This is a genomic window from Actinocatenispora comari (assembly GCF_017312725.1).
GTDB classification, from domain to species: domain Bacteria; phylum Actinomycetota; class Actinomycetes; order Mycobacteriales; family Micromonosporaceae; genus Actinocatenispora; species Actinocatenispora comari.
The window spans coordinates 1-55793 of record NZ_BOPO01000015.1; the positions used below are offsets into that span (position 1 = coordinate 1).

57 protein-coding genes and 1 riboswitch (1 of these 58 running past the window's edge) are annotated in these 55793 nt (G+C 74.0%); of the genes, 19 read left to right on the plus strand and 38 right to left on the minus strand.

The window, feature by feature from the left end; genetic code table 11:
* Positions 1 to 266: GntR family transcriptional regulator (locus NUM_RS05895; protein ID WP_207123543.1), on the minus strand; the 266-nt coding region annotated here is incomplete at its 3' end.
* Positions 267 to 317: 51 nt separating this feature from the next.
* Here NUM_RS05895 and NUM_RS05900 point away from each other — a divergent pair.
* The 3 genes from NUM_RS05900 (at position 318) to NUM_RS05910 (ending at position 7036) form a co-directional block, all read left to right on the plus strand.
* Positions 318 to 1565 carry a bifunctional pyridoxamine 5'-phosphate oxidase family protein/GNAT family N-acetyltransferase gene (locus NUM_RS05900; protein WP_207123544.1) on the plus strand — a complete coding sequence of 416 codons (1248 nt, stop codon included), beginning with the start codon at positions 318 to 320 and terminating at the stop codon, positions 1563 to 1565.
* 214 nt (positions 1566 to 1779) lie between these two features.
* Positions 1780 to 6492 (plus strand): Lhr family helicase, encoded by a 4713-nt coding sequence (locus NUM_RS05905; protein ID WP_207123545.1) that lies wholly within the window; start codon positions 1780 to 1782, stop codon positions 6490 to 6492.
* A gap of 175 nt (positions 6493 to 6667) precedes the next feature.
* Positions 6668 to 7036, plus strand: coding sequence for a VOC family protein (locus tag NUM_RS05910; protein ID WP_207123546.1), 369 nt, complete (start codon positions 6668 to 6670; stop codon positions 7034 to 7036).
* A gap of 77 nt (positions 7037 to 7113) precedes the next feature.
* Here NUM_RS05910 and NUM_RS05915 read toward each other — a convergent pair whose 3' ends face one another.
* Entirely contained in the window at positions 7114 to 8046 is a 933-nt protein-coding gene (locus NUM_RS05915) for an LLM class F420-dependent oxidoreductase (RefSeq protein ID WP_207123547.1), read from the minus strand.
* Between the two features lie 117 nt (positions 8047 to 8163).
* Here NUM_RS05915 and NUM_RS37100 point away from each other — a divergent pair, with 117 nt between their 5' ends.
* Positions 8164 to 8331, plus strand: a complete 168-nt coding sequence (locus tag NUM_RS37100; protein ID WP_225918360.1) for a hypothetical protein — start codon at positions 8164 to 8166, stop codon at positions 8329 to 8331.
* A gap of 118 nt (positions 8332 to 8449) precedes the next feature.
* Complete coding sequence (locus NUM_RS05920; protein ID WP_225918361.1) at positions 8450 to 9262, plus strand: SAM hydrolase/SAM-dependent halogenase family protein; 813 nt, start codon at positions 8450 to 8452, stop codon at positions 9260 to 9262.
* Positions 9263 to 9374: 112 nt separating this feature from the next.
* Here the strand turns inward: NUM_RS05920 and NUM_RS05925 are convergent, their stop codons facing one another.
* The 7 genes from NUM_RS05925 to rimO form a co-directional block, all read right to left on the minus strand.
* Positions 9375 to 10190, minus strand: coding sequence for a rhomboid-like protein (locus NUM_RS05925; protein WP_207123549.1), 816 nt, complete (start codon positions 10188 to 10190; stop codon positions 9375 to 9377).
* Positions 10191 to 10503: 313 nt separating this feature from the next.
* Complete coding sequence (gene pspM / locus NUM_RS05930) at positions 10504 to 11265, minus strand: phage shock envelope stress response protein PspM (RefSeq protein WP_207123550.1); 762 nt, start codon at positions 11263 to 11265, stop codon at positions 10504 to 10506.
* A 96-nt stretch (positions 11266 to 11361) separates the two neighbouring features.
* A complete protein-coding gene (locus tag NUM_RS05935; RefSeq protein WP_207123551.1) occupies positions 11362 to 12231 on the minus strand; it encodes a PspA/IM30 family protein in 870 nt (289 codons plus the stop codon).
* A gap of 315 nt (positions 12232 to 12546) precedes the next feature.
* The gene (locus NUM_RS05940; protein ID WP_207123552.1) at positions 12547 to 12996 is read right to left on the minus strand and encodes a helix-turn-helix domain-containing protein; all 450 of its coding nucleotides are present in this window, start codon (positions 12994 to 12996) and stop codon (positions 12547 to 12549) included.
* Between the two features lie 179 nt (positions 12997 to 13175).
* Entirely contained in the window at positions 13176 to 13646 is a 471-nt protein-coding gene (locus NUM_RS05945; protein ID WP_207123553.1) for a CinA family protein, read from the minus strand.
* Positions 13643 to 14272 carry a CDP-diacylglycerol--glycerol-3-phosphate 3-phosphatidyltransferase gene (pgsA, locus tag NUM_RS05950; protein WP_207123554.1) on the minus strand — a complete coding sequence of 210 codons (630 nt, stop codon included), beginning with the start codon at positions 14270 to 14272 and terminating at the stop codon, positions 13643 to 13645. Before pgsA ends, NUM_RS05945 begins: the two co-directional genes overlap by 4 nt.
* Positions 14265 to 15701 carry a 30S ribosomal protein S12 methylthiotransferase RimO gene (gene rimO, locus NUM_RS05955; RefSeq protein WP_207123590.1) on the minus strand — a complete coding sequence of 479 codons (1437 nt, stop codon included), beginning with the start codon at positions 15699 to 15701 and terminating at the stop codon, positions 14265 to 14267. The genes pgsA and rimO overlap by 8 nt, the downstream gene beginning before the upstream one ends.
* A 158-nt stretch (positions 15702 to 15859) precedes the next feature.
* Positions 15860 to 15924: riboswitch (guanidine-III (ykkC-III) riboswitch) on the plus strand.
* 7 nt (positions 15925 to 15931) lie between these two features.
* On the opposite strand from rimO, the gene NUM_RS05960 reads away from it, so the two are divergent.
* Complete coding sequence (locus tag NUM_RS05960; protein ID WP_207123555.1) at positions 15932 to 16219, plus strand: CBU_0592 family membrane protein; 288 nt, start codon at positions 15932 to 15934, stop codon at positions 16217 to 16219.
* 244 nt (positions 16220 to 16463) lie between these two features.
* Here NUM_RS05960 and NUM_RS05965 read toward each other — a convergent pair whose 3' ends face one another.
* From NUM_RS05965 to NUM_RS05980, 4 genes are all read right to left on the minus strand, one after another.
* On the minus strand, positions 16464 to 17024 hold the full coding sequence (locus NUM_RS05965) for a hypothetical protein (protein ID WP_207123556.1): 561 nt from the start codon (positions 17022 to 17024) through the stop codon (positions 16464 to 16466).
* Positions 17025 to 17074: 50 nt separating this feature from the next.
* Positions 17075 to 18919 (minus strand): Hsp70 family protein, encoded by a 1845-nt coding sequence (locus NUM_RS05970; RefSeq protein WP_207123557.1) that lies wholly within the window; start codon positions 18917 to 18919, stop codon positions 17075 to 17077.
* Positions 18920 to 18973: 54 nt separating this feature from the next.
* Positions 18974 to 21424 carry a DNA translocase FtsK gene (locus NUM_RS05975; RefSeq protein WP_207123558.1) on the minus strand — a complete coding sequence of 817 codons (2451 nt, stop codon included), beginning with the start codon at positions 21422 to 21424 and terminating at the stop codon, positions 18974 to 18976.
* Positions 21425 to 21503: 79 nt separating this feature from the next.
* Entirely contained in the window at positions 21504 to 21890 is a 387-nt protein-coding gene (locus NUM_RS05980; protein WP_207123559.1) for a DUF2784 domain-containing protein, read from the minus strand.
* Positions 21891 to 21966: 76 nt separating this feature from the next.
* On the opposite strand from NUM_RS05980, the gene NUM_RS05985 reads away from it, so the two are divergent.
* The 3 genes from NUM_RS05985 to NUM_RS05995 all read left to right on the plus strand — a co-directional run bounded on the left by NUM_RS05985 (position 21967) and on the right by NUM_RS05995 (position 24613).
* The gene (locus NUM_RS05985; protein ID WP_207123560.1) at positions 21967 to 22989 is read left to right on the plus strand and encodes an aspartate-semialdehyde dehydrogenase; all 1023 of its coding nucleotides are present in this window, start codon (positions 21967 to 21969) and stop codon (positions 22987 to 22989) included.
* A 186-nt stretch (positions 22990 to 23175) separates the two neighbouring features.
* Entirely contained in the window at positions 23176 to 23859 is a 684-nt protein-coding gene (locus tag NUM_RS05990) for an ester cyclase (RefSeq protein WP_207123561.1), read from the plus strand.
* A gap of 82 nt (positions 23860 to 23941) precedes the next feature.
* Complete coding sequence (locus NUM_RS05995) at positions 23942 to 24613, plus strand: TetR/AcrR family transcriptional regulator C-terminal domain-containing protein (protein ID WP_207123562.1); 672 nt, start codon at positions 23942 to 23944, stop codon at positions 24611 to 24613.
* A gap of 13 nt (positions 24614 to 24626) precedes the next feature.
* On the opposite strand, the gene NUM_RS06000 is transcribed toward NUM_RS05995, so the two are convergent.
* From NUM_RS06000 to thyX, 4 genes are all read right to left on the minus strand, one after another.
* Entirely contained in the window at positions 24627 to 25355 is a 729-nt protein-coding gene (locus tag NUM_RS06000) for a YoaK family protein (RefSeq protein WP_207123563.1), read from the minus strand.
* A 72-nt stretch (positions 25356 to 25427) separates the two neighbouring features.
* A complete protein-coding gene (locus NUM_RS06005) occupies positions 25428 to 27116 on the minus strand; it encodes a ribonuclease J (protein ID WP_207123564.1) in 1689 nt (562 codons plus the stop codon).
* Between the two features lie 145 nt (positions 27117 to 27261).
* On the minus strand, positions 27262 to 28158 hold the full coding sequence (dapA, locus tag NUM_RS06010; RefSeq protein ID WP_207123565.1) for a 4-hydroxy-tetrahydrodipicolinate synthase: 897 nt from the start codon (positions 28156 to 28158) through the stop codon (positions 27262 to 27264).
* Between the two features lie 85 nt (positions 28159 to 28243).
* Complete coding sequence (gene thyX / locus NUM_RS06015; RefSeq protein WP_207123591.1) at positions 28244 to 28987, minus strand: FAD-dependent thymidylate synthase; 744 nt, start codon at positions 28985 to 28987, stop codon at positions 28244 to 28246.
* 267 nt (positions 28988 to 29254) lie between these two features.
* On the opposite strand from thyX, the gene NUM_RS06020 reads away from it, so the two are divergent.
* From NUM_RS06020 to NUM_RS06030, 3 genes are all read left to right on the plus strand, one after another.
* On the plus strand, positions 29255 to 29539 hold the full coding sequence (locus tag NUM_RS06020; protein WP_207123566.1) for a hypothetical protein: 285 nt from the start codon (positions 29255 to 29257) through the stop codon (positions 29537 to 29539).
* Entirely contained in the window at positions 29530 to 30012 is a 483-nt protein-coding gene (locus NUM_RS06025; protein ID WP_207123567.1) for a toxin-antitoxin system HicB family antitoxin, read from the plus strand. Before NUM_RS06020 ends, NUM_RS06025 begins: the two co-directional genes overlap by 10 nt.
* 258 nt (positions 30013 to 30270) lie before the next feature.
* The gene (locus NUM_RS06030) at positions 30271 to 31089 is read left to right on the plus strand and encodes a DUF4097 family beta strand repeat-containing protein (RefSeq protein ID WP_207123568.1); all 819 of its coding nucleotides are present in this window, start codon (positions 30271 to 30273) and stop codon (positions 31087 to 31089) included.
* Between the two features lie 81 nt (positions 31090 to 31170).
* On the opposite strand, the gene NUM_RS37105 is transcribed toward NUM_RS06030, so the two are convergent.
* From NUM_RS37105 to NUM_RS06045, 3 genes are all read right to left on the minus strand, one after another.
* Positions 31171 to 31818 (minus strand): DUF2752 domain-containing protein, encoded by a 648-nt coding sequence (locus NUM_RS37105; protein WP_225918362.1) that lies wholly within the window; start codon positions 31816 to 31818, stop codon positions 31171 to 31173.
* Between the two features lie 64 nt (positions 31819 to 31882).
* Positions 31883 to 33106, minus strand: a complete 1224-nt coding sequence (locus NUM_RS06040; protein ID WP_370466934.1) for a winged helix-turn-helix domain-containing protein — start codon at positions 33104 to 33106, stop codon at positions 31883 to 31885.
* Between the two features lie 220 nt (positions 33107 to 33326).
* The gene (locus tag NUM_RS06045) at positions 33327 to 33695 is read right to left on the minus strand and encodes a hypothetical protein (RefSeq protein WP_207123570.1); all 369 of its coding nucleotides are present in this window, start codon (positions 33693 to 33695) and stop codon (positions 33327 to 33329) included.
* Positions 33696 to 33863: 168 nt separating this feature from the next.
* On the opposite strand from NUM_RS06045, the gene NUM_RS06050 reads away from it, so the two are divergent.
* Complete coding sequence (locus tag NUM_RS06050) at positions 33864 to 34484, plus strand: GNAT family N-acetyltransferase (protein ID WP_207123571.1); 621 nt, start codon at positions 33864 to 33866, stop codon at positions 34482 to 34484.
* Between the two features lie 29 nt (positions 34485 to 34513).
* On the opposite strand, the gene dapB is transcribed toward NUM_RS06050, so the two are convergent.
* From dapB to truB, 6 genes are all read right to left on the minus strand, one after another.
* A complete protein-coding gene (dapB, locus tag NUM_RS06055; protein WP_225918363.1) occupies positions 34514 to 35281 on the minus strand; it encodes a 4-hydroxy-tetrahydrodipicolinate reductase in 768 nt (255 codons plus the stop codon).
* Positions 35282 to 35366: 85 nt separating this feature from the next.
* On the minus strand, positions 35367 to 36686 hold the full coding sequence (locus NUM_RS06060) for a M16 family metallopeptidase (RefSeq protein ID WP_207123572.1): 1320 nt from the start codon (positions 36684 to 36686) through the stop codon (positions 35367 to 35369).
* A gap of 180 nt (positions 36687 to 36866) precedes the next feature.
* Positions 36867 to 39215, minus strand: coding sequence for a polyribonucleotide nucleotidyltransferase (locus NUM_RS06065; RefSeq protein ID WP_207123573.1), 2349 nt, complete (start codon positions 39213 to 39215; stop codon positions 36867 to 36869).
* Positions 39216 to 39534: 319 nt separating this feature from the next.
* Positions 39535 to 39804, minus strand: coding sequence for a 30S ribosomal protein S15 (gene rpsO / locus NUM_RS06070; protein WP_030446393.1), 270 nt, complete (start codon positions 39802 to 39804; stop codon positions 39535 to 39537).
* 183 nt (positions 39805 to 39987) lie between these two features.
* Positions 39988 to 40932, minus strand: a complete 945-nt coding sequence (locus NUM_RS06075) for a bifunctional riboflavin kinase/FAD synthetase (RefSeq protein WP_207123574.1) — start codon at positions 40930 to 40932, stop codon at positions 39988 to 39990.
* Positions 40933 to 41029: 97 nt separating this feature from the next.
* Positions 41030 to 41875, minus strand: coding sequence for a tRNA pseudouridine(55) synthase TruB (gene truB, locus NUM_RS06080; RefSeq protein ID WP_370466935.1), 846 nt, complete (start codon positions 41873 to 41875; stop codon positions 41030 to 41032).
* A 250-nt stretch (positions 41876 to 42125) separates the two neighbouring features.
* Here truB and NUM_RS37630 point away from each other — a divergent pair, with 250 nt between their 5' ends.
* Entirely contained in the window at positions 42126 to 42254 is a 129-nt protein-coding gene (locus tag NUM_RS37630) for a hypothetical protein (protein ID WP_263975108.1), read from the plus strand.
* A gap of 96 nt (positions 42255 to 42350) precedes the next feature.
* Here the strand turns inward: NUM_RS37630 and NUM_RS06085 are convergent, their stop codons facing one another.
* Together NUM_RS06085 and NUM_RS06090 are read right to left on the minus strand one after the other, a co-directional pair.
* A complete protein-coding gene (locus NUM_RS06085) occupies positions 42351 to 43724 on the minus strand; it encodes an MFS transporter (protein WP_207123575.1) in 1374 nt (457 codons plus the stop codon).
* Positions 43725 to 43917: 193 nt separating this feature from the next.
* Entirely contained in the window at positions 43918 to 44676 is a 759-nt protein-coding gene (locus tag NUM_RS06090) for a GH25 family lysozyme (RefSeq protein ID WP_207123576.1), read from the minus strand.
* Positions 44677 to 44898: 222 nt separating this feature from the next.
* On the opposite strand from NUM_RS06090, the gene NUM_RS06095 reads away from it, so the two are divergent.
* Positions 44899 to 45807, plus strand: coding sequence for a hypothetical protein (locus NUM_RS06095; protein WP_207123577.1), 909 nt, complete (start codon positions 44899 to 44901; stop codon positions 45805 to 45807).
* 103 nt (positions 45808 to 45910) lie between these two features.
* Here the strand turns inward: NUM_RS06095 and NUM_RS06100 are convergent, their stop codons facing one another.
* From NUM_RS06100 to rbfA, 7 genes are all read right to left on the minus strand, one after another.
* Positions 45911 to 47236 (minus strand): MATE family efflux transporter, encoded by a 1326-nt coding sequence (locus NUM_RS06100; protein ID WP_207123578.1) that lies wholly within the window; start codon positions 47234 to 47236, stop codon positions 45911 to 45913.
* A gap of 49 nt (positions 47237 to 47285) precedes the next feature.
* A complete protein-coding gene (locus NUM_RS06105; protein ID WP_225918365.1) occupies positions 47286 to 48065 on the minus strand; it encodes an MBL fold metallo-hydrolase in 780 nt (259 codons plus the stop codon).
* 10 nt (positions 48066 to 48075) lie between these two features.
* A complete protein-coding gene (locus NUM_RS37635) occupies positions 48076 to 48210 on the minus strand; it encodes a hypothetical protein (RefSeq protein ID WP_263975109.1) in 135 nt (44 codons plus the stop codon).
* Positions 48211 to 48609: 399 nt separating this feature from the next.
* Positions 48610 to 48828, minus strand: coding sequence for a DUF6186 family protein (locus tag NUM_RS06110; RefSeq protein ID WP_207123579.1), 219 nt, complete (start codon positions 48826 to 48828; stop codon positions 48610 to 48612).
* A 70-nt stretch (positions 48829 to 48898) separates the two neighbouring features.
* Positions 48899 to 49306, minus strand: a complete 408-nt coding sequence (locus tag NUM_RS06115; RefSeq protein WP_207123580.1) for a hypothetical protein — start codon at positions 49304 to 49306, stop codon at positions 48899 to 48901.
* A gap of 86 nt (positions 49307 to 49392) precedes the next feature.
* Positions 49393 to 50403: a DHH family phosphoesterase gene (locus NUM_RS06120; protein ID WP_207123581.1), complete on the minus strand. Its 1011-nt coding sequence runs from the start codon at positions 50401 to 50403 to the stop codon at positions 49393 to 49395.
* Entirely contained in the window at positions 50400 to 50900 is a 501-nt protein-coding gene (rbfA, locus tag NUM_RS06125; protein ID WP_207123582.1) for a 30S ribosome-binding factor RbfA, read from the minus strand. Before rbfA ends, NUM_RS06120 begins: the two co-directional genes overlap by 4 nt.
* A 131-nt stretch (positions 50901 to 51031) precedes the next feature.
* Between rbfA and NUM_RS06130 the strand changes: the two genes are divergently transcribed.
* Positions 51032 to 51601, plus strand: coding sequence for a winged helix-turn-helix domain-containing protein (locus NUM_RS06130; RefSeq protein ID WP_207123583.1), 570 nt, complete (start codon positions 51032 to 51034; stop codon positions 51599 to 51601).
* Positions 51602 to 51621: 20 nt separating this feature from the next.
* Positions 51622 to 52881 (plus strand): MFS transporter, encoded by a 1260-nt coding sequence (locus NUM_RS06135; RefSeq protein ID WP_207123584.1) that lies wholly within the window; start codon positions 51622 to 51624, stop codon positions 52879 to 52881.
* Between the two features lie 65 nt (positions 52882 to 52946).
* Here the strand turns inward: NUM_RS06135 and NUM_RS06140 are convergent, their stop codons facing one another.
* Positions 52947 to 53240: a DUF503 domain-containing protein gene (locus NUM_RS06140; RefSeq protein ID WP_207123585.1), complete on the minus strand. Its 294-nt coding sequence runs from the start codon at positions 53238 to 53240 to the stop codon at positions 52947 to 52949.
* Between the two features lie 46 nt (positions 53241 to 53286).
* Positions 53287 to 54315, minus strand: coding sequence for a TRM11 family SAM-dependent methyltransferase (locus NUM_RS06145; RefSeq protein WP_207123586.1), 1029 nt, complete (start codon positions 54313 to 54315; stop codon positions 53287 to 53289).
* 89 nt (positions 54316 to 54404) lie between these two features.
* Here NUM_RS06145 and NUM_RS06150 point away from each other — a divergent pair, with 89 nt between their 5' ends.
* Positions 54405 to 54764 carry a YidH family protein gene (locus NUM_RS06150; RefSeq protein WP_207123587.1) on the plus strand — a complete coding sequence of 120 codons (360 nt, stop codon included), beginning with the start codon at positions 54405 to 54407 and terminating at the stop codon, positions 54762 to 54764.
* A 19-nt stretch (positions 54765 to 54783) separates the two neighbouring features.
* Here the strand turns inward: NUM_RS06150 and NUM_RS06155 are convergent, their stop codons facing one another.
* Positions 54784 to 55230 carry an Lrp/AsnC family transcriptional regulator gene (locus tag NUM_RS06155; protein ID WP_207123596.1) on the minus strand — a complete coding sequence of 149 codons (447 nt, stop codon included), beginning with the start codon at positions 55228 to 55230 and terminating at the stop codon, positions 54784 to 54786.
* A gap of 146 nt (positions 55231 to 55376) precedes the next feature.
* Here NUM_RS06155 and NUM_RS06160 point away from each other — a divergent pair, with 146 nt between their 5' ends.
* Positions 55377 to 55793: the start of an EamA family transporter gene (locus NUM_RS06160; RefSeq protein WP_207123588.1), read on the plus strand. Its footprint extends 501 nt past the window's final position; the window shows 417 of its 918 coding nt (coding positions 1-417); it begins with the start codon at positions 55377 to 55379; its stop codon lies off the right edge, out of view.

A 55793-nucleotide genomic window follows, 5' to 3' on the forward strand; every position in this document is an offset into this window, starting at 1 on the left:
CGGTACGCCATCCGGCCCGGCCGGGGTGCGCCGACGGCGGGGCGGGCCCGGATGCGGGTGCCGGCCCGGCCGGCCGTCTCGATCACCGCCTGCTGCCGCAGTTCCCGGTACGCGGCGGCGACGGTGGCCGGGCTGACCTTCAGCTCCGCGGCGAGCGCCCGCACGGTGGGCAGCGCGTCGCCGGGGGCGAGCTCGCCGCCGGTGACGGAGCTCTCGATGCTCGCGGCGATGTCCGCCGAGGTACGCCCGTGATAATGTGCTGTCACAATCAATAGATTGTACTAGAACAAACCCGGGAACACATCGAGGGGCACGCCATGACCTACCCCGCCAGTACGAGCACCACCCCCCGCCGGTATCCGGACCGGATGCACCGCGACCGCGAGACGGTGCACCAGATCCTCGACGAGGCGCTGTACTGCCACCTCGGTTACGTGGTCGACGGGCTGCCGCGGGTCGTGCCGACCGTGCACGTGCGCATCGGGGAGACCGTCTACCTGCACGCCTCCACCGGTGCCAGCAGCTCGCTCGCCGCCCGGGACGGCGGGCTGCCGGTCACGGTCGCCGCGACGCTGCTGGACGGGCTGGTGTTCGCCCGCGCGCAGGCACACCACTCGGCGCCGTACCGGTCGGTCATCGCGCACGGGCTGGCCCGCCCGGTGACCGACGAGCAGACCAAGCTCGCGGTGTCCGCCGCGCTGGTCGACAAGCTCGCCGCCGGCCGCTCCGCCGACTCCCGGCCGCCCAATCGCCGGGAGCTGGCCAGCGTCGGCATGCTGGCGCTGCCGCTGACCGAGGCCGCGGCGAAGATCCGGCCGGCCACCGTGGGCGACGACGAGGAGGACCGCGACCTGCCGTACTGGGCGGGGGTGCTGCCGCTGCGCACCGTAGCCGCCGCACCGGTGCCGGACAACGACCGCGTGCTGCCGTCGTACCTGGTGGGGTGGCAGCGGGGCGCCGAGCCCGCGCGGTCGCCGTGGCTGACCGCGGAGCCGGTCACCGGCACGCGGGTACGGCTGGAGCCGCTGTCGCTCGACCACGTCGACGACCTGTTCGAGGCCGGCCGCGACCCACGGGTCTGGCGCTGGCTGTCCGGGCCGCAGCCGACCGACCGGGCCGAGATGGCGCGCGAGGTCACCGGCGCGCTGACCGCCGCGGCCGCCGGCGACCGGGTGCCGTGGGCGCAGATCGACCTCGCCACCGGCCGGGCGGTCGGCGTGACCAGCTACTACGAGGTGGTACCGGCGCACCGGCGGCTGGAGATCGGCTACACCTGGCTCGGCTCGGCGTACTGGCGGACCGGGCTGAACACCGAGTCCAAGCTGCTGCTGCTGACCCGGGCGTTCGAGACGCTCGGCGCGCGCCGGGTCTCCTGGCGTACCGACATCCGCAACGAGCGCTCGCAGCAGGCCATCGAGCGGCTCGGCGCCACCCGCGAGGGGGTCTTCCGGGCGCACATGCAGCGGGTGGACGGCAGCGTGCGGGACACCGTCTACTACGCGATGACCGCGGACGAGTGGCCGGCCGCCCGCGAGCGGCTCCGGGCGCGCCTCACCCGCGGCTGACCCCGACCGGCACCGCGCAACCACCCGACTGGCGCCATGCCGCCGCCCGGCCTGTCACCGCGCAACCCGGCCGACCTCGCGCCGCGCAACCGCCTGACCGGCCCGTGACCCGGCGAACCGGCGTGTTCGCCGCGAACCACCCACGGCGGCCCGCCCGGACCGCCGTACCGGCGGGGTGGCCGAGAGCGTCAGACCCGCGCGGCAGGATGAAGGGATGGCAGACGAGGAGGCGCTGGCCGGGTTCGGTCCAGCCACCCGGCAGTGGTTCGACGCCGCGTTCGCGGCGCCGACCGCCGCGCAGGCCGGCGCGTGGTCGTCGATCCGGTCCGGGTCCAACACGCTGGTGGTGGCGCCGACCGGGTCGGGCAAGACGCTCGCCGCCTTCCTCTGGTCGCTGGACCGGCTCGCCGCCGAGCCCCCGGCCGAGCCTGCCCGGCGGTGCCGGGTGCTCTACGTCAGCCCGCTGAAGGCGCTCGCGGTCGACATCGAGCGCAACCTGCGCGCCCCGCTCGCCGGCATCGGCCAGGCCGCCCAGCGGCTCGGCACCGACCGGCCGGACATCACCGTGGGCATGCGCACCGGCGACACCCCGGCGGCGGAGCGGCGCAGCTTCGCGAAGACTCCCCCGGACATCCTGATCACCACCCCGGAGTCGCTGTTCCTGCTGCTCACCTCGGCGGCGCGGGAGGCGCTGCGCGGCGTCGAGACGGTGATCGTGGACGAGGTGCACGCGGTGTGCGCCACCAAGCGCGGCGCGCATCTCGCCCTGTCGCTGGAGCGGCTGGACGCGCTGCTGCCCACCCCGGCGCAGCGGATCGGGCTGTCCGCCACGGTGCGGCCGGTCGACGAGACCGCCCGGTTCCTGGCCGGCAGCCGCCCGGTCCGGGTGGTCGCGCCGGCGTCCGGGAAGACCGTCGAGCTGTCGGTGCAGGTACCGGTGGCCGACATGACCGCGCTCGACGAGGTGCCGGCCGAGGAGGACGACCCGTACGATCCGGCGTCGCCGCCGCCGCGCCGGCCGTCGATCTGGCCGGCGGTGGAGAGCCGGGTGCTGGACCTGATCCTCGCGCACCGCTCCACCATCGTGTTCGCGAACTCCCGCCGGCTCGCCGAACGGCTCTGCGCCCGGCTCAACGAGCTGCACGCCGAACGACTCACCGGCACCCCGCCACCCGACGAGCTCGGCCCCACCGATCCCCAGCCCACCCACGAGCTCGACCCCACCGGCCACCCGCCGACCCACGAGCTCGATCCCGTACCGCAGCGGCAGCTCTCGGCGGTGGGCGGCGCCGCGGCCCGGTTCCCGGCCGAGGCGGTGGGCGAGTCGGGGGTGACGGCCGGCGCCGCCGCGGTCATCGCGCGGGCCCACCACGGTTCGGTCTCCCGGGAGGAGCGCAAGCTGATCGAGGAGCAGCTCAAGTCCGGGCTGCTGCCCGCCGTGGTCGCCACCTCCAGCCTGGAACTCGGGATCGACATGGGCGCGGTCGATCTGGTCGTCCAGGTCGAGGCGCCGCCGAGTGTCGCGTCCGGGCTGCAGCGGGTCGGCCGGGCCGGCCATCAGGTCGGCGCGCCGAGCCGCGGTGTGGTGTTCCCCAAGCACCGTGGCGACCTGGCGCCGTGCGCGGTGGTCGCCACCCGGATGCGCGGCGGCGAGATCGAGGAGCTGCACTACCCGCGCAACCCGCTGGACGTGCTGGCGCAGCAGATCGTCGCGATGGTGGCACTGGACGACTGGTCGGTGCCGGACCTCGCCGCCCTGGTGCGCCGGGCGGCGCCGTTCGGCGAGCTGCCCGACTCGGCGCTGCACGCGGTGCTGGACATGCTCTCCGGCCGGTACCCGTCGACCGCGTTCGCGGAGCTGCGGCCCCGGCTGGTGTGGGACCGCGCCACCGAGCAGCTGTCCGGCCGGCCCGGCGCGCAACGGTTGGCGGTGATCTCCGGTGGCACCATCCCGGACCGCGGCCTGTTCGGCGTCTACCTGGCCGGCGCGGAGAAGGCGGCCCGGGTCGGCGAGCTGGACGAGGAGATGGTGTACGAGTCGCGGGTCGGCGACGTGTTCCTGCTCGGCTCGACGAGCTGGCGGATCGAGGACATCACGCCGGACCGGGTGCTGGTCTCCCCCGCGCCGGGCGTGCCGGCCCGGATGCCGTTCTGGAAGGGCGACACGGTCGGCCGGCCGGCCGAGCTGGGCCGCGCGATCGGCGCGCTGCAACGGCAGGTGGCGGGCGCCGACCCGGCGGCCGCCACCGAGGCGCTGCGGGCCGCCGGGATGGACGACTGGGCCGCCGACAACCTGGTGCGCTACGTCGGCGAGCAGCGGGAGACCGCCGGGCACGTGCCGGACGACCGGACCATCCTGGTGGAACGGTTCCGCGACGAGCTGGGTGACTGGCGGCTGGTCGTGCACTCGGTGTTCGGCGAGCGGGTGAACGCGCCGTGGGCGCTCGCGATCGCGGCCCGGCTGCGCGAGCGGTACGGGCTGGACGCGCAGGCGCAGCCGGCGGATGACGGCATCGTGGTGCGGTTGCCGGACACCGCGGACGAGCCGCCCGGCGCCGATCTGGTCGCGTTCGACGCCGACGAGCTGACCCAGATCGTCCGGGACGTCGTCGGCACCTCGGCGCTGTTCGCCTCCCGGTTCCGGGAGTGCGCGGCACGGGCGCTGCTGTTGCCGCGACGCGATCCGCGGCGCCGCCGGCCGTTGTGGCAGCAGCGGCAGCGAGCCGCCCAGCTGCTCGACGTGGCCCGGGAGTACGACGACTTCCCGATCACGCTGGAGGCGGCCCGGGAGTGCCTGCGCGACGTGTTCGACCTGCCGGCGCTGGGTGAGCTGGCGACCGCGATCGCGTCCCGGTCGGTCCGACTGGTGGAGGTGGAGACGCAGCGGCCGTCGCCGTTCGCCCGGTCGCTGCTGTTCGGCTACGTCGGCGCGTTCCTCTACGAGGGTGACGCGCCGCTGGCGGAGCGGCGGGCGGCGGCGCTGGAGCTGGACCCGGTGCTGCTGGCGGAGCTGCTCGGCGCGGCCGAGCTGCGCGAGCTGCTCGATCCGGAGGTGGTCGCGGAGACCGAGCGGCGGCTGCAGTGGCGCACCCCGGACCGGCGGGCCCGCGACGTCGAGGACGCCGCCGAGATCCTCCGCCTGATCGGCGATCTGTCCACTGTGGAGGCTTCGGAGCGCGGCATCGACCCGGCGTGGCTCGACGAGCTCGTCGCCACCCGCCGGGCCATCGTGGTCCGCATCGCCGGGCTCGACCGGGTGCTCGCGATCGAGGACGCCGGCCGGGTCCGGGACGCGCTCGGCGTGGCGCTGCCGGTCGGCGTGCCGGAGGCGTTCACCGAGCCGGTCGCCGATCCGCTCGGCGACCTCGTCTCGCGGTACGCGCGAAGTCACGGGCCGTTCCACGCGGCGAGCTGCGCGGCCCGGTTCGGGCTGGGGGTGGCGGTGGTGGAGCAGGCGCTGCACCGGCTGGCGGCGACCGGGCGGCTGGTGACCGGCGAGTTCACCCCGGGCGGCACCGGCGTGGAATGGTGCGACGCCGAGGTGCTGCGGATCCTGCGCCGCCGGTCGCTCGCCGCGCTGCGTCGCGAGATCGAGCCGTCCCCGCCGAAGGCGCTCGCCGCGTTCCTGCCGCAGTGGCAGCAGGTCGGTACGGGTGGGCGCGGGGTCGAGGCGGTCGCCGCCGCGATCGAGCAGCTCGGCGGGGTGGCCGTCCCGGCGAGCGCGCTGGAACGGTTGGTGCTGCCGGCCCGGGTGGCCGACTACACGCCGGCCTACCTCGACCAGTTGTGCTCGTCCGGCGAGGTGGTCTGGGCCGGCGCCGGGGCGCTGCCGTCCTCGGACGGCTACCTGGTCCTCGCGTTCGCCGACACCGCCGAGCTGCTGCTGCCGCCGCCGGTGCCCGACCTCGCCGTCGGTGAACTGCACGCCGCGCTGCTGGACGCGCTCGACGCCGGGCAGGCGCTGTTCTTCCGCGACCTGGCCGACCGGGTCGGCACCGCGCTCGGCGCACCACCGGCCGACGAGGAGCTCACCGCGGCGCTGTGGGATCTGGTCTGGGCCGGGTACCTGTCCAACGACACGCCGGCGCCGCTGCGCGCACTGCTGTCCGGCGGCGGCGCGCACAAGTCCCGCCCCGCCCCGGCCCGCGCCCGGTACCGGCGGGGCGGCCGGTCGGGCATCACGCTGCGGCGCGGTGGGCTGCCGTCCCGGGGCGGGCCGCCGAGCGCCGCCGGCCGGTGGTACCGGCTGCCCGAGCGCGACGCCGACCCGACCCGCCGCGGCGCCGCCCGGGCGGAGGCACTGCTGGAGCGGCACGGCGTGCTGACCCGCGGCGCGGTCGCCGCCGAGCAGGTCCCGGGCGGCTTCGCCGCGGTGTACCCGGTGCTCGCCGCGCTGGAGGAGCGCGGCGCGGCCCGCCGCGGGTACTTCGTCGAGTCGCTGGGTGCGGCGCAGTTCGCGGTGCCGGGTGCGGTCGACCGGCTGCGCGCGCTCGCCGACCGTTCGTCGGATGTGGACGGCGCCGGCTGGGCCCGTCGGCCGGGACCGCCGTCGCCGCCGCTGGTGCTGGCCGCCACCGACCCGGCCAACCCGTACGGGGCGGCGTTGGGCTGGCCGACCCGGCCGGTCGCCGAGTCCACCACCGGGCACCGGCCGGGGCGCAAGGCCGGCGCGGTGGTGGTGCTCGTCGACGGCGACCTCGCGCTGTACGTGGAGCGCGGCGGCCGGACCATCCTGTCCTATGTGGACACACCGGAGACGCTGCTGGCGGCGGCGCGGGCGCTGGCCGACGCGGTGCGCTCCGGCGCGCTCGGCGCGCTCGCGGTGCAGCGCGCCGACGGCGAGCCGGTCACCGCGACACCGCTGTCGGCGGCGCTGACCGAGGCGGGCTTCCGGCTCACCCCGCGCGGGCTGCGGCTGCGCGCCTGAGCCGGACCCGATCGAGTAACCGGCGAAACGATTACACCGGTTGCGCTCGCGCACGGCCAACCGGCATACTTCGTTCACTGGTTACCTACGGCCCCGATCACCTGAGGATTCGGCGACCTGCGGTTCCGGTGACCGGCCCGACGGACCATACGACGCACCGAGGAGGCACCACGCCATGACCGGCATCGCCCGACTCACCACGATCGTCCTGGACTGTCCCGACCCGCGGACGCTCGCCGCGTTCTACGCGGAGCTCACCGGCTGGCCGGTCACCGAGACCGACGACGAGTGGGTCGACCTGGCCGACGACGGCGCCGGAGTGCGGCTGGCCTTCCAGCGGGTCGACGACTACCAGCCGCCGCGCTGGCCGGGCCAGGACCGGCCGCAGCAGTTCCACCTCGACCTGGACATCGAGCCGACCGAGCTGCCGGCCGCGCAGGACAAGGTGCTCGGCCTCGGCGCGACGCTGGCCGAGACGCAGCCCGGCACCTCGTTCCGGGTCTTCCTCGACCCGGCCGGGCACCCGTTCTGCCTCTGCTGGTGACACCCGGCGCTGCCGGTGACACCCGGCCGGCGGCACCGGTCCTCGCACCCCGGCGAGGCGGCGACCACCCGGGCCGGTTACAGCTTGGCGACCTGCGGCATGACCTCGGCGGCCACCAGGTCCAGGTGGTCCAGGTCGGACAGGTCGAGCGTCTGCAGGTACATCCGGCCGGCACCGCGCTCGGCGTAGGCGCCGATCTTGTCGACCAGCTCGTCCGGGGTGCCGGCCAGCCCGTTGGCGCGCAGCTCGGGCAGCTCGCGACCGATCGCGGCGGCCCGCTCGCGCAGCTGCGCCTCGGTCCGGCCGCAGCACAGCACCTGCGCCGCCGAGTACCGCATCGACTCCGGGTCGCGGCCGGCCTGCTCGCACGCCGCCCGTACCCCCGCGAACAGCCGGGCGGTGTCGTCCAGGCCGGCGAACGGCACGTTGAACTCGTCGGCGTAGCGGGCCGCGAGCCGCGGCGTGCGCTTCGCGCCGGAGCCGCCGATCAGCACCGGCGGGCGCGGTGACTGCGCCGGCCGGACCAGCGGCGGCGCCTCGCTGAGCTGGTAGTACTCCCCGTCGTAGGAGAACGTCTCGGTGGCCTCCCACAGCCCGGTGATGATCGCGAGCTGCTCGGAGTACCGGTCGAAGCGCTCGCGCAGCGTCCCGAACCGGATCCCGTAGGCGGTGTGCTCCTGCTCGTACCAGCCGCTGCCCAGGCCCAGCTCGACCCGCCCGCCGGACATCCGGTCCACCTGCGCCACCGCGATCGCGAGCGGCCCCGGCAGCCGGAACGTGGCCGCCGACATCAGCGTGCCGAGCCGGATCGTGGTGGTCTCCCGGGCCAGCCCGGCGAGCGTGATCCAGGCGTCGGTCGGCCCCGGCTCCCCGGACCCGTCACCCATCTTCAGGTAGTGGTCGGAGCGGAAGAACGCGTCGTAGCCGCACTCCTCGGCCCGCTGCGCCACCCGCAGCAGCTCGTCGTAGCTGGCACCCTGCTGGGGCTCGGTGAACACCCGAAGCTGCATGACCCACCCGTCCGTACGGCATCGCAGACCAGCCCGACGCTACCGCGCGTCGCCGCCCCGGCGGTGCGGCACGGTTCACAAGGACCGCGCCGTACCCCTGCGCCGACGGGAATCGCCATGCCCTCCTGGACCGACCGTATCCGTACCGCCACCGACAGGGCCCGGCAGATCGCCGCCGACGGCGACCTGCCGCGCGGTGTGGGACGGCTGCTCGGCCTGTTCGGCGCGATCGCGATCGGCCGGGCCGAGTTCGGCTTCGACGGCGACACCGTGCCGGTGCGGTGAGCGCCGCCGAGGCGAAGCAGCGCGGCCTCCCGCTGGTACGGCATCGGACCGCACCACGAGATCCGGCTGGAAGGGCAGGTCAGCGCGGCACTCGACCGGCATCGGTAGGCTGGCCGTCGTGACCGACACGGGCGGGTACAGGTGGATCAGCCTCACCACCGACTACGGCACTGTCGACGGGTTCGTCGCGGCCTGCAAGGGCGTCGTGGCGACCATCGCACCGGCCGTCTCGATACTGGACGTCACCCACCACGTGCCGCCCGGTGACGTGCGCCGCGGCGCCCTGGTGCTGGCGCAGACGCTGCCGTTCCTGCCACCCGGCGTGCACGTCGGCGTCGTCGACCCCGGCGTCGGTACCGCCCGGCGCGCGGTGGCGATCCGGGCCGGCGGCAGCGTGCTGGTCGGCCCGGACAACGGCCTGCTGCCCTGGGCGGCGACCGAGCTGGGCGGCGCCGACCGGGTCGTCGTGCTGGACCGGCCCGACTGGCACCTCACCGCGGTGCGCTCCACCTTCCACGGGCGGGACATCTTCGCGCCGGTCGCCGCACATCTCGCCACCGGCCGCCCGTTCGAGCAGGCCGGCACCCCGATCGATCCGGCGGAGCTGGTCACGCTCACCGAGCCGGTGCTGCGCGCCGGCCACGGGTACGTCGAGGTCGAGGTGCTCACCGTCGACCGGTTCGGCAACGTACAGCTGGCCGCCGGCCCGGAGGTGCTGGCCGAGCTGGGGCCGAAGGTCGCGGTCGCCGTCGCGGCCGGCGCCGCGGCGTTCCAGGTGCGTACCGGCGACACGTTCGGCTCGGTGCCGCCCGGGGTGCTGCTGCTCTACCTCGACTCGGCCGACCACGTGACGCTGGCGGTCAACGGCGGCTCGGCGGTGGAGCGGCTGGCGCTCGCCCCCGGCGACGTGATCCGGCTGTCCCCGGCCTGACCCACCGCTCGGCTCGCGCCGACCTGACCCACCGCTCGTCTCCCGCCGGCCTGACCCACCGCGCGGCTCCCGCCGGCCTGGATCGTCGGCCGGCGGTACCCGGCGGTGGCCGTCACGGCACGGCCCGGCCGGGTGGGCTCCCGGCTCGCTCCGCCGCACGGCGGTCCCGGACCGCGTCCCGCCGCACCGGGGCGAACCGCCGGGCGGCCAGCGAAACCGCGGCGAGCCGCCGGGTGTCGAGCCGCCCGGTCGGTCGCGCCCAGGGCAGCCGGCCCGGCCAGAGCGTGCCGACCAGGCCGCGACGGGCCAGCAGCGGCCAGAACGCGACGCCGACGAACAGGCACAGCAGGTGACCGAGCGAGGTGAGGTCCGCGGCCACCGCGAGCGCGCCGCCGGCACCGGCGGCGGAGAGGCCGAGCATCGGCCACCGCAGCGTCCGCGGCAGCAACCCGAGCACCGCACCGAGGCCGGTCAGCAGCAGGTAGCTCGCGCCGACGTCCAGCCGGCTCAGCGCCGCCGCCGGCAACGTCCCGGCGTGCACCGCGACGGCCACCCCGGCCTCGGTCGCCAGGCTGACCCCCACATGCCCGGTACCCACCAGCGCCAGCGCCCGCAGCCCGCCGAGTCGGCGTTCCAGCGGGGCGAGCGTCACCGCGAACCCCACCGCGTACGGCAGCCAGACGCCGCCCGGCAGCCACACCGCCGACGCGACCAGCGCCCGCACCGGATGGCTGGTCAGCTCCACCACGTTGGTACTGGAGGCGGCCAGCAGCCGGGTCGTGTCATCGGTGTCGAGCACCCGGAGCAGGATCACACCGGCGAGCAGCGCCAGCAGGTAGCAGAACGTGACGGGGGTCTCGCGTGGCCCGGGCAGGGCGCGCCGCACGGTGCGGACCAGCCGGGTCCGGCGCGGGGGGTTCTGCGGCACTGCCACCTCCCGGTGCAGTACGCCTCGGCTGCGGCACACCGACCTGGCAGACGCGGGGCCAGGGGGTGCGGTGATCGGTGCGTCCGGCCACCGCACCGACTGTCGCCGAGAACCGGACGCTCGCCAAGTCACGACCCGGACAGCGCGGAACACAGCACGCGTGAGTCCGGCCACTCCCGCCGCCCAGCGCGCGGGCCGGGCACCGGCGAGCCGGCACAGAAGGGTCGGGGGCACGGCGCGAGCGGGAACAGCGCGCGGCGGCCGGCACAGCAGGGTCAGCGCGGGCGGGCACGGGCCAGCCGGCGCGAGCGGGTCAGCTGGCGGGCTCGCGCAACTCGGCGAGGCCGGCGGCAAACGCGGCCATCCGGTCCGCCGCCTCGGTCAACCGGTACTGCGCGCCGGCGTCCATACCGACGCCGCTGGCGGCCGCGGCGGCCGTCGCGGCGGCGAGCCGTTCGTAGGTCGACACGCCGTCCGCGAGCTGGCCGGACAGCGTCTGCCGGGCCGCGGCCAGCGTGGGCGCCGCGTCCGGGCCGGCGAACCGGGACGCCTTCTCCACCGTGAGCAGCCGATGTGCCAGATCGCGCAGCGCCCGCTCGCCGTCGGCGGCCTCGGCGAGCGCCTCGTCCACGTACTCGCTACGGGTGCCGGCACGGACGTCGTCGAGGGTGCGCACCGCGGTGCCCAGCCGGGCCATGGGAGCCGCCGCGGCCGTCCCGCCGTACCGGCGCCGCTCGGCCCGCCGACCGACCTCGTCCACCGCGGCCCGGGCCAGCGGGTTGGCGGCCAGCGCCGCCCGCATCGCCTGTCGGACCGCCTCACCGGCGCCGACCTGCGGCCGCTCCGGCGGCAGCGGCTCCGCGGCGAGCGCGTGGTAGTCGCGCCACCGGAACACGGCGAGCGCCACCGAGACGCCCGCACCGGCAGCCCAGGCGGCGTCCGGCAGCCCGATCCCCGCGTACGGAGTGAGGACGGCCGCGGCGCCGGTCAGCCCGGCGCCGAGCACCACCCAGCGCCGAAAGGCGCGCCGCAACCTGCCCAACCGGCGCAGCCGCTGCTCCCGCGTCTCGGCCATCCGGAGCCCTCCCCGACCGGCGGACGCCGCGGACGACAAGCCCGCCCCGGACGCCCGGTGGGCGATCCACCCGCCCGGGCGTCGCTGCGCGAGCGGTCAGCCCGCCGAGGCGTCCTGGTTGCCGTTCTTGTTCATGTTGGCCCGCAGCTGCTCCAGCCGGGCCACCCCGGCGGTCTGCTCGGCGTCGGCGGCCTGCGCCGAACCGGACTCGACCGCCTTCTGCGCGGGCGCGCTGGTCAGCTGCTCGCCGGCCATGCTGGCCCGGATCTGCTCCAACCGCGCGTTGCCGGCCATGTCCAGGCTGGACTTCTGCACCTCGAGCATCCGGCCCTCGACCGAGTTCTGCGCGAGCTCGGCGCGACCCATCGCGTTGGCGTAGCGGCGCTCGATCTTGTCCCGCACCTCGTCCAGCGACGGGGTGTTACCCGGCGCGGCGAGGTCGGACATGCTCTGCAGCGAGTTGGCCACCTGCTCCTGCATCTTGGCCTGCTCGAGCTGGCTGAGCAGCTTGGTGCGCTCGGCGAGCTTCTGCTTGAGCATCATCGCGTTGTCGTCGACGGCCTTGCGGGCCTGCTGGGCCGCCGCGATCGACTGGTCGTGCAGCGTCTTCAGGTCTTCCATCGACTGCTCGGCGGAGACGAGCTGGGTGGCGAGCACCTGCGCCGTCTGCTCGAACTGCTGCGCCTTGGTCTCGTCGCCGTCGGCGCGCGCCTTGTCGGCCATCACCAGCGCCTGCTTGGCCTGCCCCTGGAACTGCTCGACCTGCGACATCTGCCGGGACAGCTTCATCTCCAGCTGCCGCTGGTTGCCGATGACCGCCGCAGCCTGCTGCGTGAGCGCCTGGTGCTGGTGCTGCGCGTCTTCGATCGCCTGCTGGATCTGCACCTTCGGATCGGCGTACTCGTCGATCTTGGCACCGAACAGCGCCATCAGGTATCGCCAGCCCTTGACGAACGGGTTCGCCATTGTTCGCGGTCCTCTCTGCGGCTCTAGCAGCGCCGGCCTCGACGCGTTCGTCCCATCGTGTCAGGCGAGTGCGACCGTCGTCACGCCGCCCCCGGCGGGCGATCGCGGAATCATCGGTACGAAACCGCCGAAACACCACGATGTCCCCGGTGCCGAAGCGCCCGGACCTCGCTTGCCCTGCGGCACGCCGACCTGACTCCACGCCAACCCGCGCACCAGATCAAGTGTGCCTGAACTCGCCGGCAAGTGAGAGTCCCGCCGCCGCTTTATCCGCAATGCCCGGGACACTTCAGGGGCGCCCCTGAGAGCGGGGCCTCAGGCCGCGCACACCACTTCACGCGTCGACCGCCGCGGCGCCGGGCCGACCGAACGAGCCAGCGTGGGCCGCCCACGCATCGCCACCGAGTTGGTCACCGCACCCGACTGCACCGCACCGGCTGGCACCGCGCCCGCCGGCACCGGCTCGGCGGGCGCCGGCTCGGCCGTCTCGGCCTTGTCGGCACCGACCGGGGCGAGCACCCCGGCCATCTCCTCGGCCAGCGCGACCGTGTCGCTCACCTCACGCAGCACGTCGGACAGCTGCACCCCGAGCGCCTCGCAGATCGAGCCCAGCAGCTCGCTCGAGGCCTCCTTCTGACCGCGCTCCAGCTCGGACAGGTAACCCAGGCTCACCTTGGCCTCGGTCGACACGTCCCGAAGCGTGCGGCGCTGGTCCAGCCGCCGTTCACGCAGCGTGTCACCCAGGACCCTGCGCAGCAGGACCATCGCACACCTCCTCCGGCGACCGACACCACTCGGCCCGACCGTGGCCCGAGAGCGTCGCACCCGGACCGGGATGTTGGCCACGGTACCGCGCCGAGCCGACACCGACACCGTGCCCCACGACGTGATGCAACACAGTACCGCGGGATGATCTTCCCGAACGAGGTACGCGACCTGCCGGCTCAGGTCGCCGGCAGCGACCGGAGCAGCAGGCCCAGCGCGGCGGCGACCGTGCCGGCACGCACCGCGGCCCGGTCACCCGGCAGGGCGAGCCGCTCGGCCAGCAGGACCGCCGGGCCGGCCAGACCGACGTAGACGGTGCCCGCCGGGTGCCCGCCGTGTGGCTGCGGGCCGGCCACTCCGGTGGTGGACAACCCCCAGGTGGCGCCGCAGCGCTCGCGAGCGCCGCCGGCGAGCTGCCGGGCCACCTCGGGATGCACCGGGCCGTGCTCGGCCAGCAGCCGCTCGTCCACGCCGGCGAGCGAGGCCTTCAGATCCACCGCGTACACGATCAGGCCGCCGCGCAGCACCGCGCTCGCGCCCGGCACGTCGGCGACCGTACCGGCGAGCTGGCCGGCGGTCAGCGACTCCGCCGTGGCGAGCGTCTCACCTCGGCGGGCCAGCTCGGCGACCACCTCGGCCGGCGAGGTCACGACCGGTCGGCGGTACCGCGGCGCAGCGCCAGCGCGCGGAACAGGTAGTCGACGCCGGTGCCGACGGTCACCAGCAACGCGGCCAGCATGATCCAGAAGCCGACGGCCGACACCGGGTCGGGCCACGGGGCCAGGTACCACGCGATGCCGAGGATCTGCAGCACCGTCTTGAGCTTGCCGCCGCGGCTGGCCGCGATCACGCCGTGCCGCAGCACCCAGAACCGCAGCGCGGTCACGCCCGCCTCGCGGAACAGGATCAGCCCGGTCATCCACCACGGCAGCCCCGCGTACACCGACAGCACCAGCAGCGCGGTGCCGGTGAGCGCCTTGTCCGCGATCGGGTCGGCGACCTTGCCGAACGGGGTGACGAGGTTGCGCGCGCGGGCCAGCCAGCCGTCCGCGAAGTCGGTCACCGAGGCGACGCAGAACACCACGCAGGCGAGGATCCGCCAGTCGGCGGCGACCAGGCCGGAGGCGACCGAGATCCAGACGAACACCGGCACCAGCACCAGCCGCAGCGCGGTCAGCGCGTTGGCCGGGTTCACCAGCGGCGCGGTGGGTGGCGGCGGCTCCCGCCGGGCTGGTGGTACGGCCCGGCCGGGGGCGCTCGATGCGGCCTCAGTCACGGCCACCACTCTGCCCTCCGGCGGCCGCCGGGTCGAGTACCTGCTCGACGACCGCGGTCAGATCGACCCCGACGGTGCCGGTGACCCGGGCCCGGACGAGGTCGCCGGGACGCAGCGTCGCGGGGTCGACCGAGCCGCCGGCCACCAGCGCCGTACTGCCGTCCACCTCCGGCGCCTGGTGCGCCGCCCGCCCCTCGACGTCGTCGCCGTCGGTCCGGTCGACCAGCACCTCGACCACGCTGTCCAGCCGGTCCTCGGCGCGCTGCGCGACCAGCTCGTCGACCAGCGCGGAGATCCGGTTGACCCGGGCGGTGACCTCGTCGGTGGGCACCTTGTCGGGCAGCCCGACCGCCTCGGTGCCCTCCTCGTCGCTGTAGCCGAACACGCCGATGGCGTCCAGCTCGGCGCCGGTCAGGAACCGCTCCAGCTCGGCGACGTCGGCCTCGGTCTCCCCCGGGAACCCGACGATCACGTTGGTCCGGGCGCCCAGCTCGGGCGCGATCTTGCGGGCCGAGTCGAGCAGCTCCCAGAACCGCTCGGTGGAGCCGAACCGGCGCATCCGGCGCAGCAGCGGCTCGCTCGCGTGCTGGAACGACAGGTCGAAGTACGGCGCGACGCCCGGGGTGCCGGCGAGCACCTCGACCAGGCCCGGACGCATCTCGGCCGGCTGCAGGTAGCTCGCCCGGACCCGGACGATGCCCGGCACCGCGGCGAGTCGCGGTAGCAGCTTCTCCAGCGCCCGCGGGTCGCCCAGGTCCTTGCCGTACGACGAGGAGTTCTCGCTGACCAGCACCAGCTCCCGGACACCCTGCCCGGCCAGCCACTCCGCCTCGGCCAGCACCTCGTCCGGGGTACGCGACAGGTACGCGCCGCGAAACGACGGGATGGCGCAGAACGCGCAGCGCCGGTCGCAGCCGGAGGCGAGCTTCAGCGAGGCGACCGGACCGTCGTCGAGCCGGAACCGCAGCACCTTCAGGTGCGCCGGCGCGTGCTCGTCGAGGTCACCGTGGCCGGGCACCGGCGCCGGGTGCGCGTGCCGCTCAACCGGGGTGATCGGCAGCAGGGTGCGCCGGTCCCGGGGCTCGTGCGCGGTCAGCGAACCGCCGGCGAGCACGGTCCGGAGCCGGTCGGAGATGTCCGGATAGTCGTCGAAGCCGAGCACCGCGTCGGCCTCCGGCAGGCTGTCGGCGAGCTGCCGCCCGTACCGCTCGGCCATGCAGCCGGCAGCCACCACCTTGGCGCCGTTCTCCCCCGCGTCCAGCAGCGTCTCGATCGAGTCCTGCTTGGCCTGTTCGATGAAGCCGCAGGTGTTGACGAGCACGACGTCGGCGTCGGCGCTGTCACCCGTCACCTGCCAGCCGTCGGCGGCGAGGCGGGCGGCCAGCTCCTCGGAGTCGACCTCGTTGCGGGCGCACCCGAGGGTGAGCATGGCGACACGGCGGGGGGATTCGGCGGCGGACACGTACCGAGCGTACCGACCGATCCTGGGTGCCAGCGCAGACACCGCCCGGCGGCGCCGGGAGGCCGGTGAAGTTTGCCACCGTTGATCGTCGTCTCGACGGCACCCGGCTAGCCTGGGCGACGAACGGTGGGTCTGCCACCGGTCCCGGACGAGCAGCGCGACGTACCCGGCCCAGCAAAGACGACGCGCCGCCTACCATGACCGACATTCTGCAGATCGTGGGCGCCATCCTGGTGCTCGCCGGTTTCTTCGCCAGCCAGATCGGCGCCGTCGACGCCCGCTCACTGGCCTACCTGATCGTCAACGCGCTCGGCTCCGGAGTGCTCGCCGTGCTCGCACTGCTCGGGCGCGAATGGGGCTTCCTGCTGCTCGAGGGCGTCTGGTGCCTGGTCGCGCTCGCCTCCCTGCTCGGGGTGCTCGGCCGGGCCCGACGGCAGCGCCCGCACCTGCTGCGCGCGCAACGACCCCCCTCCTCCGCCGACTGACCGTGCCCGCGGCCCCGAGCCGTCTAGCCCAAGGCCACCCCGGCCCAAGGCCATCTCGGCCCGGGGCGGCGCAGCCGCGCAGTCCGGTCAAACGCCGGAGCACCGCATGCCGCTCAGGCGGACGGAGCCGCGCATGCCGCTCAGGCGGACGGAGCCGCGGATGCCGCTCAGGCGGCCGGCGGTCGAGGCACACCAGCCGCCGCGGCCGGGCCGGAGCGCCGAACCGGGGCGGGTTCGACGGGGTTCACTCGAAGCTCAGCGCGGACAGCAGCCACCGGTCGTGCTGACGTACCAGCGTCAGGCGCATCCGGTAGTGCGCCACCCTGCCCGCCGGCACGGTCTTGTTGTGCACCGTGGCGTCGGCCGCGACCAGCGCGGTCGCCCTCGTTCGGCTCGCCGTCGTCAGGGCGACATCGAGCACCGTGCCGGTCGAGTGCACGTCGTTCTGCACCACGGCAGTGCGCGTCTGCGCCCGGCCCGCCAGGAACTGCCTCCGGAACGAACCGGTGCTCAGCTCGGTCACCCGGTCGAGGTCGGCGTCGACATGGTCCGCGCTGATGCTCCAGAACGCCCGGACGACGGTACTGGCCGCGGTCGACGCCCCGGAAACGTACGGCGGGTCGCCGGTGTCGGGTCGCGTCAGGACGAGGCCGACCAGCACGGTGAGAGTCACGAGCAACGCGAGTGCCAGCGCACCGATGGCGATCAGCCAGCCGACCGGCCGCCGGCGGTCGGTGGGCAGGGCGGACGGCACGCTCCCGGAGGGCGCCGGGCCGCCCGCGGCAGCGAGCTCTCCAGCTGGCACAGCGCCTCCAGCGGTCCCGGGGCCTCCAACCGTCACAGGGCCTCCAGTCGTCACAGGGCGTCCAGTTTCGCGATCAACCAACCCTCGTCGGTACGGCGCATCACCACGCGGACCCGGTTCCGGTCGACCCTCGTCCCGGGGACGGTGCGGGTGGAACGTCGCTCGTCCACGTAGGCCAGCAACGTCACGGTGTCGCTGCCGGTGGACACGACACCGATCTCCCGCGCCGTGGCCGAGACCACCGCCTGCTGGTCGGTGATGTTCTTGCGCAGCTTCGCCATCGTCTTCGGGTAGCTGGTACGCATCGACCCGGTGCACCACTTCCGGGCGGCGGCCACGTCGGCGCCCAGCGAGCGGTAGTCGTAGCTGAGGACGACCGGAACCGCCTTGTTCGCCGCGGCGGTCGCGGCCCGCACCGAGGCGGACGGCCAGCCCGTGGCCGGTGACGAGGTCACGCGGTCGACGCCGAGCACCGCGGTGGCACCGCCGGCGACCAGCAACAGCACCGCCAGCGCGAGCACCGCCACCAGGTACCCGATCCGGCGCCCCCGCACCGGCGGCGGGGGCGCGCCACCCCACGCCGGCGGTCGGGGCAGCGCGGCGGCGGCAGGCGGCGGTACGTGCAGCGCGCCCTCGGCGACCACCAGCTCGGGCTGCTCCGAGACGACCGGCGGCACGCCCAGTCGTTCGTGCAGCAACGCCGCGAGCATCGGCACCCGGCTGCCACCACCGACCAGGAACACGCCTGTCAGCTGCGACGCGGACAGGCCGGCGGCGGCGATCGCATCGGTCAGCAGGTCGGCCGCCCGGCCGAGCCGGGGCCGGGCAACCTCCTCGAACTCGGTCCTGGTCAGGTGCAGCGGCGCGGCACCGGGCAGGTGCACCGGCGCCGACGACAGCCGGGACAGCGCCTCCTTCGCACCTCGCACGTCGTCCCAGAACAGCCACCGGTCCCGGTACTCGTCGGGAGTGGCCGGCGCGGTCACCCTGGTCCACGGCGTCACCGGGCCCCCGTCGGCCGACGCCGCCATCCCGGCCCGGTCGGCACCGGTCCCCTCCGCGGTACCGGTCCCGCCCGCGGCGCCGCGCCCCTCGGCATCGCCGGTCCCGTCTGCAGCGCCGGCCCCACCGGTGTCGCCGGGGACGTCCGCCACCCCGGGCGCGGCGGCGGCGCCGGTCCCGCCCGTGGCTGCCGGCGGCAGACCGGGCTGGCCGGCACCGTCCGTCGCTGGTCCGCCGGCGAACCTGGTGCCGATCCGATCCACCAGCGCCGCGTCCAGGTCCAGACCGCCGAGGTCGGACAGGCCGGCCGTGCCGAGCACCTCGTACCCGGCCGGACCGGTACGGACCAGCGCCACGTCGGTCGTTCCCGCGCCGGCGTCGAGCACCGCGACGACACCGCCCGGTGGCAGGGTCGAGGCGTGCACGGTGCCGAAGTACGCGGTCGCCGCCACCGGCTCCGGCAGCAACGCCGCGACCGGGAGCCCGGCCCGCGCAGCCGCCGTGGCGAGCCGGTCCCGGCGCGCCGCCCCCCAGTCGGCCGGATGGGTCAGGACGACCGGCGGCAGCTCGCCGGCCACCCGGACCGCCTCGTCCGCGACCCGGCGCAGTACCGCCGCGAGCAGATCGGTCACCGGCACCGGCGCACCGAGCAGCACCGTGGGTTCGTCGATGCGGCGCTTGGGGTTCGGCTCGTACCGCGCGGGTTCGACCCGGCCGGCCCGCACCGCGTCGCGGCCGACCGAGGGCACCCCCTCGGCGTCGACGAACACCGCGGACGGCAGCAACTCCGCGCCGTCGAACAGCAGCGGCCGGGCCCGGCCGTCCGGCCGGCGCAGCACCGCGACCGTGTTCGAGGTGCCCAGATCCACCCCGAGCAGCCATCCACCGGACATGTCCCTCCCCGCGCCCAATCCGGCACAGCTTAGGACACCGGGACCACCTTCCGGTCAGCCGTTCTCGCCGCGGATGCTGGCCAGCATGTCCTCCAGCTCGTCCGGCTTGATCAGCACGTCGCGCGCCTTGGACCCCTCGGAGGGCCCGACCACGCCACGGGTCTCCATCAGGTCCATCAACCGGCCGGCCTTGGCGAAGCCGACCCGCAGCTTGCGCTGCAGCATCGAGGTGGAGCCGAACTGCGAGGTCACCACCAGCTCGGCCGCCTGCAGCAGCAGGTCGAGGTCGTCGCCGATGTCCTCGTCGACCTTCTTCTTGCTCTCCTGCGCGACGGTCAACACGTCGTCGCGGAACTCCGGCTGCCGCTGCTCGATGCAGTACTTGACCAGGTCGTGGATCTCCGGCTCGGTGACCCAGGCACCCTGCAGCCGGGTCGGCTTGCTCGCGCCCATCGGCAGGAACAGCCCGTCACCGCGGCCGATCAGCTTCTCCGCGCCGGGCTGGTCCAGGATGACCCGGGAGTCGCCCAGTGACGAGGTGGAGAACGCCAGCCGGGACGGCACGTTCGCCTTGATCAGGCCGGTGACCACGTCGACGCTGGGCCGCTGGGTGGCGAGTACCAGGTGGATGCCGGCGGCGCGGGCGAGCTGGGTGATGCGCACGATCGCGTCCTCCACGTCGCGCGGCGCCACCATCATCAGGTCGGCCAGCTCGTCCACGATCACCAGCAGGTACGGGTAGGGCCGGTACTCGCGCTCGCTGCCGGGCGGCGCGGTGATCTCGCCCTTGAGCACCTTGCGGTTGAAGTCGTCCACGTGCCGCACCCCGGCCGCGGCCAGGTCGTCGTAGCGCATGTCCATCTCGCGCACCACCCAGGCCAGCGCGTCGGCCGCCTTCTTCGGGTTGGTCACGATCGGCGTCACCAGGTGCGGGATGCCCTCGTAGCTGGTCAGCTCGACCCGCTTCGGGTCGACCAGCAGCAGCCGCACCTGGTCGGGCGTGGCCCGCGCCAGGATCGACACCAGCAACGAGTTGATGCAGGACGACTTGCCGGAACCGGTGGCGCCGGCGACCAGGATGTGCGGCATCTTGGTCAGGTTGGCCACCACGTTGCGGCCCTCGATGTCCTTGCCCAGCGCCACCAGCATCGGGTGCGGGTCGGCGGCGGCCTCGGCGCTGCGCAGCACGTCGCCGAGGATCACGTCCTCCCGGTCGGTGTTCGGGATCTCCACCCCGACCGCGGACTTGCCCGGGATCGGGCTGATGATCCGCACGTCCGGGCTCTTCACCGCGTAGGCGATGTTGCGCGACAGCTGGGTGATCCGCTCGACCTTCACCCCCGAGCCGAGCTCGATCTCGTACCGGGTGACCGTCGGGCCGCGGGTGAACCCGGTCACCGCGGCGTCCACGTTGAACTGTTCGAAGACGCCCTGCAGCGCGGCGATCGTGTCGTCGTTGGCCCGGCTGCGGGTCTTGCCCGGGCCGCCCTTGCGCAGCAGTTCCGGTGGCGGCAGCCGGTAGTCGCCCTCCGCCGCGCTGAGCACCGGCTGCTCCACCTTCGGCGGCGGCAGCGGACCGTGTTCCGGCGGGGTCAGCTTCTTGCGCGGCGTGCGCTGGGCCGGCAGCTCCGGCTCGTCGGCGGCTTCCTCGGCCGGCGCCGGCGACACCGGTGCGGGGTCCTCGGCCTGGGTGGCCTGCCGGCGCCGGGACGGGCGCCGCAGCCGCACCGGCGGCCCGGAGATCGCGCCCGCCTCGTCCGCGTCGTCCTCGGCCGGCGCCGCGGCCCGGCCCAGGGCGAGGTCGCGCAGCCGGCGGAACCGCTCCGGGAGCCGGTTCAGCGGGGTCGCGGTCACCACCAGCACGCCGAACAGCAACAGCAGGACCAGCAGCGGGACCGCCACCCAGGAGGTCACCGCGCGCGCGAGCAGCCCGCCGACCAGGTCACCGAGGATGCCCCCGGCGTACGCCCGGCCGTCCGCGGTGCCGGGGCTGCCCCGGAACAGGTGCAGCAGGCCCAGCGCGGCGAGCAGCAGCGCGCTCCAGCCGACCAGGTGCCGGCCGCGGTGCGCCGGATCGGGCGCCTGGCGCAACACCCGGACGGCGGCGAACGCCAGCAGCACCGGCAGCGCCGCGGCGGCCGCGCCGACCACCCAGCGCACCGCGTACGCCACCCAGGAGCCGACCGGGCCGGCGGCGTGGAACCAGACCGCGACGGCCAGCACGATGCCGAACGCGAGCAGGGCGAGGCCGAGGCCGTCGCGCCGGTGGGCCGGGTCGAGCTCGCGCGCGGTGGCGGCCTGCCGGCCGACCGCCCGGGCGAGGAACCCGACCCCGCGGGCCAGGCCGGTGAACGCGCCGCTCGCGGCCCGCGCCGAGGCGGACCGCTTCGGCTTGCGGGCCGGTCGCCGGGCGGGGCTGCGGCGCGTGGTGGCACGGCCAGCCGCACCCGTCTTCTTCTTCGCCGAGGTGCGGGCACGGCTCGTGGCAGACGTACGGCCAGCCATGACCGCCACGGTAGCCGGAACCGAACGCAAACCCCCGGTCCGACACGGCCGGTGACAGAATTCCCTGGTCTGAGCCGGGTCAGTGGCTGCGCCGGCCGGTCCAGCGCTGCCGGGCCGGGCGCCACCACCGCACCGCGACCAGCACCCACGAGACGAGTACCACGGTGCCGAGCAGCACCTGGGCGAGCGTCTCGGCGCCGCCGGGGTAGCACACCCCGCGCACGTAGCTGGCCAGGAAGCCGCCGGTCAGCGGGGGCAGCCCGGCCGCGTGCCGGGCGGCGTCCTGCGCGGCGGTCAGCGGGCACGGCAGGTGGCCCGCGACGACCGCGACCGCCCACCCGGCGGCGAGCAGGTGCGGCGGCAGTGTCCGCGGCCAGCGGATCGCGGCGAAGCCGCCGAGCAGCAGGTACGCGAGGTAGCCGAAGTGCGCGGCGACCAGTGCCCAGCCGAGCCACCGATAGCCCATGACCGCAGCGTATGCCCGTTTTCACTGGGCGGGACGTCTCGGCGGTTGGCCGTGTTCGCCAGGTAGCCTGCGGCTCATGCGTATCGGGATTGTCGGAGCAACTGGCCAGGTCGGCGGCGTGATGCGCCGCATCCTCGCGGAGCGCGAGTTCCCGGCGGACGAGCTGCGGCTGTTCGCCTCGGCGCGGTCGGCGGGGCGCACGCTGCCCTGGCGGGACGGCGAGGTGACGGTCGAGGACGCCGCGACCGCGGACTTCCGCGGGCTGGACATCGCACTGTTCTCCGCCGGCAAGGGCACGTCGAAGACGCTCGCGCCGAAGGTCGCGGCGGCCGGCGCCGTGGTCGTCGACAACTCGTCGGCCTGGCGGATGGACCCGGACGTACCGCTGGTGGTGGCCGAGGTGAACCCGCAGGCGCTGGCGAACCGGCCGCGCGGCATCGTGGCCAACCCGAACTGCACGACGATGGCGGCGATGCCGGTCCTGCGGCCGCTGCACGACGCGGCCGGGCTGGTCGGCATGGTCGTCGCCACGTACCAGGCGGTGTCCGGTTCCGGGCTGGCCGGCGTGGCCGAGCTCGACGAGCAGGTCAAGAAGGTGTCCGACGACGCCTCCAGGCTGGCCTTCGACGGTGCGGCGGTGCAGTTCCCGGAGCCGGCGAAGTTCGCCCGGCCGATCGCGTTCAACGTGCTGCCGTACGCGGGATCGCTGGTCGACGACGGGCTGGGCGAGACCGACGAGGAACAGAAGCTGCGCAACGAGAGCCGCAAGATCCTGTCCATCCCGGACCTGAAGGTGTCCGGTACCTGCGTGCGGGTGCCGGTGTTCACCGGGCACTCGCTGCAGATCAACGCCCGGTTCGCGGCGCCGCTGAGCGTGCGGCGGGCGCACGAGCTGCTCGCCGACGCGCCCGGTGTCGCGCTGTCGGACATCCCGACGCCGCTGCAGGCGGCCGGGCAGGACCCGAGTTACGTGGGCCGGATCCGGGCGGACGAGACGGTCGACAACGGGCTCGCGCTGTTCGTGTCCAACGACAACCTGCGCAAGGGTGCGGCGCTCAACGCCGTCCAGATCGCCGAGCTGCTCTGCGCCGAGCGGTGAGCGCCGGCGCGCTGGTTGCCGCGGGCCGAGGGCCCGCCGCGTCGCGCTGACGGTACGAAACGGGCCCCGGCCGGTCGGTCGGGGCCTTTTCGCGCCACCCTGTGACTTACATCGTAAGGTATTGCGCTCGCGCCGGATGGGCAGCACCCTGTGCCTTACAACGTAAGTCAACCAGGGAGGCTTCCGATGAGCAGCACCGAACAGCTCGCCCGGCGGTTCGTCGAGACGATCAACGACCGCGACTTCGACGCGCTCGATGCCCTGCTGTCCCCGGACCTCGTCGCGCCACCGCTGGTGGTGGACGCGCCGGCCGACTCCTTCCGGACCGGAATGGAGCTGGCCGTCGCGTCGTTCCCCGACGTCCGGCTCGACCTCGACGACCTGCTCGTCGACGCCGACCGGGCCGTGCTGAGCCTGCGCATCTCGGCGACCAACACCGGCGCGTACCGGCGGGGCACGGCCACCGGACAGCGGGCCAGCTGGCCGGCGGTGTTCGTACTCCGGTTCGTCGACGGGCTGCTCGCCGAACTGGGCGGGGTGTCCGACCGGTTCGGCTGTCTGCAGCAGTTCGGGCTGATCGGCTCGGACGACGAGATCGCCGCGGCGGCGCCGGACGACCCGCACGCCAGGCGGTACCTGGTGGTCGACTCCATCGTGCTGGACGACGGAGCCGACCCCGACCGGGCGGTCGAGCGGCTGCGGCAGGAGCTGACCGGCCCGGCCGGCGCCCGCGTGTACACCGCCCGGCGCGTCGACGACCCGCGCCGGCTGCTCCGGTACGCGCAGCTGGCCGGCACGCGCGAGCAGGTGCTGGCCCGCGTCGGCGCCGCCCCCGCCTACCAGGTGGTCGCCGTCGACGACCTGCCCTGAGAGACTGTCGGGGGACCATGATCGGCTGCGCCGGCGTCCGATCGAAGGTCCCCGACCGTGTCGAAGCGAGCAAGGAGCGTGCGTGGCCGGTAGTGCATCCCGTCGGCGCGCCGGGCTGAGCCGCGACCGGGTGTTCGAGGCCGCGCTCCGGATCGCCGACACCGAGGGCATCGAGGCGCTGTCGATGCGCCGGCTCGGCCGGGAGCTCGGCGTCGAGGCGATGTCGCTGTACCACCACGTGCCGGACAAGGCGGCCATCGTCGCCGGGCTCGCCGACCGGGTGTTCGCGGAGGTCACCGTCCCGGCCAGCGAGCCGGCGGCGGACTGGCGGCCGGTGCTGGGCAGTTGGCTGCGGGCGCTGCGCGCCACCCTGCTGCGGCACCCCGGCGCGCTGCCCGCGGTCGCCACCCACGAGGTGACAGCCGGACCGGGACTCGGGCTGTACGAGGCGGCGCTGCGGCTGCTGCACGACGCCGGGTTCGACCTGGTCGAGGCGAACTACGCGCTGAACAACCTGGTCACCTACACGATCGGGCACTGCCTGGCGATCGCCGGCCGGCCTCCGCTCGGGGCGGCCGAGCCGACCGCGGCACAGCGCGACGAGACCAGCGCCGCGCTGGACCGCGACCGGTACCCGACCGTCGCCGCCTGGCTCGCCCGGATCGCGGGCACCAGCTACGACGCGGACGCGCTGTACGAGCAGGGGTTGACCGCGCTGCTCACCGGCCTCCCCGACCCGCCGTCCGGCGGCTGACGCCGGCCCGCGGTCAGTGCCGGTGGCGGTGCCGCAGGTCGACCGCCGCCGCGGCCAGCACGGCGAGGCCGGTCAGCGCGAACGGCAGTACCCCGGCCGCCAGCCGGGCGGTTTGCACCAGCAGCGCCGACACCGCCGCACCGGCCAGCATCGCGGCCACCAGCAACACCAGCCGGGGCAGCCCCCGGCCCGGTGCGCCGCCGGTGATCCGGCTGACCACCGTGGTCAGCGTGCTGGTCAGGTAGGTGGTGGAGCCGGCGGGCAGGGCGAGCGCCTGCACCGCGCGGGCCTGGAAGCCCATCGCGACCGCGGACACCGCGACGAGCACGCCGGCGCCGATCCCGGTCGGCCGGCCGTCCGCGACCAGCCAGCCGACGAACAGCAGCAGTTGCAGCACGGCCTGCACGCCGAGCGCGTGGGTGACCCGTACCGGCCAGGGGTCGGGGTCGGTGGCCCGGGTGTGGCCGAGGAACCGGGTGCACACCGCCACCCCGACCACGTACGCCGCGAGCGACACCACCGAGCGCACCGCGGCCGAGCCGGAGCCGGTACCGGCGGCGATGCCCAGCAGCGCCAGGTTGCCGGTCATCACCGCGGTGAACACGTGCCCCAGCGCCAGGTAGCTCAGCGCGTCGGTGGCGCCGGCGCCGGCGGCGAGCACCAGCAGCAGCGCGTCCGGGACCACGCGCAGGGCGGGCGGCCCCACGCGTTCCCGTTCGTCCTCGGACCGCTCGGCAGACATCGCTGTGAGCATCGCATCCGTGACCGTCGGTACGGGTCGGAACCGGCGATGCTCACCGCGCGGCGGGCCGGATCACACCTCGACGACGTTGGGCACGATCATCGGACGGCGCCGGTACTTGTCGTTCACCCACCGGCCGACCGAGCGGCGCACCAGCTGCTGCAACTGGTGCGGATCGGTCACGCCGTCCTTCGCCGCCCGGTCCAGCACCTCGGTGATCAACGGGACCACCGGGTCGAACGCGGTCGGGTCCTCCGAGAACCCCTTCGCCGAGACGGTCGGACCACCGACCACCTTGCCGGTCACCGAGTCGACCACCACGGTCGCCGCGATGAACCCACCGTCGCCGAGGATGCGTCGCTCGGTCAGCGCGCTCTCCCCCACGTCACCGACCGCGAGGCCGTCGACGTAGACGTACCGGTTGGGCAGGTGACCGACCAGCCGGGCCCGGCCGTCGACCAGGTCGACCACGTCGCCGTCCTCGCACAGCACGACGCCCTCGGCCGGTACCCCGGACTCGGTCGCCAGCCGGGCGTGCGCGCGCAGGTGCCGCCACTCGCCGTGGATCGGCAGGAAGTTGCTCGGCCGTACCACGTTGAGCAGGTACAGCAGCTCGCCGGCCGGCGCGTGCCCGGAGACGTGCACCCGGGCCACGTCCTTGTGGATCACCGTGGCGCCGGCCCGCGACAGCGCGTTGATCACCCGGTACACCGAGGTCTCGTTGCCCGGGACCAGCGACGACGCCAGCACGACGGTGTCGCCCGGCTCGATCTTGACGTGCCGGTGGTCGCCGGAGGCCATCCGGCCCAGCGCGCTCATCGGCTCGCCCTGCGAGCCGGTCGACATGAACACGATCTCGTCCGCCGGCAGGTTGGTCGCCTCCTCCAGCGACACCACCAGCCCGGCCGCGATGTGCAGCAGCCCCAGGTCGCGCGCGATGCCCATGTTGCGCACCATGGACCGGCCGATCAGCGCCACCTTGCGGCCGTGCTCGGCCGCCGAGTCGAGCACCTGCTGGACCCGGTGCACGTGCGAGGCGAACGAGGCGACGATGATCCGGCCCCGCGCCCGGCGGAAGATGCCGTCGATGACCGGCCGGATCTCCTGCTCGGAGGTGACGAAGCCGGGGATCTCGGCGTTGGTCGAGTCGGACAGCAGCAGGTCGACGCCCTCGCCGCCGAGCCGGGCGAACCCGGCCAGGTCGGTGACCCGGCCGTCCAGCGGCAGCTGGTCCATCTTGAAGTCGCCGGTGTGCAGCACCGTCCCGGCGCCGGTGCGGACCGCCACCGCCATCGCGTCCGGGATCGAGTGGTTGACCGCGAAGAACTCGCACTGGAACGGGCCGAGCTGCTCGACGCCGCCCTCCCGGACGGTCAGCGAGTACGGCGTGATGCGCCGCTCGGCGAGCTTCGCCTCCACCAGCGCCAGGGTGAACTGCGAGCCCACCAGCGGGATGTCCGGCTTGCGGGCCAGCAGGTAGGGCACCGCGCCGATGTGGTCCTCGTGCCCGTGCGTGAGCACGATCGCCTCGACGTCGTCGAGCCGGTCGGCGATCGGCGAGAAGTCCGGCAGGATGACGTCGACGCCCGGTTGGTCCACATCCGGGAACAGCACGCCGCAGTCGACGACGAGCAGCCGCCCCTCGTACTCGTAGACGGTCATGTTGCGGCCGATCGCGCCGAGGCCGCCCAGCGGGACGACCCGCAGGCTGTGCGCGGCGAGCGGCGGTGGTGGGGCCAGCTCCGGATGTGCCTGGCTCACGTGGCTCTCCTATTCACTTCGTACAGTCTTCTGGTACCAGCGGTCCGGCGCCCGCTGCGCGGCCCCGCCGACCGCGACACGGCGCGGCGGCGGCCGGTCGTGCACACCGCACGCGACCCGCGGAGTACACCGCAGGTCGCGACGGTCAGAGTTCGATGCCGGCCCGCTCGCAGTCGGCGCGCAGCTGCCGGATCTCGGCCTCGGTCGCGTCCACCAGCGGCGACCGGACCGGGCCCGCCGGCAGCCCGCGCAGCCGCATCGCGGCCTTCACCAGGATCACGCCCTGGGTACGGAAGAAGCCGGTGAACACCGGCAGCAGCCGGTGGTGCAGCGCGAGCGCACCGGCATGGTCGCCGGCCTCGAACGCCTCGATCAGTTGCTTGGTCTCCCGCCCGGCGACGTGCGTCGGGGTACCGACCACGCCGACCGCGCCGACCGACAGCAGCGGCAGGGTCAGCTTGTCCTCGCCGGAGTAGACCGCCACCCCGCCGTGCCCGGTGACCGCCGAGGTCGCGGCGAGGTCGCCCTTGGCGTCCTTGACCGCCGCGATGTTGCGATGGTCGGCCAGCCGCAACAGCGTCTCGGTGGCGATCGGGGTCGCGGTCCGGCCGGGGATGTCGTACAGCATCACCGGCAGGTCGGTCGCCTCGGCGACGCTGGTGAAGTGCGCGAGCAGCCCGGCCTGCGGCGGCCTCGAATAGTACGGGGTGACCACGAGCAGGCCGTGCGCGCCGGCCTTGGCCGCCCCGTGCGCGAGTTCGACGGTGTGCGCGGTGTCGAACGTGCCGACGCCGGCCACGATCCGGGCCCGGTCACCGACCGCCTCGACCACGGCGCGCAGCAGCGTCTCCTTCTCCCCGTCCGTGGTGGTCGGCGCCTCACCGGTGGTCCCGCTGATCACCAGCGCGTCGTTGCCCTGCACGTCCACCAGGTACTCGGCCAGTTTCTGCGCACCGGTGACGTCGAGCGAGCCGTCGGCGGCGAACGGGGTGACCATCGCGGTCAGCAGCCGACCGAACGGTCGGCGCGGGTCGTGCGTCATACCACCAACCTATCGGACCGACCGGCGGGCTCGGGCGGATCATCCGGTGAGACGTCCGTCCCCCGGAGGGCTGACCCCACCCGGCTCAGCCCTCGGTGACGAACGGGCTGGCCGCGATCTCGCTGCCGTCGTCCAGCGCCGAGATGGTGAAGTCGCCGAACACGTTCGGCGCCACCTGCTGCAGCTGCCGCAGGCAGGCGATCGCCAGCGCCCGGATCTCGACGTCCGCGTGCTCGGAGGCCCGCATCGCGACGAAGTGCCGCCACGCCCGGTAGTTGCCGGTGACCACGATGCGCGTCTCGGTCGCGTTCGGCAGTACCGCCCGGGCGGCCTGCCGGGCCTGCTTGCGACGCAACGTCGCGTTGGGCACGTCGGCGAACTTCTTCTCCAGCCCCTCCAGCAGCTCGGTGTAGAGCCGGACGGCGGCCTCGGCGCCCTCGACGAACTTCGCGTGCAGCTCCGGGTCCTCGGCGATCACGTCCGGCTCGACCATCGCCGCGTTGCGCTCCGGCACGTACCGCTGGGACAGCTGCGAGTATGAGAAGTGCCGGTGCCGGATCAGCTCGTGGGTCAGCGAGCGGGAGATGCCGGTCAGGTAGAACGTCACGCTGCCGTGCTCGAGCACCGACAGGTGCCCCACTTCGAGGATGTGCCGCAGGTAGCCGGCGTTGGTCGCGGTGGCCGGGTTGGGCTTCTTCCACGACTGGTAGCACGCCCGGCCGGCGAACTCGGCGAGCGCCTGGCCGCCGTCGGCGTCGGTGGTCCAGGGCACGTCGGCAGGCGGCGCGAACTGGGTCCAGGCGATGGGCTGCACGGTGGGCGGAACGATCTCGGGCACGGCATCCCCCTCGAAGTCTGGCGACGCGACGAGCCGCTCCCCTCCGCCGCCGCGCCTCGAATTTACCGGCAGCCGGTCCCGGTGCACCGGCAGCCCCGGCCCCGGCTCGCCGGCGCCCGCGACCCCGGCCGGAACCGGCCGGTTGAGCGCCCGATGGCCGCTTCGCCGTCCGGGTCGGGGCGCCGCGACGACAGGAGACGGCACCAGAGACGGCAATCAGGCATTGACTGGCGTCGGAAGTGATGTCATGATGGCGTCATGAACGCATCAGTGCTGGAACTGGAACTGGTCCGCCGAGACCTGAACACCCACGACGCGGCCGTCGACCACGAGCCCGCCACCCGCCGCACCGGCGACCACCGCTGGGACGGCTGGCTGTACCGGAAGGCGGCGAGCACCGGGCCCGAGCCCACCGGCACGAGCCCGGACCGGTACGCCGACCGTGCCGGCAGACCCACGCCCCGGCGACGTCCTCGGCATCGACGGGCGCGCCCCCGGTTGGTTGACATCACCCGTGCTGTCAGGATTGCGCCATGGACCTGAACCCGTACCTGGAAACGTTGCGCCGCGATCTGGAGGCCAGCGCGGCCCCGGGCGACGACGACGTCCGGCGGGCGGCCGGGCTGCTCGCCGGCTCGCTGGAGGCCGCGGCGCGGCTCAGCCTGCTGGAGGCGCTGTCCGACGCCGCGGCCGAGATCACCACGAAACTGGACAACGCCTCGGTCGAGGTACGGCTGCGCGGTCGAGCCGCCGACCTGGTCGTCAGCGAGACCGCGCCGCCCGGCCCGCCGGAGCCGCCGCCGGCCGCCGAGGCCGAGTCCGGCGACGTCGCCCGGATCACGCTCCGGCTGCCCGAAGGGCTCAAGTCGCAGGTCGAACGGGCCGCGTCGACCGAGGGCATCTCGGTCAACGCCTGGCTGGTCCGGGCCATCGGTGCCGCCGTCCGTGGCGGCAGCGCCGGGCCGACCACCCGGACCCGCCTCGGCCGCCGGGTCACCGGTTACGCCCAGGCCTGACCGGCCCCGCCTGACCGGCCCGGCCGACCCACCGCACGACGCCGACCACGGCGGTCGACCCGCACCACACGGGGCCGTCCGTCCCGGTCGACCCACACTCACCCGGCAGCCGACCGCACCGGTCGACCCGCACCCGCGCCCCGGCGGCGGCCGCACCGGCCGGTCGCCAGGCCACCGCACCCTCAGCGTGCACCCCTGTCATCCACACCGTCAGGCGAGCGCGCGGCCGACGCCGTGCGCCGACATCCAGGAGCAGACATGTACGAGTTCGCGACCGACACCCCGGTCAGCATCGACCTGCGTGTCGCGGCCGGCCGTTGCGACCTGACCGCCGAGCCGCGCGACACCGCGACGGTCGAGGTGGAACCGCTCAACCCCGGTGACGACCGCGCCATCCAGGCCGCTGCCGACACGATCGTCCAGCTGTCCGGCGGGCAGCTGACCATCAAGACGCCGGACACCAGCGGCGTGGGCTGGCTGTTCGGCCGGCGTACCGCGAAGCTGCGGATCACCATCGCGGTGCCCACCGGATCCTCGCTGGAGGCCAAGGTCGCCTCCGCCGACCTGGTGTGCACCGGCACCCTGGCCACCGTCAGCGTCAACAACGCCTCCGGGGACGTCCAGCTGGACCAGGTCACCGGCGACGTCTCGATGAACTCCGCCTCCGGCGACGTGCGCGTCTCGTCCGTCGGGGGCAACCTGAAGGCCAACTCGGCGTCCGGCGACATCGACGCCGGCCGGGTCGACGGCGACGTGGCGCACAACTCCGCCAGCGGCGACACCCGGATCGGCGAGACGCACGGCACGGTCCGGATACACAGCGCCTCGGGCGACGTGCGCATCGACGCGGTGGTCGCCGGTTCGGTCCGGGCCAACACCGCCTCCGGCGACCTGATCTTCGGCGTACCGGCCGGGACCGGCGTGTGGATGGACCTCAACACCGCGTCCGGCACCACCTCCAGCGACCTGTCCATCGGCGGCGAGCGTCCGCTGGCCGGTCACGACGTGGAGCTGCGCGGCAGCACCGCCTCCGGCGACATCGAGATCCACCGGGTACCGGCACCGGCCGCCTCCTGACCGACGCCGCATCGGACCGGGTGCCGGCGCCGGCCGGCACCCGAACCTCGGCCGCACCGGGCCGGTCGCCCGGTCGGACGCTCAGACGTACAGGAAGGTGAACGGCGCCCAGGGCAGGTTGCGCAGGATGAAGAAGGCCACCCAGGCGCCGGCGAACAGCGCGAACGCGACCGACGGGATGCGCAGCCGGGGCAGTCTGACGTTGAAGACGCGGCGCAGCGCCCAGGCGACGTAGGCGTACACCAGGAACGGGGCGGCGAACACCGCGAGCACGTGGTTGCGGGCCGCCTCCGGCAGGTTGCCGTGCAGCAGGTACCAGAAGGCGCGGGTGCCGCCACAGCCCGGGCAGTCGAGCCCGGTCAGCGCCTTGAACGCGCAGCCGCCGGTGGGCCCCTCCGCACCGGTGGTCGGGTTGAAGTGCTCGACGTAGACGACCGCCATGCCGAAGCAGGCCAGCACCGCCAGTGGCGCCAACCAGGTCTGCCGCACGAACAGGAACTGGATCAGGCGGCCGATCGGCGTCCGCGGCCTGACCGGTGGAGCCTGCTGGTCGGCCCCGGTCGGCCCCGGATAGGCGTAGCCGGTCGCGACGACCGGGTAACCGTAGTCGGGCGGCGGGGCCTGCAGACCGTCGCCGGTCGCCGCCCCGATGCCGGTGACCGGGATCGTCACGGCCGCCGCCCCGGGCAACCCTCGCTGTGCGCTGCCGATCTCGCTCACCGACGCCATGGCCTCCCCTTCGCCGAACCACCCCACCGTACCGGACCGGTGCCGGCGGCAGCGCCGACGCCGATCACCGCTCCAGCGCGGCCGCCAGCGGCCCGGCAAGATCACCCTGCTCCGGCCGGGCGACGTCGGTCAGGCCCAGCCAGCCCGCCAGCGTGCGCAACTCCGCGGCGAGCTCGCCGGCGACCCGGTCGATGCCGCCCGGTGGCCGCGGCTCGATCCAGGCCGCCGGCACCCGCAGCAGCCCGGCGGCCCGGTCTGCCTTCAGGTCGACCCGCGCCACCAGCGCGTCGTCGAGCAGGAACGGCAGCACGTAGTAGCCGTGCACCCGGCGGTGCCGCGGCACGTAGATCTCGATCCGGTAGCTGAACCCGAACAGCCGCTCGGCCCGCGATCGCAGCCAGATCAACGGATCGAACGGGCTGATCAGGGTACGGGCGGCGATCCGGCGCGGCCGGCGGGCGCCCGGGTCGAGGTAGGCCGGGGCCGGCCAGCCGTCCACCTCCACCTCGATCAACTCGCCGGCCGCGACCAGCGCCGCCACCGCCGGCCGGCTGGCCGCGGCCGGCAGCCGGAAGTAGTCGCGCAGGTCCGGCTCGGTGGCCACGCCGAGCGCGCTCGCGGCGGTGCGGACCAGCTGCTGGTAGGCCTGGGCGGGCGCGGGGGTCGGGGTCGCCAACACGTCGGCCGGCAGCACCCGCTCGGGCAGGTCGTACAGCCGCTCGAAGGTGGGCAGCCGGGCCGCCGAGGTGACCTCACCGCAGTAGAACAGCCATTCCAGGCTGGTCTTGACCGCGGACCAGTTCCAGCCCCAGTCGCTGCGGTCGCGGACGGTGTCGTCCTGGATCTGCCGAGCGGTCAGCGGGCCGCGCCGCGCCACCTCGTCGCGCACCCGGGCGACCAGCTCGGGGCGCTCCGCCGCGAGCCGGCGCACCCCGTTCCAGGCGTGCTGCTCGGCCTCGGCCATCCGCCAGCGCAGCGCCGGCTGCAGCCGGACCGGCACCAGCGACGCCTCGTGCCCCCAGTATTCGAACAGCTCGCGCGGCGCGGCATGGGCGGCCCGGTCCAGCAGCCGGGTCGGGTAGGGGCCGAGCCGCGAGTAGGCCGGCAGGTAGTGCGCGCGCTGCAGCACGTTCACCGAGTCCATCTGGATCACCCCGATCCGGCGCAGCACCCGGCGCAGGTGCCGGACGTCGGGGACCCCGGTCGGGCGCGGATCGGCGAAGCCCTGGGCGCCCAGCGCGATGCGGCGGGCGGTCGCAGCCGACAGGTGCGGTACGCGTGCGGTGATCACCTGCGGCAGGTTACCGGCGGGGTCCGACAAGCACCGTCCCGGCGGACCGGCCCGGGTCCGATGCCGTCGGAGCCGGCGGCAGGCCGCACACCACGGCCGGCCAGCACCCGATCGGGACCCGAGGCCGGGACCCGATCGCGGCCCGAGGACAGGACCCGGTCGGGGCGCGCGGCCAGGGCCCGATCGCGGGCCGAGGCCGGGACGCGGCGCGGGCAGGTCAGGAGGCGAGGGCGGTCGGGGCGAACCGGGCACCGATCGCGATCAGCGCCATCCCGACGAGGAACACCAGGCCGGACAGCACCCAGCGGCGCGCGGTGGCCAGCGCGTTCGCCGACACCTGCGGCCGCTCGGGCGCCTCGACCTGCGCCCGAATCGCGAACACGACACCACCGACCCCGAGCACCTCGCCCAGCACGAACACCGCGATCACGCCGCGGGCGCCCAGTACGGACAGGCCGAGCGAGCGCAACCACAGCAGACCGACCGCGAGAACCGAGACCGCGATCGCGAGGGCCAGCCAGAGCGCCCGCTCGGTCGGTCCGGACAGCCCGCCGCCGCTGCCGGAGCCGCTCTCCCGGTGCGCCACCCGGCCCTCCCCTCGACGCCGGTCGCGGCCGCTGTGCCCACGCCGACCCGGCCGGACCCGTCTGCCCGGACGGCATCAGCGTACGGCCGGGGCACCGGCCCGAGCCGCCGGACGCGCCAACCCGCCCCGGCCTCGGGGCGTCCGGACGGCGGGTCCTAGGGTGGTGCCATGGCGCTGGGTTACGTTCGTACCGCTCGGGCGGCCGAGGCCGCGGAGATCGCCCGGCTGCAGCTGGCCACCTGGCGCGCCGCGTACGCACGCATCGTCCCGGCCCGCATCCTGGACGGGCTCGACGACGAGGCGCTCGCCGCCCGCTGGCTCGCCGCGATCACCGACCCGCCGTCGGCCCGGCACCGGGTGCTCGTCGCGATCGAGCAGGGCGGCGAGGCGAACCTGGTCGGCTTCGCCGCGATCGGCCCGGCAGACGAGACGGCCACGGCGCCGGACGAGCCGGCCGACGCGCTGTCCACCGGTACCGCGGCCATCACCGACCTGCTGGTCGAGCCGCGCTGGGGCCGGCGCGGGCACGGCAGCAGACTGCTCGCCGCGGCGGTCGACCTGTGGCGCGGCGACGGCGCCGACCACGCCGTCGCCTGGCTGTTCGACCGGGACGCCGCGAGCCGGGCGCTGCTCGGTTCGGCCGGCTGGGAGGACGACGGCGCGGTCCGGGCGCTGGACATGGACGGCACCCTGGTCCGGCAGCGCCGCCTGCACGTCGCCCTCGACCCCGAACCCGACGAGTCGGCCACCGGCTCCGACACCGACGACTCGGCCGTCGGCTCCGGCTGACCCGCCACCGCCCCAGGTGGCGCGGCCGGTCAGGCGTCGAGCAACGAACCGAGGCCGACGGTCAGACCCGGCCGGCGCACCACCGCCCGCACCGCCATCAGCACGCCGGGCATGAACGACGCCCGGTCGTACGAGTCGTGCCGCACGGTCAGCGTCTCGCCCGGCGCACCGAACAGCACCTCCTGGTGCGCGACCAGGCCGGCCGACCGCACCGAGTGCACGTGTACCCCGGCCACCTCGGCACCGCGGGCGCCGGGCAGCGCCGTCTCGGTCGCGTCCGGTACCGGGTCCAGGCCGGCCCGCTCGCGCGCGGCGCCGATCAGCTCGGCGGTACGCACCGCGGTCCCGCTCGGCGCGTCCAGCTTGTTCGGGTGGTGCAGCTCCACCACCTCCGCGGAGGCGAAGAACCGCGCCGCGCGCTCGGCGAACTCCATCATCAGCACGGCGCCGAGCGCGAAGTTCGGCGCGACGAACACGCCGACCTCGGGATGCCCGGCGAGCCGCTGCCGCACCTGGTCGAGCCGCCCGGCGTCCAGACCGGAGGTACCGACCACGGCATGGATGCCCCGGTCGATGCACCAGCGCACGTTGTCCAGCACCGCCTGCGGTGTGGTGAAGTCGACGACCACCCGGGCACCCGCGTCGGCCACCGCACCGATCGGGTCGCCGGACCCGACGGTCGCGACCAGGTCCAGGCCGTCGGCCGCCTCGACGGCGCGGCAGACCTCGCTGCCCATCCGACCGGCGGCACCCAGTACGCCGACCGGGATCGGCCGGCCGTTGCCCGTCTCACTCACCGACGTTTCCTCCTTCGCCGCACCGCCGCCGAGCCACGACGCGCGCCGCCTCGTCGACGTTCCTGCTGTCCGTACCCGCCGACGGTCAGCGCCAGCCGAGCGGGGTGTCGAAGTCGTGCCCGGCGAACGGGCCGACCACCGCGAGCGACATCGGCCGGGCCATCAGGTCCGCCGCGACCGCGGCGACCTCGTCCGGGGTGACCTGGTCGATGCGGGTGAGCAGCTCGTCGACGCTGAGCAGGTCGCGGTAGAGCAGCTCGCCCTTGCCCAGCCGGGTCATCCGGGATCCGGTGTCCTCCAGGCCGAGCACCAGCGAACCCTTCACCATGCCCTTGCCGCGGGACACCTCCTCCGTGGTCAGGCCGTCGGCGGCGACCCTGGACAGTTCGGCGGAGACCAGCGACAGCACCTCGTCGGCCTTGCCGGGCGCGCAGCCGGCGTACACGCCGAACAGGCCGGTGTCGGCGAAGTGGCTGCCGAACGAGTACACCGAGTAGGCCAGCCCGCGCTTCTCCCGCACCTCCTGGAACAGCCGGCTGGACATGCCGCCGCCCAGCGCCGCGTTCAACACGCCGAGCGCGAACCGCCGCTGGTCGCCACGCGAGTACGCCTGGGAGCCGAGGACCAGGTGCGCCTGCTCGGTGTCCCGCGCGTCGACGACGGTGCGGGACCGGCGCAGCTGCGGCGTGGCCCCGGTGCGACGCTGCGCGACCTCGTGCCCGGTGCCGATCAGCGGCCCGAACGCCGCCCGTACCGACTTGAGCACGGACCGGTGCTCCAGGTTGCCGGCGACCGCGACGACGATCCGGTCCGCGGCGTACCGCCGGTGGTAGAAGTCGAGGATCTGGCGGCGGGACATGGCCGACACCGACTCGGTGGTGCCGGACACCAGCCGCCCCAGCGGCCGGTCGCCGAACACCGCCTCGGCGAACCGATCGTGCACCACGTCACCCGGCTCGTCGTCGGTCATGGCGATCTCCTCCAGGATCACGCCACGTTCGGTCTCCACGTCGGCCGCGGCCAGCACCGACGAGGTGATCAGGTCACCCAGCACGTCCAGCGCCAGCGGCAGGTCGTCGTCGAGCACCCGCGCGTAGTAGCAGGTGTACTCCTTGGTGGTGAACGCGTTGGTCTCGCCGCCCACCGCCTCGATCTCGGCCGAGATGTCCAGCGCGGAGCGCCGCTCGGTGCCCTTGAACAGCAGGTGTTCCAGGAAGTGCGAGGCGCCGGCCTGGCGGGGCGACTCGTCCCGGGAGCCGACCCCGACCCAGACGCCGACCGCGGCGCTGCGCATCGCCGGCACCGCCTCGGTGATCACCCGCAACCCACCGGGCAGCACGGTACGGCGCACCGCACCGCTCAGCGGGTCGGCGACCAGGGTCCGGGTCTTGGCTCGTTCGCTCACGCGTTCCTCACGTTCCTAGGGCGTGTTGTGAACCCCGGCCGAGGCGAGGTCCCGCCACGGCCGCGCGGGAGTCCGCAGCGCCCTGCGGCGGCATCGTTGCCGACCGGTACGTCCGGATGCGCCGAGGCGTCGGGCCCGGTGACCCGGATCCCGACGCCTCGCCGCGGTGCCAACCGAGGATCAGTGGTGCCGGCTGCGCCGACGGCGCCGCTCGCCGCCATCGCGGGACTCGCCGGCCTTGTGCTCGCCGTCGCCGTCGCCCTCGCCGTCCTCCGCCGTCGCCGGGGCCGCCTCGTCGGCGGGCTCCGCCGCCTGCTCGGCCTGCTCCTCCTCCGGCTTGACCAGGTCGAGGTAGACCTTGCCGCGGTTGTCGACGTCGACGATCTCGACCTCGACCTTGTCCCCGACGTTCAGGTAGTCCTCGACCCGCTCGACGCGCTTGTTGCCGCCGAGCTTGGAGATGTGCAGCAGCCCGTCGCGGCCCGGTACCAGCGAGATGAACGCACCGAACGCGGCGGTCTTGACGACGGTACCGAGGAACCGGTCGCCCTTCTTCGGCAGCGTCGGGTTCGCGATCGCGTTGACCCGCTCCACCGCGGCGGCCGCGGACGGGCCGTCCGAGGCGCCGATGTAGATGGTGCCGTCGTCCTCGATGGACAGCTCGGCGCCGGTCTCGTCCTGGATCGCGTTGATGGTCTGGCCCTTCGGCCCGATCACCATGCCGATCTTGTCGACCGGGACCTTCACCGTGGTCACCCGCGGCGCGTAGTCGCTCATCTCGGCCGGCTGCGCGATCGCCGCGCCCATGACCTCCAGGATCGTCGCGCGGGCCTCGCGGGCCTGCTGCAGCGCCTGCGCCAGCACCTCCGACGGGATCCCGTCGAGCTTGGTGTCCAGCTGCAGCGCGGTGACGAACTCGCTGGTACCGGCGACCTTGAAGTCCATGTCGCCGAACGCGTCCTCGGCGCCGAGGATGTCGGTGATGGCCAGGTACTCTGTCTTGCCGTCGACGGTGTCGGACACCAGGCCCATCGCGATGCCGGCGACCGGCGCGGCGATCGGCACACCGGCCGACATCAGGCTCATGGTCGAGGCGCAGACCGAGCCCATCGAGGTCGAGCCGTTGGACCCGAGCGCCTCGGAGACCTGCCGGATCGCGTACGGGAAGTCCTCCCGCTTGGGCAGCACCGGCACCAGCGCCCGCTCGGCGAGCCGGCCGTGGCCGATCTCGCGCCGCTTCGGCGAGCCGACCCGGCCGGTCTCCCCGGTCGAGTACGGCGGGAAGTTGTAGTTGTGCATGTAGCGCTTGGACTTCTCCGGCGCCAGGGTGTCCAGGCTCTGCTCCATCCGCAGCATGTTCAGCGTGGTGACACCCATGATCTGGGTCTCGCCGCGCTCGAACAGCGCCGAACCGTGCACCCGCGGCAGGATGTGCGTCTCGGCGCTCAGCGGCCGGATGTCGCGCGGGCCGCGGCCGTCGATGCGGACCTGGTCGCGCAGGATGCGCTGCCGGACGAGCTTCTTGGTGACCGCCTTGACCGCGGCACCGATCTCCTTCTCGCGGCCCTCGAAGCTGCCGCCGACCCGCTCGTAGGCGAGCTCCTTGACCCGGTCCAGCTCGCTCTCGCGCTCCTGCTTGGCACCGATCTTGAGCGCCTCGGCCAGCTCACCGGAGATCGCCTGCTCGACCGCGTCGTAGGCGTCCTGCTCGTAGTCGAGGAAGACCGGGAACTCGACGGTCGCCTTGCCGGCCGCGTCGGCCAGCCGCTGCTGGGCCCGGCACAGCTCGGCCAGGTGCGGCTTCGCCGCCTCCAGGCCCTGCGCGACGATCTCCTCGGTCGGCGCGACCGCGCCGCCGCGGACCAGATCGACGGTCGCCGGGGTGCCCTCGGCCTCGACCATCATCACCGCGACGTCGCCGTCGTCGAGCAGCCGCCCGGCGATGACCATGTCGAAGGTGGCGCGCTCGCGCTCCTCCTGGGTCGGGAACGCGACCCACTGGCCGTCCACGTGCACGACCCGGGTCGCGCCGATCGGGCCGGAGAACGGCAGCCCGGACAGCTGGGTGGACATCGAGGCCGCGTTGATCGCGACCACGTCGTACGCGTGCTGCGGGTCCAGCGCGAGCACCGTCTCGACGACCTGGACCTCGTTGCGCAGGCCCTTGACGAAGCTCGGCCGCAGCGGGCGGTCGATCAGCCGGCAGGTGAGGATCGCGTCCTCGCTGGGCCGGCCCTCGCGGCGGAAGAACGAGCCGGGGATCCGGCCCACCGCGTACATCTTCTCCTCGACGTCGACCGTCAGCGGGAAGAAGTCGAACTGCTCCTTCGGGTGTTTGCCGGCGGTGGTGGCGGACAGCACGACGGTGTCGCCCAGCTGCGCCAGCGCCGAGCCGGCCGCCTGCTGCGCGAGCCGCCCGGTGGAGAACGTGATGGTACGGGTGCCGAAGTCACCGTTGTCGATCACGGCCTGGGCGGAGTGCGTGCCCAGGTTGACGACCTCGGGTTCGTACCCGGTGGTTTCTGTCATGGTGCGAATGCTCCTTGCATGTCGGTCTTCCCGACAGGCCGGTCTGCCACCAGACGACGTGCGGAGCCACTGCGCGTCCGGTCTTCGATCGAAGCACCCGGTCGTCGCCGTTTCGGATTCGGCGACGCGCCGAGGGCCACTACCGAGGACCGGTGCGAAGCTCCCCGCCGGTCACGGTCGGCGGATGCCTGCCGGGGATGCGGCGGCACTCTGCCGACCGCATCGGGTCCTTCGCGCCAGCCGGGCCGCAGGCAGCGGCGGCGGCACCAAGAACCGGGCGGGGACGTCACCGGCGTCGGTGGCGTCCCCGCCCGTCACGTCAACGCCGCAGGCCGAGCCGCTCGATGAGCGCCCGGTAGCGGTTGATGTCCTTGCGGGTCAGGTACTTCAGCAGCTTGCGGCGACGGCCGACCAGCTGCAGCAGACCACGCCGGCTGTGGTGGTCGTGCTTGTGGGTCTTGAGGTGTTCGGTCAGATCCTGGATCCGCCGGGTCAGCAGCGCCACCTGCACCTCGGGCGAGCCGGTGTCGCCTTCCTCGGTGGCGTAGTCAGTGATGATCTGCTGACGGGTCTCGACGTCGAGCGCCATGTTCTCCCTTGTCGTTGTCGCCTTCGTGTGTCCGGCCGGGGCGAACGCTCGTCCGCGCCGCGAAACCGGCCCCGCACCCACGGCGCCGTGCAGGCATGCGGGTCACCACCGCTGACACGGTGTGCGACCCAACGGTACCAGTCAGGCGACCCGGGCCCGCCGCAGGCCCCACCCGCGGCCAGCTCAGACCGATCGGGGCAGGCCGAGCACCCGGCGACACTCCCGCACGTCCGACTCGATCTGCGCCACCAGCAGCTCGACCTGGTCGAACCGGCGCATCGGCCGCAACCGGGCGATGAAGTCCAGCTCCACCCGGTCGCCGTACAGATCACCGTCGAAGTCGAGCACGTACGCCTCGACCCGGCGGTCCTTGCCGGAGAACTGCGGGTTGGTACCGATGCTGATCGCCGCCGGCAGCCGGTCGGTCGCCCCGTCACGCATCAGCCAACCCGCGTACACCCCGTCCGCCGGCACCGCGGCCTTCGCCGGGGTGAGCAGGTTCGCGGTGGGGAAACCGAGCAGCCGGCCGCGCCGGTCGCCGCGCACCACCACCCCGCCGAGCCGGTGCGGGCGGCCGAGCGCCGCTGCGGCCGCGCCCACGTCGCCGGCGTCGATGCAGGACCGGATGTAGGTCGAGGAGAAGACCGTGTCGTCCTCGGCGACCAGCGGCGCACCCTCGACCGTGAAGCCGAACTTGCGGCCCAGCTCACCGAGCAGTGCCACGGTGCCGGCCGCCTTGTGGCCGAACCGGAAGTTCTCCCCCACCACGACGGCCTGCGCGTGCAGGTGCTCGACCAGCACGTCGTGCACGAACGTCTCCGGCGCCAGCTTGCTGAACTCGACGGTGAACGGCAGCAGGCAGAACACGTCCGCGCCGAGCCGCTCGATCAGTTCCGCCTTGCGTTCCGGGTCGGTCAGCACCGCCGGATGGCTGCCCGGTCGGACCACCTCGGACGGGTGCGGGTCGAAGCTGATCACCACGCTGGCCACGCCGAGTTTCTCGGCCAGCGCGACGGTGTGCTCGATGATCGCCTGATGGCCGCGGTGCACCCCGTCGAACACGCCGATGGTGACCACCGAGCGACCCCAGCCGTTCGGTGCCGCGTCCACCCCTCGCCAGCGCTGCACGCCGCCCTCCCCTTCGTCGACGGTCGGCGTTACCGACCGGTATTCACCGTACTCAACGGCGGGCGCGGCGCATCGGGTGCGGCCCGCGCGCGGCGGGTCACCGCCCGGCGGTGGCCAGGACGATCTGCGGCCGGGCCCGGCCGTCCCGCTCCGCGGCGACCGCGAGCAGCGCCCCGTCCGGCCCGTACACCGCGTACGGGCCGGTGCGCCCCTCGGCGGGCAGCGAGCCGCCGTGGCCGAGGACCCGCGCCGCCTCGGCGTCGACCGTACGGCCGGGCAGGATCCGGGCCGCCGCGGCGGCGGGCGACAGCGGTACCGGGTCGGCGCCGTCGAGCAGCGCGTCCAGGGTGACCGCCTCGGCCAGGGTGAAGTCGGCGACCCGGGTACGGCGCAGCGCGGTGAGGTGCCCGCCGACGCCCAGCCCGGCGCCGAGATCCCGGGCGATGGCGCGGACGTAGGTCCCGGACGAGCAGGCGACCCGCACGTCGACGTCGAGCAGCCCGCCGGGCTCGCGGCGCAGCGCGTCGACGTCCAGCCGATACACGGTGACCGGGCGGGGCGGCAGGGACACCTCGGCGCCGTCGCGGACCCGCTTGTACGCCCGCTGTCCGTTGATCTTGATGGCGCTCACCGCACTGGGCACCTGCTGGATCGCGCCGGTCTGGGCGGCGAGCCCGGCCCGTACCTGCGCCTCGGTGACCGCGTCGGCGCTCGCGCCGCCGGTCGGCTCGCCCTCGGCGTCGTCGGTGACGGTGCTCACGCCGAGCCGGATCGTCGCGTGGTACTCCTTGTCCGCGCCGGTCAGGTAGGTCAGCAGCCGGGTGGCCCGGCCGACCGCGAGCACCAGCACGCCGGTCGCCATCGGGTCCAGCGTGCCGGCGTGCCCGACCCGCCGGGTACCGGCCAGCCGGCGCAGCCGTGCCACCACGTCGTGCGAGGTCATCCCCGCCGGTTTGTCCACCACCACGAACCCGGCCCTGTCCACGACCAGGCAGCTTAGAGGCTCGGTCCGGACCCCGCGGAAGCCGGCCGGCCGCGCCGTTTCGACGGTGCGGCACGTCACCCGCCGGACCGGGCCGCGCGCCGGAATATTCGCTGCTTTCCGGGCGATACTCCAAGTGAGGCCGTTGGCCTCGCGAAAGCCGAGAGCCCCGTCGAAGAAGGGGCCGGCCCGAGCATTCGAGGAGGAAGCCATGGTGTTGACCGCATTGCTGGTGGAAGCCGTAGCAGCGGTGTTGGTGGCGGGTGCGTTGGCGATGTGGTCGCGGCGCCACTTCGCTCCCCGGACCGTCTCGGCCAGCCGGCACGACCACGAGCTCTGATCCACCGCCGGCGCCAGGTGCGCCGGTCCGCCGGGCCGCTCGGCCCGGCCTCGGCAACCGCGCGGCGCCCGACCTCCGGTCGGGCGCCGCGTCGCGTCAGCGGGGCAGCGGTTCGAGCTTCTGCCCGACCCCGCTCTCGTCGATCGCCGCCATCGGTACCCGGGCCGTCTCCGGGATCCGGATGATCGGCACCAGCGCGATCACCGCGGCGGCCATCAGGTAGTACGCCGGCCAGTCGTCGTTGCCGGTGGCGTGGATCAGCGCGGTGACCACGACCCCGGTGGTACCGCCGAACAGGGCGGTCGAGACGTTGTAGCCGATGGCGAACGAGCCGTACCGGACCCGGGTCGGGAACATCGCCGGGAACGTCGAGCCGATGACCGCGAGCATCAGCAGCAACAGCAGCGCCACGATCAGGAAGCCGACGAACAGCAGTACCGTGCTGCCGCTCTGCATCAGCTTCAGGCTCGGCCAGCTGAGCAGGATGAACCCGATCGCCGCGGTCAGCAGCAGCGGCTTGCGGCCGATCCGGTCGGACAGCGCGCCCAGCGGACCGATCAGCGCGATCTGGATCGCCTCGACCACGATGATGATCAGCACCGAGGTGGTGTCGCTGATCTTCAGCGTGTCGGTGAAGTAGCTGGGCATCGTGGTCAGCAGCATGTAGTCGGCGACGTTGAGCAGGATGACGATGCCGACCAGGTTCAGGATCATCCGCCAGTTGCGGGCGAGGGTCTCCCGGATCGGCGCCTTCTCCGCCTTCTGCCCGGCCTGCTCCAGCCGTTGGAACTCCGGCGTGTCCTCCAGCTTGGTCCGCAGGTACAGCCCGACCAGGCCGAGCGGCAGCGCGATGAAGAACGGGATCCGCCACGCCCAGGCCTCGATCTGCGGCGTGGTGAAGCCCAGCGTCACGGCGAGCACCACGATGTTGCCGAGGATGTAGCCGGACAGCGTGCCGGCCTCCAGGAAGCTGCCGAAGAAGCCCCGGCGTTTGGTCGGCGCGTACTCGGAGATGAACGTCGCCGCCCCGCCGTACTCACCGCCGGTGGAGAAGCCCTGGATCAGCCGCAGCAGCAGGACCAGGATCGGCGCCGCGATGCCGATGCTGTACGCGCCCGAGTAAGTCGGCAGGCAGCCGACCAGGAAGGTGCAGCCGGACATCAGCAGGATCGTGATCGACAGCACCCGCTTGCGGCCGAGCTTGTCACCCAGCGGGCCGAAGAAGGCGCCGCCGAACGGGCGGACGATGAACCCCACGGCGACCAGCGCGAGCGACTTGAGCACGGCGGTCCCGCCGCCACCGCCGGGAAAGAAGACGGTACCGATCGTCGCGGCGATGATGCCGGAGGTGAAGACGCCGTAGTCGTACCACTCGGTGGCGTTGCCCATCGCGGACGCCAGTACCGCCTTGCGGACCGTGCCCGGGTCCACCGGCGGCTTCGTAGCCTGCGCTTCGGCCATGTTCGTCATCGACCTCCTCGTACCTGGTGCTGCCCAGGACCCGATGCCGCACCGGCCGGGTTTTCCGCTGCACTCGTCAAGGCAATCAATATCCAGCCGGGAACGTAGGCAAACGCGGGTAATTGCCCAGCTACCCACCGCTGCCGGGCCGGCGCGGAGGGCGACCGGGACCGCATCGCCCTCCGCGCCGGGCACACCCGGGTCAGGGCGTGTTGTTCGCCAGCGCGAGCAGCCGGTCGGCCGAGCCGTTGAACACGTCGGTGTCGACCGCACCCGAGATGCCGGACACCGAGCCGTTGTCCGCGTACTGCCAGAACGTGTACGTGCCCCAGCCGGCCGGCACGCTCGGGCTGCTGACGCCCCAGTGCGCGACCCACATCGGGTTGGACGAGCCGAACGCGGTGCTGCCACCGGTGCAGCTGGACCACCAGGACGCGGTCGTGTACAGCACCGCGTCGCGCCCGGTATCCGCCTTGTAGGTGCTGGTGAAGTCCTTGATCCAGCTGACCATGGCGGACGCGGACAGCCCGTCGCAGCCGGAGACCTCCAGGTCCAGCGCGCCCGGCAGGGTGAGGTTGTCGGCCGACCAGGCACCACCGTGTGCGGCGAAGTAGTTGGCCTGCGCGGCGCCGGAGGAGCTGCCGGGCCGGGCGAAGTGGTACGCGCCGCGGATCACGCCGGCGTTGTACGCGCCGGTGTAGTTCGCCGAGAACGCCGAATCGACGACCGACGTGCCCTCAGTCGCCTTGATGTAGGCGAACCGGATGCCGGACCCCTTCACCGAACTCCAGTTGATGCTGCCCTGGTAGTGCGACACGTCGATGCCGGGCAGTCCGGCCGGCGCGGCCTGCGCGGGTGCCGCGCCGAGCAGCGCCGCGCTCGCGGCGACGAGCAGCCCGGCCGCGGTGGCCAGCGCCCGGAACCTGCGGGGAACACGTCTGACGACGGCAGGAACTTTCATGAGCCCTCCATGTCGGGTAGCTAACTGCCGCCCCATTAGAGCCCACTTTCCCCGCAAATGCCATATCTGAAGCAAATCCGTTGTAACGGATTCATCGCCCGAAGCGAAGACGGCCACTCCTCCGTTCGGTTCGCGCGGAGCGGCCGGACGGACGATCCGGTGCGGTGAACCCGATCGCGACAATCACCTGTCGCCGCCCGCACCGGAACGAAGAGAGCAGCCGTGTCCGAACCGAACGACTGGTGGAAGCGAGCGGAACGCCGGGTCGTACGCGCGAACCGGCGGCGCCGACTCGGCCGCGCCCTGCTCGCCCCGTTCCGGTTCGTGCTCGCGCCACGCTCCCCCGCCACCGTCGCCGTCACGGTGCTGCTCGCGGTCGCCGTGGTACTCGCCGGCGGCTACCTCTGGCGTCACCCGGACCGGCTCACCGACCGGTTCGCCGCCGACCACAGCTCCGCCCCGGCACCGGTCACCGACCCGTTCGTCGGCACTCCCGCGTACGACTACCCGTCCGGGGCCGCCGGCATCACGCTGCCGACCCCACACGCCGTCGGCGGGTACTCGGCGGCGACGGTACGCACGGCGCTGACCGCGGTGCGCACGGTCCTGGTCCGGGGCCATCTGGAGCGCCGGATGCTCGTCGACCACGACGACTCGGCCCTGCTCGCCGCCCTGGCTCGCGACTCACGGCGCCGTGGCCAGGAGCTGGTGCACGACGGCGTGTTCGGGCTCCGGGTCGCCGACGACGCCGAACTGACCGGGCAACAGCCGCGCGTCAAGGGCTCGTTGACGGTGTCCGTCACGCACCAGCGGACCACCACATACCTCACCATCACCAGCAACGTCGTCTGGGCGTACGCCTTCCGGCACGCGAGCGATCCGGTGGTGGTCCACGACAAGCTGGTCTTCTGGTACGTCACCGGCGACCACCTCGCGGCGGAGAGCCGCGGCGTGTGGATCCGCGACTCCCAGGCGTACCTGTACGCGATGGACTGTGCCGCGTCCGACCACGGCCTGCTCAAACCGGGACCGGACATCGATCCGTCCGCCAAGCCGGGTGGCGGAGCCGGCGACGGTACCGCGATGTACGACCCGAAGCACGCCTTGGCCGTGTCGAACGACTGCCGCTGACGGCCGCTGCCGCTGACGGCCGCTGCCGCTGACGGCCCCAGCGAGGCGGCGCCGTCGGCCGGCGCCCGATGACCCCCCGCCGGTCGGCGCCCGGATGGCGCCCTCAGCCCGAGCCCGGGACCGCCCAGCGGCCGCGGACGGTGCGGCCCACCGCGAGCACCAGCCGCAGCGCGATGAACACGCCGAGGCCGGCCCACACACCGCCCAGCCCCAGCCGCAGCGCGTACGCCAGCCAGATCGCCGGCAGGAACCCGGCCAGCGTGGAGATCAGCGTCAGGTTACGCAGGAAGCCCACGTCGCCGGCGCCGATCAGCACCCCGTCCAGGGCGAAGACGACGCCGGCCAGGGGCAGCAGGCCGACGAACCACGGCCAGGCGAGCATCGCCTGCCGGTGCACCGCCGGATCGGCGCTGAACACGCCCGGCAGTACCGGTGCGCCCAGCCCGACCAGCAGCGCCAGGCCGGCGCCGCAGACCGCGCCGGCGATGCCGATCCGCCGGGCGGTCAGCCGCGCCTGGACCGGCCGGCCGGCACCGAGGTCCGCGCCGATCAGCGACTGCGCCGCGACCGCGACCGAGTCCAGCAGCAGCGAGCAGAAGTTCCACAGTTGCAGCGCGATCTGGTGCGCGCCCAGGGCGGCGGCGCCGAAGCGGGCGGCGACCGCCGCGGCGGAGGTGAAGCACAGCTGCATCGACAGGGTGCGCAGCACCAGGTCGCGGCCGACCGACAGCTGGGCCCGCAGCAGCGCCGGCCGGGGCCGCAGGTCGACCCGTTCGGCCAGCAGCGCGGCGACGAACAGGATCGCCGAGATGGTCTGGGCGGCGACGTTCGCGATCGCGGAGCCGACCAGGCCGAGCCCGGCCGGGTAGACCAGTACCGGGGCCAGCACCGCCGACAGCAGGTTCGCGGCCAGCACGAACACCACCGGCCGGCGGGTCGCCTGCACGCCCCGCATCCAGCCGTTGCCGGCCAGCGCCAGCAGGATCCCGGGCGCGCCGAACGAGGCGATGCGCAGCCAGCGCTCGGCACCGGCGGCGATGTCGGCCCCGCCGGTACCGCCGCCGGCGAGGGCGTGCGCGACCGGCCCGGCGAGCAGCTGGGCGACCACCACGAACGCCAGCCCGCCGGCCAGCGCCAGCCAGCTCGCCTGGACGCCCTCGACGACCGCGCCGGTCCGGTCGCCGGCGCCGTACCGGCGGGCCGCCCGGCCGGTGGTGCCGTAGGCGAGGAAGTTGCCGAGGATCGCCGCGGCGGACAGGATGTTGCCGCCCAGCGCCAGCCCGGCCAGCGGGACCGCACCGAGGTGGCCGACCACGGCGGTGTCGACCAGCACGTACAGCGGTTCCGCGGCGAGCACCACGAGCGCCGGCAGGGCCAGCGCCGCGATCCGGCGGCCGGACGCCGTCTCGGCCCGTACGGTCGATGTCACGCCGCCATCATGACACGCTGGAGTAATCAGCGAAAGCGGCGCCCGCTGCTTACATGCCGGCGCCGGGAAGCTCGATGACCCGGTCCTCGTCCGCGACCAGGATCGGCCCGGCGAAGTGCTCGGCCGCCTCGGCCGCGGCCCGGTCGCGGTCCGCGCCGGGCCAGAAGTGGGTCAGCAGCAGCCGCCGGGCGCCGGCCTGCGCGGCGAAGCCGGCCGCCTCCCGGGCGGACAGGTTGAACCGCGGTTCGGGTATCACGTCGCTCACCGGACGGTCCTGGAACGTGGCGTCGACCGCGAACAGGTCGGCGCGCTCGCCGAGCCGCGCCACCGCCGGATCCGGCCCGGTGTCGCCGGTGTAGGCGAACACGCCGCCCGGCCCGGTGACCCGGACCCCCACGTTCGGTACGTAGTGCGGCAGCGCGACCAGGTCGATCCGCAACGGGTCGAGGACGATCGAGGTGCCCGGCCGGTACTCGTGCCAGTCGAACGCCGCCGCCAGCAGCTCCGCCCCGTCCGGCCCCTCCAGCGGCGCGAGCACCTCGGCCAGGCCGGGCGGCGCGTACACCGGCAGCCGGGGCAGGCCGGTGCCGCGGAAGCCGTAGTACCGAGCCCGCAGCAGCGCGTGCAGGTCGAGCGCGTGGTCGGGATGGGCGTGCGTGAGCACGACCGCGTCGAGCCGGTCGGCCGGCAGGGCGGCGAACAGCCGCGGCGCGGTGCCGTACCCGAGGTCGACGACGAGCTGTCGCGCCGCGTCGGTGATCAGGAAACCGGTGCAGGCGCGGCCCGGCGCCGGCCAGGCCGCGCAGCTGCCGAGGACGCGGATCCGCACCCGGCGCAGGCTACCAGCGGCTCTCCAGCGAGCGCTGCAGCGCGCGCTGTGCCTCCCGGCGCTGCTCGTCGCGCTCCTGCTTGCGGGCGCGCTCCGGGTCGGTCGCGGTCGGCTTGGCCGGTGGCTGAACGGTGGTGGTCGGCATGGCAGTTCCCCTCACGCCCCGGCCGCGGGGCGGCCGGCTGTCGGATCGGCTGTGGGGCCCGGCATCGGATGTCGGGCCGTGCTGTCGAGGCCCGACCTCACTGTCGGGTCGCCCCGTCGGACCACGGCGGGGGTGACCCGCGCGTCGGCCGGACGGACACGCTCGGCACGCGACCGCGGCGAACGAAGGCCGCCACGGCTGCGAGCAAGGCGCTCGGCACGGCTGGAGCCGACGGATCCACGTCGGCTCCGGGTGAACCGTTGGACGCGCTGCGTTGCCACGCACGTCCCGACCCAAGTTAACGTTCGTTCCAGTGGATGCACCCGACTTCCCAGCATGCGGACTGTGATCGTGGCGTCATCCAGCGCAGTCGGCGGATTCGGCCGGCCGGCAACGACCTCAGCGGGCGAAGAAGTGGAAGCCGACCCACCACCAGAAGCCCAGCAGCGCCACCCGGCCGAACGGCACCCGGCCCACCCGGTACCGCATGACGAAGCCGCACAGCTGGGCCAGCGTCGGCACCCGGGAACCCTCCCGGCGCCCGGCCACCTCCAGCGTCACGATCAGCACCAGGGCCAGCCCGTACGCGACGAGCGTCGCGATGCGCGTCACGCTCATCGCCGTTCCTCCTTCGCCGCAACGCCGACGAGGCAGCACGACACGCACGACTGCCGATTCGCCCGCTCGCTCATCGCTTCACCAGCGCCCAGTACCCGGTGATCCAGCCCAGGAACACCGCCGCCCGGGCCCAGTAGTGCTGCAGCACCGGGTCGGCCAGCGCGGACAGCGTCGGATGCGCCGCCGTCGATCCGAGCGCGAAGCTGACCAGCTCGAACGTGGCGAACACCAGCACCGGTACCAGCCACCACAGCGCCTGCCGGGCGACCTGGCGCACCGCCGGGTGCCGGGTCAGCCGGCGGGTGACGCCGAGCCAGAAGAACGCGCCGCCGATCCCGATCATGGTGATCGTCGAGCGCAGCGAGAACGACGGGAACGCACCGACGGCGAGCGAGGCGCCGACGAAGCCGACCACCCGGGCGGGCGCGTACCAGCGCGGTGGCGCGGACTCGGCCGCGGCCGGAGACTGTTGATCCACGTCTTCCGATTCTCATCCGCCGGCCGGCGGCGGGACAGCCCGTTGCCCGGATCCGTCGGTCACAACGGGCGAAACCGTCGCGGTGCTCAGCGCTCCGGCGAGCGATCGGCGAGCGCGGCGGTGACGGAGGCCAGTACCTGCTCGACGCTGCCGTGGCCGGTGAAACCGGCCGCGAACCGGTGCCCGCCGCCGCCGAGCGCCACCGCCGCCCGGCCCACGTCGACCGCGCCCTTGCTGCGCAACGACACCACCCACTCGTCCGCGGCGGCCTGCTTGGCGAGACAGGCGACCTCGGCCTCCTGCGCGGTACGCAGGTCACCGATCAGCGTCTCCAGCACCTGCGGCGGCTGGCCGTGCCGGGCCAGGTCGGCCAGCGTGGCGTGGCTGGCCACCAGCCCGGCGCCGGACGCGGCGGCCGGGTCGAGGCTGGCCCGGCCGAGCACGTCGGCGAGCAGTCGGAGCGCGCCGAACGGCCGCGTGTCGTACAGCTTGCGGCTCAGCTCGGCGTGCGGGATGCCGGTGGCCACGAGCCGCCCGGCCAGCTCATGCACCGCCTGGGTGGTGGCGGAGAACTTGAACGAGCCGGTGTCGGTGGACAGCGCGACGTACAGGCACTCCGCGATCGGCGCGGTCAGCTCGACGCCGAGCCGGCGCAGCAGCTCGTCGACCAGGACCGCGGTGGCGGCGGCGGACGGGTCGACCAGGTTCACCTCGCCGAAGCCGGGGTTGGAGGCGTGGTGGTCGAACACCAGGGTGTGCGCCGCGGTGTGCAGCCGGTCGGCGAGGTCACCCAGCCGGTCGACGCTGCTCGCGTCGAACGACACCAGCAGGTCGGGCGCGGCCGGCGCCTCACCCGGCGGTACCAGCAGCTCCCGGCCGGGCAGCTCGGCCAGCACCCCGGTCAGCTCGAACGGGCTGGGGAAGCTCGCCCGCACCGGCAGCCCGAGCTGGGCGAGCCCGAGCCCGGCGCCGAGCATGCTGCCCAGCGCGTCACCGTCCGGGTTGAGGTGGCAGGTGAGCAGGATCGAACCGGCCGACCGGAGCCGGTCGAGCGCCGCCGCCCAGTCCGCCTCGGCGATCGGGGCGGGTGCCGTCACGCGGGTCCGCCGGGCCGGGCGTGCGAGAGGTCACGGTCGGGCTCGTCGGCCTCGTCGTCCGGCTCGTCCTCGTCGTCGTCCTCGTCCACCTTGTACGGCTGGGCGTCGCCGGCGTACTGCGCGTCGACCGCCTGCCGCTGCACCTCGGCGTCGGCGGCGCGGGCCGCGGCGAGCAGCTGCTCGATGTGGTCGGCCTGCTCCGGCACCTCGTCGATCACGAACGTCAGCGTCGGCGCGAACCGCAGCCCCAGCCGCTTGCCCACGATGCTGCGCAGCAACCCGTTCGCACTGGCCAGGGCGGCCGTGGTGGCAGCCTGCTCGGTCGGGTCGCCGAGCACCGTGTAGAACAGCGTGGCGTCGTGCAGGTCGTTGGTGAGCCGGACGTCGGTGATCGTCACCATGCCCAGCCGCGGGTCCTTGACCTGCTTGCGCAACGCGGACGCGACCAGCTCCTTGATCCGTTCGGCGTACCGGCGCACCCGGGCGGGGTCCGACATGATTCCTCCAGCTCTCGTTTCGAACCCTTCGACAGTACTGGGGATGGCGCCGAACGGCCTCGGCGGCCCGTCGCCCGTTCGATGCCAAGTACCCTTTCCAAGGCTAACTTTTCAAAGCTATGGTGGCATGCATGTCGAAGCCCGTCGTGGAACTCACCGACCCGCGCGCCCTGCGCGCCCTCGCCCACCCGCTGCGCCTCGCCCTGCTCGGCCTGCTGCGCCGCGAGGGCCCGCTCACCGCCACCCGCGCCGGCCAGCTGCTCGACGAGTCGTCCGCCAGCTGCTCGTTCCACCTGCGCCAGCTCGCGAAGTACGGGCTGGTCGAGGAGGCGGCGGGCGGCACCGGGCGGCAGCGGCCGTGGCAGGCCACCGCCCGCGCCACCAGCTGGCCGAGCCGCCCGGCCAGCCTGGACGTGCGCGCCGCCACCGACGCGCTGTCCGCGGTGATCGCCGAGCGCTACCTGGTGGCGATGCTGGACTGGATCGGCCGGCGCGACGACGAACCGGACGAGTGGCGGCAGGCCCCGTTCGGCGACCACGACGTCTACCTGACCGCCGACGAGATGACCGAGGTGGCAGAGCGCACCGCCGCCCTGATCGCGCCGTACCTGCCGCGCACCGACGACGAGTCGCTGCGGCCGGACGGTGCCCGCCGGGTGATGTACCTCGACGTCGCGCTGCCGATCGGCCGACGATCGTGACCCGCGCCGGCACCCTGCGCATGCTGCACGCACCCGACTTCCGCCGGCTGTGGGGCAGCCACACCGTCTCGCTGCTCGGCGACCAGATCCGTACCCTCGCGCTGCCGCTCGCCGCGGTGCTCGTGCTGCACGCCGGGCCGGGCCAGATGGGGCTGCTGACCGCGGCGGGCACCCTGCCGGCGCTGCTGTTCTCGCTGCTCGCCGGCGCCGCGAGCGACCGGTACGGGCGGCGCCGGCGCACCATGGTGCTCGCCGACCTGCTGCGCGCGGCGCTGCTCGCCACGGTGCCGGTCGCCGCGGTGTTCGGCACGCTGAGCCTGACCCAGCTGTACCTCGTCGCCTTCGGGACCGGCACCCTGTCGGTGCTGTTCGACGTGGCCGACGCGAGCATGTTCGTCGCGGTCGTGCCGCGGGAGCGGTTCGTCGCGGCCAACTCGCTGATCCACGGCAGCCGGGCCGCGTCGTACCTGGCCGGGCCGAGCCTGGGTGGCCTGCTGGTGCAGGCCGTGGGCGCGCCGCTCGCGCTGCTCGCCGACGCGGTGTCGTTCCTGGCCTCGGCGGTGCTGCTGCGCGGCATCCGGGCGAGCGAGCCGCCCACCGAACGCACCGGGCTGGCTGGGCTCGTCGGCGGGCTGAGCTACCTGCGCCGGTCCGCGACCATCCGGGCGACGCTCGCCGGTACGGCGGTGATGAACCTGTTCAACTTCGCCTTCGCCGCGCTGTTCACGCTGTACGCCACCACCGCGCTGGGCATCTCCCCCGGCACGCTCGGGCTGGTGCTCGGCGCCGGCGCGATCGGCAGCCTGCTCGGCGCCTTCCTGACTCCGCGGCTCGGCCGGCTGATCGGGATCGGGCCGGCGGCGCTGATCGGGATGGTGCTGTTCCCCGCCCCGCTGATCCTGGTACCGCTGGCCGACCGGCCCGGACCGACCGCGCTGCTGCTGGTGTTCGGCTCGGAGTTCGGCGCCGGGCTCGGTGTGATGATGCTCGACATCGCCTTCGGGTCGATCACCGCGGCGATCGTGCCGGCCCGGCTGCGGGCCCGCGTCTCCGGCGCGTTCCAGTCGGTCAACTACGGGGTACGGCCGATCGGGTCGCTGCTCGGCGGAGCGCTCGGCGCCGCGCTCGGGCTGCGGCCGGCGCTGTGGATCGCCACCGTCGGCGCCCTCGCCGGCGTGCTGTTCGTGCTGCCCAGCCCGGTCCGCCGGATCCGGGTGCTGCCGGACGAGCCGGAGGAACAGCCCAGTGGCGTGCCGGCGAGTGCGGAGGCGGCCGCCTGAGCGCCCGCGGTCGACCGACGGGATGCGATCCCGCGGTCGACTGACGGGATGCGGGTGACGGCCGGTCAGTCGTCGGCGCCGTAGCGGCGGCGACGTACCGACAGCAGTTCCAGCTCGGGGCGGCCGGCGACCAGCCGCTCGCAGGCGTCCAGCACCTCGGTGAGGTGGCCGCTGTCACCGGAGACGGCGGCGACACCGAGCTGGCTGCGGCGGTGCACGTCCTGGTCGCCGACCTCGGCGACCGCCACGTCGAGCTTGCGCAGCGCCGCGACGACGGGCCGCACGTACGACCGCTTGGCCTTCAGCGAGGTGCTGTCGTCGGGCAGCAGGACGTCGAACAGCGCGGTACCGGTATACACGTGATCACGGTAGCGGGCGGCGCGACGGCGTCGGCCGCGGCCCGCGTCAGTCCCGGCGGGCGACCAGCAGGTCGCGCACGATCGCCTGGTCCACCCGGTGCTCGAAGCCCTGGTACGCGGGCCCGTCCAGCACCGTGAGCCCGGCATCGGTGAGGATCGCGGCGAGGTCGGCGCGGCGGGACACGTGGGTGTTGAACGACAGCCCGATCGCGCCACCGGGTCGCAGCAGCTGTGCCCAGCTCGGTGCGGCGGCGGCGATCAGCTCCACCGGACTGCGCGACACGCTGCGACCGTGGCTGCCGTGCGCGACGCCGTACGGTGCGTCCGCGACCAGCACGTCGAACGACCGGTGCCGGAAGAACTGTCCGATGTGGACGGTGTCGCCGATGATGGCGGTCAGGTCGACGGTCTCGCCGGCCCGGTACTGCTCCTTGGTCGCCGCCAGCTCCACGTCGAACCGGCGGGCCAGTACCGAGCGGTTGCGCCGGATCGGCGCCCACTGCGCCTTGTGCTTGATCCGCGCCGCCCGCAGCCACGTCTTCAGGAACGCCGCGTACGCGTCGATGTCCTTCGCGTCGATGTCGACGCCGGCGACCGACAGCCCGTACATCAGGGCCTGGTTGAGGGTGGTGCCGCGGCCGCACATCGGGTCGAGCACCCGCAGCTTGCGGGCGAGCAGGTCGCCCGGCCGGTCGGTGGACAGCGCCGTGACGTTCAGCAGCAGCTTGGTGAACTGCTCGTTCGTCTTCCCCGGGTACTTGAGGATGGTGAGCAGGTCGGAGCCGAACAGGTCCAGCGGGGTCGCGGTCACCGGCCGCAGCAGCTCACCGACCCGCTCGAACATCGCGTACCGCGAGGAGAGGTTGGCGAGCTGAGCCAGGTCGGTGTCGGTCAGCGCCTCGGCGGTGAACGTCACGTACGGCACGCCGGCGATCTCGGTCTCGGTGACGTCGGCGAGCTTGCCGCCCAGCACCGTCGCGTCGAACACCGCCAGCTCCCGCCGGGTCAGCGTCACCGCGGTCTGCGAGTACACCCGGTTCAGCGACGGCAACAGCAGGATCGCGTACTCGGCCATGGCGGTGCGGTGCTCCTCGCTGTCGGTGGGTCGCCGACGATTGTGCCAGCGTGCCGCCGGGACGGCCCCGGCGGTGGCAGCATGGGGCCGTGCCCGACGAGCCAGGACCCGACGCCGACCGGCCCACGCTGGACCGCAGCGCCGCCTGGCGGGACCACCTGGCCAACGAACGCACGTACCTGTCCTGGCTGCGCTCCGCGCTCGGGGTGCTGGCGCTGGGGCTCGCCGCCGCCCGGTTCGGCGGCCGCGGTGGCGTCGGAGCGGGCACCGTCCTCACCGTCGTGGCGATCGCCGGGCTGGTGTTCGGCGCGGTGCGCTACCGGCGCGGCCGGCGCACCATCGCCACCGGCGTACTGCCCGGTGGCCGCGGCCTGGCCCCGATCGTCGCCGGCGTGGTCCTGGTGGCGAGCTTCCTGCTCGCCTTCCTGGTGCTCGAACTCGCCGACTGACCGCGCCGTCCCGGACCGGTCAGGGCACGTCCGGCAGCGGCGGGCAGCGCCTCGGCACCGGCGTCGAGACGACCACCGAGGTGGTGGTCTGCCCGTACAGCAGGAAGCGGTCCAGGATCGACTCGATGTGGGCCATGCTCGCCGCGTGCAGCTTCAGCAGGAAGCAGTCCTCACCGGTGATCCGGTGGCACTCGCTGATCTCCGGTAGCTCCTCCGCCAGCTCGACGATCCGGGTCAGTTGACCGGCCACCGGTCGGATCCGCGCGAACGCGGTCAGCGGCAGGCCGAGCGCCGCCGGGTCCAGCGTCACCCGGTAACCGCGGATCACCCCGGCCCGCTCCAGCCGCTGCACCCGCTCGGTCACCGCCGGCGCCGACATGTCCAGCCGGCGGGCCAGCGCCGACATGCTCATCCGCGGGTCGGCGGACAGCTCGCGCAGCAGCCGGACGTTCGTCGCGTCGAGCAGCTCGTGCGGCCCGGGGCCTCCGTTCGCGGGCCGCCGGCCCGCGGCTCCCGACACCGTCGCCTGCCGCCGTGAATTCTGAGGCAATTGATCGCCACCACCTTCAGATTGCCATTCTCTCCTGCCAGAGTGCCTCCCAGGATGGCGTCATGACCACACTTCAGCCTGGACCCACTCGGATCGGGCTCGTCGCCCGGACGATCGGCCGGCTGCCTCCCACCAGCTACTTCCTGACCAGCGCGGTGTTCCACTACCTCGGCCCGTCGCTCGCGGTACTGCTGTTCGTGCACGTCGGCGCGCTCGGCGTCGCGTGGCTGCGGATCGCCAGCGCCGCGCTGCTGCTCGGCCTGTGGCGCCGGCCCTGGCGGCTGTTCGCCCGGCTCGACGGCCGGCAACGCCTGCTGCTGCTCGCCCTCGGTGCGGTCCTCGCCACCATGAACTCGCTGTTCTACCTGGCCGTGGCCCGGCTGCCACTCGCCACCGTGGGCGCCGTCGAGTTCCTCGGTACCATCCTGCTCGCCGCCCTCGGGGTACGCAGCCGGCGGAACCTGATCGCCCTCGCCGTC

What these genes read in the sequence shown, in the direction of transcription:
- rpsO (WP_030446393.1), bottom strand. Translation starts at nt 39,804, where the DNA reads ATGGCGCTCGACGTCGAGACCCGTCAGCAGATCATCACTGACTACGCC.
- NUM_RS06110 (WP_207123579.1), bottom strand. Translation starts at nt 48,828, where the DNA reads ATGAGCGTGACGCGCATCGCGACGCTCGTCGCGTACGGGCTGGCCCTG.
- NUM_RS37635 (WP_263975109.1), bottom strand. Translation starts at nt 48,210, where the DNA reads ATGCCGACCACCACCGTTCAGCCACCGGCCAAGCCGACCGCGACCGAC.
- NUM_RS06000 (WP_207123563.1), bottom strand. Translation starts at nt 25,355, where the DNA reads ATGTCTGCCGAGCGGTCCGAGGACGAACGGGAACGCGTGGGGCCGCCC.
- NUM_RS05900 (WP_207123544.1), top strand. Translation starts at nt 318, where the DNA reads ATGACCTACCCCGCCAGTACGAGCACCACCCCCCGCCGGTATCCGGAC.
- NUM_RS05910 (WP_207123546.1), top strand. Translation starts at nt 6,668, where the DNA reads ATGACCGGCATCGCCCGACTCACCACGATCGTCCTGGACTGTCCCGAC.
- NUM_RS06065 (WP_207123573.1), bottom strand. Translation starts at nt 39,215, where the DNA reads ATGACAGAAACCACCGGGTACGAACCCGAGGTCGTCAACCTGGGCACG.
- rimO (WP_207123590.1), bottom strand. Translation starts at nt 15,701, where the DNA reads ATGCTCACCCTCGGGTGCGCCCGCAACGAGGTCGACTCCGAGGAGCTG.
- NUM_RS05935 (WP_207123551.1), bottom strand. Translation starts at nt 12,231, where the DNA reads ATGGCGAACCCGTTCGTCAAGGGCTGGCGATACCTGATGGCGCTGTTC.
- dapA (WP_207123565.1), bottom strand. Translation starts at nt 28,158, where the DNA reads ATGACGCACGACCCGCGCCGACCGTTCGGTCGGCTGCTGACCGCGATG.
- NUM_RS06085 (WP_207123575.1), bottom strand. Translation starts at nt 43,724, where the DNA reads ATGACGAACATGGCCGAAGCGCAGGCTACGAAGCCGCCGGTGGACCCG.
- NUM_RS05940 (WP_207123552.1), bottom strand. Translation starts at nt 12,996, where the DNA reads ATGGTCCTGCTGCGCAGGGTCCTGGGTGACACGCTGCGTGAACGGCGG.
- NUM_RS06050 (WP_207123571.1), top strand. Translation starts at nt 33,864, where the DNA reads ATGGCGCTGGGTTACGTTCGTACCGCTCGGGCGGCCGAGGCCGCGGAG.
- truB (WP_370466935.1), bottom strand. Translation starts at nt 41,875, where the DNA reads ATGACCTCGCACGACGTGGTGGCACGGCTGCGCCGGCTGGCCGGTACC.
- NUM_RS06025 (WP_207123567.1), top strand. Translation starts at nt 29,530, where the DNA reads ATGGACCTGAACCCGTACCTGGAAACGTTGCGCCGCGATCTGGAGGCC.
- NUM_RS37630 (WP_263975108.1), top strand. Translation starts at nt 42,126, where the DNA reads ATGGTGTTGACCGCATTGCTGGTGGAAGCCGTAGCAGCGGTGTTGGTG.
- NUM_RS05905 (WP_207123545.1), top strand. Translation starts at nt 1,780, where the DNA reads ATGGCAGACGAGGAGGCGCTGGCCGGGTTCGGTCCAGCCACCCGGCAG.
- NUM_RS06020 (WP_207123566.1), top strand. Translation starts at nt 29,255, where the DNA reads ATGAACGCATCAGTGCTGGAACTGGAACTGGTCCGCCGAGACCTGAAC.
- NUM_RS05975 (WP_207123558.1), bottom strand. Translation starts at nt 21,424, where the DNA reads ATGGCTGGCCGTACGTCTGCCACGAGCCGTGCCCGCACCTCGGCGAAG.
- pspM (WP_207123550.1), bottom strand. Translation starts at nt 11,265, where the DNA reads ATGGCCGAGACGCGGGAGCAGCGGCTGCGCCGGTTGGGCAGGTTGCGG.
- rbfA (WP_207123582.1), bottom strand. Translation starts at nt 50,900, where the DNA reads ATGTCGGACCCCGCCCGGGTGCGCCGGTACGCCGAACGGATCAAGGAG.
- NUM_RS37105 (WP_225918362.1), bottom strand. Translation starts at nt 31,818, where the DNA reads ATGGCGTCGGTGAGCGAGATCGGCAGCGCACAGCGAGGGTTGCCCGGG.
- NUM_RS06090 (WP_207123576.1), bottom strand. Translation starts at nt 44,676, where the DNA reads ATGAAAGTTCCTGCCGTCGTCAGACGTGTTCCCCGCAGGTTCCGGGCG.
- NUM_RS06130 (WP_207123583.1), top strand. Translation starts at nt 51,032, where the DNA reads ATGTCGAAGCCCGTCGTGGAACTCACCGACCCGCGCGCCCTGCGCGCC.
- NUM_RS06030 (WP_207123568.1), top strand. Translation starts at nt 30,271, where the DNA reads ATGTACGAGTTCGCGACCGACACCCCGGTCAGCATCGACCTGCGTGTC.
- NUM_RS05980 (WP_207123559.1), bottom strand. Translation starts at nt 21,890, where the DNA reads ATGGGCTATCGGTGGCTCGGCTGGGCACTGGTCGCCGCGCACTTCGGC.
- NUM_RS06135 (WP_207123584.1), top strand. Translation starts at nt 51,622, where the DNA reads ATGCTGCACGCACCCGACTTCCGCCGGCTGTGGGGCAGCCACACCGTC.
- NUM_RS05990 (WP_207123561.1), top strand. Translation starts at nt 23,176, where the DNA reads ATGAGCAGCACCGAACAGCTCGCCCGGCGGTTCGTCGAGACGATCAAC.
- NUM_RS05985 (WP_207123560.1), top strand. Translation starts at nt 21,967, where the DNA reads ATGCGTATCGGGATTGTCGGAGCAACTGGCCAGGTCGGCGGCGTGATG.
- NUM_RS05970 (WP_207123557.1), bottom strand. Translation starts at nt 18,919, where the DNA reads ATGTCCGGTGGATGGCTGCTCGGGGTGGATCTGGGCACCTCGAACACG.
- NUM_RS05915 (WP_207123547.1), bottom strand. Translation starts at nt 8,046, where the DNA reads ATGCAGCTTCGGGTGTTCACCGAGCCCCAGCAGGGTGCCAGCTACGAC.
- NUM_RS05960 (WP_207123555.1), top strand. Translation starts at nt 15,932, where the DNA reads ATGACCGACATTCTGCAGATCGTGGGCGCCATCCTGGTGCTCGCCGGT.
- NUM_RS06145 (WP_207123586.1), bottom strand. Translation starts at nt 54,315, where the DNA reads ATGGCCGAGTACGCGATCCTGCTGTTGCCGTCGCTGAACCGGGTGTAC.
- NUM_RS37100 (WP_225918360.1), top strand. Translation starts at nt 8,164, where the DNA reads ATGCCCTCCTGGACCGACCGTATCCGTACCGCCACCGACAGGGCCCGG.